Source organism: Actinacidiphila cocklensis (assembly GCF_907177275.1).
Taxonomy (GTDB): domain Bacteria; phylum Actinomycetota; class Actinomycetes; order Streptomycetales; family Streptomycetaceae; genus Actinacidiphila; species Actinacidiphila cocklensis.
In genome coordinates this window covers 1-45251 of record NZ_CAJSLV010000090.1, presented here as the reverse complement: position 1 = coordinate 45251, position 45251 = coordinate 1, and the positions used below count along the sequence as shown (strand labels likewise).

Here is a 45251-nt window from a genome sequence, read left to right as displayed (position 1 = left end):
GCGGGTACCACAGCGCTGCGCGCTGTGCAAGCGAGACCGCTCGCTTCGCTCGCGGTCCGCAACCGCTTCGCGGTTGCCGTGGCCACGCTTCGCGTGGTTGGCCCGGCTTCGCCGGGCCAACCCCTCCGCTTCGCTCCAGGGTTGAGGGTCCGCCAGCCTGTGGGCCTGGCCCCTCGCTTCGCTCGGGACCTGGCGGAGCCCTCCACGCCCTGCTGGCAACTACTCCTGCGGGCCTGTGGACGGAGCCGCTTCACTCGAGGCCAGCTGGAAAGTCAGTGTCCAGCGCTCCTTCGGCGTCTGCGGGTTCTCCTTCGTATCCGTCAAGCTCCAGCCCTCGGACTCGATGGCCCGGATGTAGCTGCTTCGCACCTGCTCCACGGGCGTGGCCAGCGTGTGGATGTAGACGCTGTCTCCCCGCTCCCTCGCCGCTATCGCCCCCTTAGTCATGCGGTTGCGGCTCCAGCTCTGCAGTAGTCCCATGGTCTGCCCCCTCCTCTGATCAGCCGCCCTGATGATCGACGACTGAAGGACGATAGCGGTCCACCGGGAGGGTCATCACTCCAGGACTCCGCCCGCCCCCAAACGGGCCAGGGCACCTCGCTTCACTCGGGGTCCAGGCGGCGCTCCCCTCGCCCGGGTGGGGTCAGGTGGCGAGCGGGCTGGCTAGGAAGAGGGGTCGTGTGGGGGTTTTTGCTGCGCTTGAGTTGATGGGATGTCAAGACGAGGGTGATCAAGGATGCGAGGAACGCCAATCCGCCCATCCAGACCCACCATGCTGTGCCACCGCTGGCCAGCTCGAGTACGAAGTTCACGAGCACCACGAAGGTGCTCACCGTGTAGGTCCGGCGGGCTAGCCGGAGCTGCCGGACGGTACGGCCGGTGGGAGGCTGCTGTATTCCCATGCCGGGATTCTGCCCTGGCGCAGCGTGCCGGCTGCAGGCGAGATAGGGGTTCGGCCCAGCCCGTACGGGGCGACCAGCAAGCAGGCCGGCTAGGAGGGAGGAGCGGGGCGACTGGCTGGCCCTCTGCGGGATGGCTAGGAGGGGGGAAATGGATGGGGGTGGGGACTGGCCCAAATGCCGGGTCTCAGGCGACCCACTAACCCACCCCCATGGCCGCGAGTCCCTCACGATCTCCGACCGGCCCACTGCTCTGCACCGTACACGCGGGCACTGACGACGAGACGACGTGACCTCCGCCGATCGGTTCCGGACAGTGCCGATCGGCGGTGCCCGTGCGGGGCGGGCAATAGGCAGGCTGGCTAAAGAGGGGGCCGGTAGGTGGGCCGCTTCAGCTCGGACCGCCGGAAGTCCGATGGCGCCACAGGCGCCAGTATCCGATGATCAGCAAGGTCGGATAGACGCTGAGGACAAGCGCAGCCAAGAATGCGAGGACCCGTTGCCACCAGGGCCAGCCGTCGGGACTGACGGCAGCCGCCAGGGCCGAGAACGGAAGCACCAGCATCAATACGGCGCCCCGTACCGGGTCTAGCGGCCGGCGCTTTGACACGAGGTGTTCCGGGAGCGGCAGGTCGCCCCTCCAGTCCGCGTACCGCTCTCTGGGACTCTTCCGCAGCTCTGCGAACGACTCCCGGGGCTGACCCCTATGTGTCATGGCCAGACAGTACGCCCCGCGGCCTCCGACCAGGGACCCGGCGGGCGGCGCCTGGCTTATGTGCCCACCATGCGGGGGCGGGCGTCAAGCGGGCCGGCTAGGAGGGAGGGGGCGGGCGTCAAGGAAGCTGCGCACCGCATAGTCTGCAAATCGGTCCGTTTCGTTGAGTGCTGCCGCATGCGCACCGGTCATGCGAGGGTTCGGTACTTCTGGGCTGAGGGGCGCTGTCCAGATCGGCGTGCATGCGGATCTGCTCCGGAGTGGCCTTCTCTGACCCTGCACTGGGCGGTCGCACGCCCCCCGTCATCACGCGGAAGCAATTGGTCACTGCACGCCATAGCCCTCGATTCCTTCTGTTTCTTCCACTCATGGCACCACCTTCACCTGACGAGGGTTCGGGTACGGGAAGACGCCGCACGGAGACACGTGGTTCCTCTACCGATGGTGGAGCGGACCTGATGCACATGGCGGCCGCATGGCAGGAGACGGCGAGAGTCTGGGGCTAACAGGGCTTGCATGGAGGGGAGATCCTGCCGTCACCGCAATTGCGCACAATCATGCAGACTCCCCTGCTCTTGGGGGTGTGAACGATGTGCCGCGTCGCCAGGGCGCCTGACACGACTAGTGCCGTCACGGCCAGTACCGCGAGCAACTTCCATGACCTGCGTCTGTGGTCCCCCGACATGACGTCCCCCTCTCACCTCGCCTCTTGGACTCGACAAGTCGCGAAGCGGTTCCGGCCGCGGAACTACGCGCGCAGGAGGCTCGGTACAGCCTCAGCGAGCCACCTGGGCGCGGACGGGGTCCATGTCCCATAGCGTGACAGCGGGGGCGTAGGTGTGGGTCGCTTCGCCTGGGAGTGGACTAATCGGTGGCAGACCGTGCGATAAGTCGCACTGGGAATGATGCCGGTGAGAGAACAAGCCGGGCCGAGCACTTGACCGGCCCGCCGATCGGCGTCAGCTCCCAACGGCCCAGCAGGGACGCCAGGATCACGGTCGCCTCCGCCTGTCCGAACTCCTCTCCGATGCATTTGGTGGCGCCCGCACCGAAAGGCAGGTAGGCGCCGCGCGTGGCTGGCGTGCCTGCGAGCCAGCGATCTGGGTCGAAGCGGGCGGCATCGTGGTGGAAGTCCTCCCGGCGGTGCAGGAGGTAGGGGCTGACCAGCACCATGCTGCCCGCGGCCAGGTGGCGGCCGCCCAGTGTGGTGTTGCGTGTGGCGGTCCGCAGTGTCAGCCAGCCTGGAGGGTAGAGCCGCAGGGTCTCCTTCACGACCCGGCCGGTCAACTGCAGCTGGGGCAGGTCCGCGAAGCCTGCCGCCCGCCCGGCGAGCACCGCGTCCGTCTCGGCCCGTACCGCGGTGAGGACGTCCGGTCGGCCCGACAGTAGGTGGACGGCCCACACCACAGCCGACGATGTTGTTTCCCCGCCGGCCAGCAGCAGTACGGCGACCTGGTCGGAGAGCTCTTGGTGCGACAGTGCGCGGCCTTCTTCGTCCCGGGCTGCCAGCAGTCGCGACATCAGGTCGTCCTGCCGCGTGCCCGGCTCGCCGTAGCCCGCGATGAGCCGGCTGACCTGGGCCTGCCAGTGTGCGAGTGCCCGCGTGTAGCGGCGGTTGCCCGGCGTCGGCAGTCGGCCGATGCCGGGGAGTGCCGCCCGGGTGGTGAGGCCGTTGAGGAAGACGTCGAGGGCGGTCCGCAGTTCCCGCGCCTGCTGTCCGTCCAGGTGGGACGAGAACAGCGTGGCGAGTGCCACCCCGGTGGTCAGTTCGAACATTGCCTCGGTGAGGTCGAGTACCTGGCCGTCCCGCCAGTCGGAGGTGGCTGCGGTCACCTGTTCGCGCATCACCTCGACGTAGCCGCGCAGGTGCTGGTGGCGGAAGGCCGGTTGCATCACCAGTCGCTGCCGGCGGTGATCGTGGTATCTGGCGGTCGCGAGACCCGCGCCCCTGGCGCACCTTGTCGTAGATGGGGCCGGTGCGGTCGAACCGCCGGAAGTCGGTCAGTACCTCATGGGCCAGCTCCGGATGGCAGGCCACGAATGCCCGCCAGGGACCGAGCCGCACCTGCACCAGGTCCCCGTATGCCGGCAGCGACTCCAGGAATCCCAGCGGGTCTCGACGCAACCGCAAGAAGTGGCCGACCACCGGCCGGCTCCCCGGCACCCGCGCGAACCCCGCACCGCTATCGCCCACTGCCAGTCTCCGTCCCTGCTCACGTCACCCGGTGCCCGCCCGTCCCGGGCGTCTACGGTCGCACCCGGCTCCTGCTCACGGGGTCAGGAATGGGATACCGACACCATCATTGCCGGACATAACCATGGAGGACATGTAGCTGCGGAGTCGTCACAACACGACGCAGTCGGATCAGCCGCAGTATGGGCGTGCAGGTGGCCTGGCCGGCACTCCGTCTCGGCTTGGTCGGCGTCTCCCTCGGCCCCATGGCATGTGGCGGGTCATCAGCAGCCAGCGGCGGGTTCGCGGGTGCATCAGATGATGCAGCATGTAAAGTTGGCAGAAATAGGGGACAGCCCTACTGGAGATTGTTAGTTCTGAGGAGATCCTCATGGTCGGTGATCGGACATCTTCAGCTCCTGCCCCGGACTGCTCATATGCGGATGCTGCGGTCTATGTGGATGCGGAGGGCAGTTCGAGGGTCATCGCCCGGCTCCAGGATCTGATGGGCGTCCAGGGTGCGGAGCAGCATCTGACGGTGGGGCCGGTGCGGGTGTACGGCGCGCGCAACGGCCACGCCACGGGCAGGAAGGCTCATCCCTTCGACTTCCTTGAATGGCCGACTGTGCTGGAGTGCGAGGCGTCGGCAGCACCGGCAGCTGATGTGGTGGAGGCCGTCGCGGCTGTGCTCGAGGCATTGTGGCGTGGGGGCTTCAAGGCTCTGGCGGCCTGCGACTTCGAGGACGAGTTGCCAGCGTGTGGCGGGATCGCCAGGTACCCCCTGCCTCCTGCTCCTGAAGGCGCCCGGGTCTCGTTGGGCTCGTGGTGGAGAAACCTGCTTTTCTTGCGGAAGAGGGAGGACTGAATACTCGTGATCAGCCTCCGCTCGCATCAAGTAGCTCAGAAGGAAAGTGTCCGGGCGTGGGTGGGATTTCCTGCAAGATCGTCTGCTTCTGTCCGAGGGGCGCGGGGGACGATCGTGTCCGCGACGGGCTCCGGCAAGACGATCATGGCGGCCGCGAGCGCTCTGGAGTGCTTCCCGAACGGCCGGATCTTGGTCACGGTGCCGACCCTGGACCTGCTGGTGCAGACCGCCCAGGCGTGGCGGGCGGTCGGCCACCGCTCCCCCATGGTCGCTGTGTGCTCCCTCGAAGGCGATGCGGTCCTGGCCGAGCTGGGGGTGCGCACCACCACCAACCCGATCCAGCTCGCCCTGTGGGCCGGATCCGGACCGCTGGTGGCGTTCGCCACGTACGCCTCCCTGGTGGACCGCGAGGACCCGGAGGACATGACCGGCCGCCGGAAGGTGCGCGGGCCGCTGGAGGCCGCCCTGGCGGGGGGAGACCGCCTCTACGGGCAGCGCATGGACGGCTTCGACCTCGCCATCGTCGACGAAGCCCACGGCACCGCCGGCGACCTGGGGCGCCCGTGGGCGGCGATCCACGACAACGCCCGCATCCCCGCCGACTACCGCCTCTACCTCACCGCGACCCCGCGCATCCTGGCCGCGGCCCGGCCGCAGAACGGCGCGGACGGCCAGGAGCTGGAGATCGCGTCGATGGCCGACGACCCCGACGGCACCTTCGGGGCCTGGCTGCCCGGCGCGGAGCTCGGGCTGTCGGAGGCGATCGAGAAAGGCGTCCTGGCGGGGTTCGAGATCGACGTGCTGGAGATCCGCGACCCCGCGCCGATCCTCGGGCTGTCGGAGGAGGCGCTGCGCGGCCGGCGCCTGGCGCTGCTGCAGACCGCGCTACTGGAGCACGCCGCAGCGCACAACCTGCGCACCGTCATGACGTTCCACCAGCGGGTGGAGGAAGCGGCCGCGTTCGCTACGAGGCTGCCCGAGACCGCCGCGGAGCTCTACGCCACCGAGATGACGCCTGAAGAGCTGGCGGAGACCGACAAGAAGGTCAAGAAGCTGCCCGCGTCGTCGATCGGCGCGGAGCTCTACGACCTGGAGCCCGGCCGCCATGTACCCCCGGACCGGGTCTGGGCGGCGTGGCTGTGCGGCGACCACCTGGTGGCCGAGCGTCGGGAGGTGCTGCGGCAGTTCGCCAACGGCATCGACGCCAGCAGCCGGCGCGTCCACCGCGCGTTCCTCGCGTCCGTTCGCGTGCTCGGGGAAGGCGTCGACATCACGGGCGAGCGGGGTGTCGAGGCGATCGTCTTCGCCGACACCCGCGGCTCCCAAGTGGAAATCGTGCAGAACATCGGCCGGGCGCTGCGGCTCAACCGCGACGGCAGCACGAAGACGGCGAGGATCATCGTGCCGTGTTTCCTCGAGCCCGGGGAGGACCCCGGCGACATGGTCGCCTCCGCCAGTTTTCGCCCGCTCGTGGCGGTCCTCCAGGGGCTCCGCAGCCACGATGAGCGCCTGGTCGAGCAGCTCGCCTCCCGCGCCCTCACCAGTGGCAAGCGCAAGGTCCACGTGCACCGTGACCAGGACGGCCGGATCACCGGGGCCGGCGGCGAGGGCGACGGCCAGGACCAGGAGCAGGACGACACCCAGGCCGCCGCCGAATCCGCGCTGCTGCACTTCTCCTCCCCCAGGGACGCGGCCACCATCGCCGCGTTCCTGCGGACCCGCGTCTACCGGCCCGAATCGCTGGTGTGGCTGGAGGGTTACCAGGCCCTCATCCGCTGGCGGAAAGAGCACGAGATCACCGGCCTGTACGCCGTGCCGTACGACACCGAGACCGAGGTCGGCGTGACGACGGACTTCCCGCTGGGCAGGTGGGTGCACCAACAGCGCAAGGCGCTGCGGGCCGGGGAGCTGGAACCGCGCCGCAAGGAACTGCTCGACGCGCCCGAGGCCGGGATGGTCTGGGAGCCCGGCCAGGAGGCGTGGGAGAACAAACTCGCTGTACTGCGCTCCTACCGGCGGGCCACCGGGCACCTCGCCCCCCGCCAGGACGCCGTGTGGGGCGAGGGCGAGGCGATGGTGCCCATCGGGCAGCACATCGCCAACCTCCGCCGCAAAGGCGGCCTCGGCAAAGACCCCGAGCGGGCCGCCGTCCGCGCCGCGCAGCTCGCGGCGATCGACCCCGACTGGAACTGCCCCTGGCCACTGGACTGGCAGCGCCAGTACCGGGTCCTCGCCGACATCGTCGAAGACGAGGGCGGCCTGCCCTACCTCGCACCGGGTGTGATCTGGGACGGCGACGACATCGGCAAATGGCGATGGCGGCAGCAAGAACCCGGCACCTGGAAGCAGCTGTCCACCGAACAGCAGGAACGGCTGACCGCACTGGGCATGCAACCCCCTACGGCCCCGTCTCCCGCCCCGGCGGCCAGAGGCGCGGCAAAGGGAGCGGGCAAGGCCGCACACGCGTTCCAGCGGGGCCTGACGGCCCTCACGCAATGGGTAGAGCGGGAAGGCGCGGACCGGCCCGTACCCAGGACACACAGCGAGCAGATCACCGTCGACGGCCAGGCGGAACCAGTGGCCGTGAAGCTGGGCGTATGGGTCTCCAACACCAAAAGCCGCCGCGACAAACTCACCGCCGACCAGCTCGCCGCCCTCGCCGCACTGGGCATGGAGTGGGCGTGAGAACCGCGGGCCGCTGGCCGACCCCATCGGCCTTACTCGACAACTCACCGAGCGCCGTCCACCGAGCGCCAAGCGGATTACGGTTCTTCGATGAACCAGGATGAGATCCGTGATGAGCTGGTGCGCTCTGCACAGCGATGGGCTCGGACAGCCCTCGACGCCTACTTCGAGGAGCCGGTGGATCAGGACTTCGCAGTCCATCACATGGCTGTGGCTGTCGAACATCTGGCCAAGGGGTGTCTGGCCTCCATCGCGCTCACGTTGCTGGCCGACGTCAGACCTTCCGTAGAAGATCTGCTGGTACTCGGTGGCCAGGAAGACAAGGTGGAAAAGGGGCGCGCGAGTCTCCGAACCGTCGGCGGTGCGGAAGCCGTGACGAGACTCGCGAAGGTGCAGAACGTCAAACCGCCAGCGCATCTCGCTACGTTGCGAGACGCCCGCAACGGCATCACTCACATGGGATGGGGGCGTGCCTCTAGCGAGTGCAGGGAGCTACTGGCAGCCGGTGTCACGTACATCGACTCCTTGCTGCCTGCTCTGGAGAAGGAGCCGAGCCGGTTCTGGGAGAATCATTACGAGGCAAGCAAGAACCTCGTAGAAAAGGCAACGTCCGAGCTGAAGCTGCGCTACGAGGTGAAGATCCGACGGGCGCAGGAGACCTTCGCAAAGCTGACGGAACGCATGACAGACAGCGAAAAAGCGGCCGTGATCGCGGGTCTGTCGGCGGCGCCGTTGCCCAGCCGGTGGTACCTGTACATTCCCACGCAGTGTCCAGCGTGCGAAAGTCCCGCCCTCGTCAGCGGGCGCGACAAAGACGGGGAGTACGGGGATATCTGGTTCCTTCCGCGCTTCTTCGGGTGCCGGGTCTGCAAGCTCACGCTGACCGGCCCGGAACTGGAGCTCGCGGGCATGAAAGGCCATTCACTGCGCACAGAAGAAGAGGTGGATGACGACTGGGAACCCGACTCCGACTTCATGTGATCCAGCAGCGCTGATCCGACGCAGTCGATCGCGTCTGGACATCCGGTGGCCCCTGCTGCAGTGCTGAGCAGAGGCACTCACCGTGCGGAAGTCGATCGCTGACCAAGGCAAGCACGAGGTGATGCGGCAGCGTCAGGAGGCCGCGCGGACGGAGCGGTTGGAGGAGCAGAGGCGGGCGCGGAAGGCCGAGGAGGCTGAGCGTCGACGACTGGAGCGAGAAGAGGAGGCGCGTCTGCGCCTTGAGGAGGCACGGCGGCGGTGGGCGGAGGAGGATGCCCGCTGCGAGCGGGGGCGGGTGGAGCGCGAGGCGCGTCTGGCCCGGGAACGGGCCGAGCGCGAGGCGCGGGAGCGCCAGGACCTGGAGACGGCGCGGGCGTGGTGGGGCCGATTGTCGCCGCAGCAGCAGACCGAACTATTCGCCGCCGTCGCCGGACACCCACGGTCGCACCGCGGGCACCGGGACTGTGCCGGCGTACCGAGGCTCCGGGCCGGCCCCGTCCAGCACTCGTTCCGGGAGCCGCCTCGAGGCGGGGCTGCCGCCCACCTGGCCGGGAGGTCAGAACGGAGGCTCCTCCACAGCCGCCGAGGAGCGGGCGGCGGATGTCCCCCACCCGCCGCCGCTTCCCCAGCCGCTGGTGCTCCCCGGCCCAACCGGTGTAGGTGGCGCCTCTTCCAGCGCCCGAGACCACAGACTGCGCCACCAGTCTCGACGTGGCTCAGATCCGTCCATCGAGTCCGGCCACCGGTCCTCGTTCGGATCGGTCTTGGAGCGTTTGCAGAACACCTCGAAGAGGGCGTCGGCGACGTCCCCGTCGATTGGCACCGTCTTGCCGAGCATGGCCCGGCGGATCGTCTCCTTGCTCGCAGTGAAGGCGTCGTAGTCAGCTGAGATCGCATCGGCGATCTCCTGGAGCGTCGGGCGGCCCGCCCGGCGGTAGTAGTCCCACAGCTCTTCCACGAAGTCGCGTCGTGCCCCCTGCGGCAGATCACGCTCGGACGGCATCCGCAAGATCTTCGCCACGTGTCCCTCCCCAGCTCGTGACCATCTGAGCCTAACGAAAACAACCAGAGACTCATGATGACAACGCGATAACTCGTGAAGACTCGCAGAAACCACCATCGGACCACCTCTGACCAGCACAAACACCTTTTCCCTACAGCGTTCGGGCAGCCCCAGACTAGATCTGTGGGGTCGCTGAGGCCCTACGGCGCACCTCCGTCAGAGGTGTGCCTGGCCTCGTTGCTCAGGAGGGGTAACCATCACCAGGACCCGGTACATGCGCGGATCTCGTACCGTCCCGGCTCGTCAGGGACAGCCGCAACGCTCCGGTCGCCGTGCGATAGTCCGGACGGCCGGCCTTGCGGTCCTCTCCGGCGCCATGGCCGCCGTTGGGGGCCTGATCGTCAACGGGCTGGGGCACTGGATCGGGCTGTGACCCCCGCTCTGTCCATCTGATGGCGACGGTCTGTCGGGCCGACGGTACGGCTGACATCTGCGCCAGGGTGCTGGGTGACTACAGGCCGCGGGGCGCACGCCCAGTGCCCGCCGGAGTCGCCAGCCGGCTCCGGCCCGGCCGCCGGGCGTACGGGACCATCGCGGCGGGCTGCGGGGCAGGCCGCCGTGACGCGAACCGATGCCGCTTCCCCGAGGCGCCCTGTCCACAGTCCTGATCCCACCCTCCATCACCAGGGCTGAGGACAAGGAGAGGGGCACAGAGGGGATGTCAGCGCTCCGAAGCGGCGGCGGAGACATCACTACCCCAGGTCAGAGGGTCCTTTCCATGCGGCCTTGACGGAACGGTGTGCGCAGGCCGTTGCCCAGTCCGTTGCGTACCTCGTTGCCCAGTCCGTTGCCGAACGGCACCCGGCAAAGATTCGGGCGCCTTCGGCGGCGGCGGCATCCCGCGGGCTCAGGCGGTCCGGTCGACGGGCGCGGCCTGAAGGCGGTCCAGGCGTTCGTAGAGGGCGCGGACCAGGCGGGCGCGGTCCTGGACGCAGGACACAGTGCCCTCCAGTGTCGCGGACAGCCGTACCTCCGCTTCGCGTAAGACGAGGTCGGCGAGCGCCCGGCGGCTGGCACACCGGACGCCGGGACATCGAGCCACCCATGCCCCCGCTCCGAGATCCCACCCCGCCCGCCGCCCGCCTCCCTTTCCTGGCGGGCGCGAAGGGGTGAGATAGAGGGGAAGTCGGCATGCCGCTTCGGCACATCGGACATCACAGCCCCAGGTCAGGGCCGGTTTCAGGACCGCCCCGGCAAATCGGTGCGCACGGTCCCTTGAACGGCCTCTTGCACGCTCTCTTGCCGCCGGTCTCCCGGCGGTTGGCTGCGGCCGACCCACGGCGTAACGCGGGATGCAACGCTTCGCCCCGTTCACGCTCATCGGGGTGCCTTTGCAGGTCAGGGACGAAACGCTGACGTTGCGTTGCATCCGCATTGCACTGTCGGGGACCATGGGTCGAAGCGGCTCCGGACGGGACCCCAGACGCAGCACGGAGTGGGCTTAGGCAGGGTGGGCCGACGCGCAGCCCCTGCTCATTTGGCCTTGGTACGCCGTACGACTCGCCGTACTCGAGGAGCCTCCACCAGTCGGGCGATCTTGCTGTCGCTGGGCAACTTGTCGGGCGTGCCGGTGAAGGTGCGAACCGCCTGGAACAGCTCGCGGTCTGCTCGCGCTGTCAGTTTGGGCTCGATGACGTCGAGCAGGGTGTCCCATCGAGCCTGCGGCTTGGAGGCCCACAGCTGGGCGGAGATCACCGGCTCGGTGAAACTGCGGAGCGCGCGCCCGGCCTGGCTGCTGGTCAGCTTGTCGAGCAGCTTGTCATAGCTGGTCGCAGCTGCCCACGAGACGCCGTACTCATTGCCGAGGAAGACCTCCACGAGCGCGAGGACGTATTTGTTCTCCACGGCTTGCGGGATGTTGCCGTACTGGCCGACAAGGGCGGCGAGGGCGCGTGCGGGTGCCGGCTCGGTGTGGAAGTTGCTGTAGCCGTGATGGGCGGCCAGCAGATCGTCCAGCACAGAGTCCATCTCGGCGGCGCGCTCGTGTTCCGGGAGATAAGCGCCCCCGTCGACGAGGTTAAGGAGCTCCTTGGCGGCGCGAGCCTGGGCGGTGTCGGCGCTGGCGCGGAAGCGGCCGTACTGCACGCCGAAGCGCTGCCTGGCATCTTCGCTGATCTCCGGCCAGAGCTCCGGCCACAGCATGAGGACGTTGTTGGCGACGATCGGTGTGCGGCTGGCGTTGGTATAGAGGCCGAACAGGCCGGCGCCGAGCGCGTCGGCGCGGTCTCTGGGCAGGTCCTCGAAGAACGCGGTGGTGCTCTTGACGTCGCCTGGGTCCAGCTGGTCTGTTTTGATGTTCGCCAGAAGCCTGCCGGTTTCTGCGGTGACGGTGTCGTACGGCAGGGTGATGACCTGCCGTACGCAGGTCTCCAGCCACGCGGCGAGCTGCATGCCGGTCAGCTCCACCTGGTTGGGGTGAGCCGCGCTGGCGTAGTTCCGCATGTAGCGGATGTGGTCGATCTGGGCGTGGCCCGTGGCGGAGAGCAGGCCGATCTCTCGGGCGGCCCTCAGCAGGTCGATGTCGTTGACCTTGACCAGGTCGTCCTCGGTCGACAGGTGCTTGCGCCGGTCGTGCGACGGAACGGCGATGTCGAAGAAGTAGGCCAAGTCGTAGCCGGTTACCCGCCGGCGCAGCTCGCGGACCGTCTCGTTCCACAGGTAGTTCAGCGCCGCGTCGAAGAGCCCCGCCGCAGCGGCGGTGATCATCTTGCTCACGTACACCGACCGTCCGCGGTCGGCCATCGGCAGCCGTCGCAGGGCGCCCCCGAAACTCGCGAGCGCCTGCTCGCGTTCCACCAGATCGACCAGGACACCGTCCGTCGGCAGGCCGGCATCAGCGAGCTGATCAAGGAGCATCTCCTCGAACCGCTCGAGGTCCTCTACTGCAGGCGTCTGCGCATCTCGGCGCGCGATCTCGTTCACCGCTCGAATGTACCCAGCTGGTCCCCCCATCGCAGGTGCCTTTCAGAGCCACCCTCCTGCTGCTGACCGTCACCACTGGGAGGCGCGTCGCTGGCCGCCAGTGGGCCTACCTCATCATCTGGGATACCGCGCTGGGCCCGTTCACTTACGATCCGGAGCATGAACGGCGAGCCTGCGTACCGGTCGGTGAAGGTCAACTTCAGCAACAGCGACTACGACAATGTGTGCGAGACCTTCGGTGGTGGATTTGAGCGACTTCCAGCCTGGCGAGAATTGGGAAACCTGCTCGCTCACCGGCCGGGGTGGCACTTCGACGTCGTCAACCACGGCGAAGCGCTGTGGTGCCTCGGTGTTCTGGGCGAATGTCGCCTGGCCATCCATGTCAATGACGACCTGCTCTTCCACTGCTACGACCATGACCAGGATTCCGACGCCGTCGCGGCGGATTCGACCGAGGTCGAGACCTGGCTCCAAGCGCGGGAGGAGACCGCCCGACAGCCGAGCGGCCTCCTCCTGAAGATGGCGAGTTCGGACTCATGGAACTTGTTGAAGCTCTACACGTTCCGAATCAGGGTGAGCTGGTCAGACGGCTATTACGCCGCATCTGTCATCGCTCTCGCAGAGGCCAGCTTCGGACGAACCGTTCCCGAGGCCGTCAACGGAGCCGCTGAGATGATCTGCCGTCTCTTTAACGCGCCCGCAGAGCTAGCGCCCAGCCTGACCCTCGCCGCCGAACTCGATGAGACCGCCGTTCAGCGCATGCGCACCGAGAACTGACTTCCAGATCCGCGTCCCGCTGGCGGCCCGGGGGCGCTGTCATCTCCCCCTGCGCGCGCGCTTCCGATTGTGGCGACGCCAGAGCGCCAGTAGGGCTGTCAGTGCGGCCTTGAGCCACATTGTGTTCTCCTCGCCTCGATCTCCGGCCTATCAGCCGAGTGTCCGGTCTCGGGATGCGAGGTGCCCGCATCGCCAGCCAGCTCCGCGGTCGGGCCGCCGGCACCATGAGGCCCTAGCGAACCAGGGCGGCGGCTGCGGGGCAGTCCGCCGCGCTGCGAACCGGTGCCGCTTCCTGATGTGCCCTGTCCGCAGTCCATCCGCCTCCTCCATCACCAGGGCTGAGGACAAGGAGAGGGGCGCAGAGGGGATGTCAGCGCTCCGGAGCGGCGGCCGAGAGCCCAGTCGGTTGCCGAACGGCACCGGCAAAGGTTCAGGCGACTTCAGCGGCACCAGCCCACCGGCCCGCTGCCCGGCCAACACGTAGGCGGCCGGGCAGCAGCGGCACCCGGCCGGCTCAGGTAGTCCGGTCGACGGGCGCGGCCTGAAGGCGGTCCAAGCGCTCGTAGAGGGCGCGCACCAGGCGGGCGCGGTCCTGGACGCAGCACACAATGCCCTCCAGCGTCGCGGACAGCCGTACTTCCGCCTCGCGTAGGACGATGTCGGCGAGCGCCCGGCGGCCGCTGTCCGCCGGCAGCTGCTCGGCGCGGCGCCGTACGTCGGCGGCGACCGCGCGGGCGTGCCCGGTCAGCTGCAGGCCGATCTACTCGTAGTCGCGCTCGGGCAGCGTGTCCGGCCCGGTCCACGCCAGGACGGCCTTACCGAGGCACTCGTAACGAACGCGGTCGGGCGGGAGCTCCGCTTCGATCAGCCCGTCGGGGTCCCACAGGATCGTGTGCGCGGAGGTGTGCATGGCGGGCCTGACTGCTGGGGCGGTCTCGTGCCGGTGGCCGGCCGTCACCGCGGGGCGTCCTGCTCGCCGCCGGCGTCGTCGTCCTGGTCCTCGATCTGCTCGAGGAAGCGGGCGAAGCCGCGGTCGGCGCGGGCGATTAGGTCCGGGGAGGGGACGCCGTACGCGGGGCCGCGACCCTGCGAGTCCTGAGCAACGGTGGTGTCGGTGCCGGTGTGTGTGCGCATGCGACCGCCCTTCCCGGCCGGTGGTCCATCGGGCCTTCGACGCTACGCACTTGCAGGACGCGCCCCCAATGCGATTGCGGGAAATTGCGGAGGTTCACTCCAGGGCGTCGATCGCGGCCCGGATGAGCGTGCGGGCCGCGTCCCCGTACACGGCCATCGCCGCGAGGCCGGCGAACGCTTTGGTGTAGTCGGCGATCTCGCGCGGCTGCGTCACCCTGATCTCGGCGGTCAGCGTCTCCACCACGGCCATGGTGTCGTCGTGGACGTAGAACGCCTCCAGCGGCCAGACGGTGCGCTGCGCGGTGAACGGGATGATGCCCAGCGAGACGGAGGCAAGCGGCATCACGGCCAGGAGGTGACGCAGTTGCCCGGCCATGATGCCGGGGTCGGCGGTGCGGTAGCGCAGGACGGATTCCTCCGTGATCATCACGTAGCGGTGGCCGCCCTCGTAGAGGAAGCGGGAGCGGGCGACGCGGGCGGCAACTGCTTCGGCGATGTCGTTGGGGGTGCCCTGGAACGCGGTGATCTGCTGCATGAGGGCGGTGGCGAAGCCGGGGGTCTGGAAGAAGCCCGGCGGCACGTTGGAGACGTAGACGCGGCACAGGCGGGTGCGCTCGTGCAGGGTGTTGAAGTCCTGCTGGACCTTGCGCATACCGGTGCCGTGCAAGCGGCGCCATTCCAGGTACATCGAGTCGACCGCGCGGGCGGTGGCGATCAGGTCGTCGGCCTGGTCATCGGCGCCGCATGCCGCGCACCAGGTGCGGATGTCGGCGTCCGTGGGCAGGACGTCGCCCTTTTGGATCCGGGTGGTCTTCGCCGGGTGCCAGCCGCACCGGGCGGACAGCTCCTTACCCGTCAGGCCTGCGTCCTTGCACAGGTGCTGCAGCCGCACCGCGAGCGCCTCGCGGGCCGACTGGGGGCTGGACGAGGGGGAAGCGGTCGTCATGGAATCCCACCTGGGCGGCTGACACGACGTGGGGCGCTTCCGCACAGCCGGTCCTGACGGGCCGTTGGTCGCTACGCTGCGGCCATGAGCAACCGTCTCGGCCGTGGTGGCCGCAAGGGCCAGACCCACACTGCGACACCGCGCCTGCGTTCCTACGACGTGCCGCCGGCGTCGGAGGTCACCGTCACCCACGCGGACGGGTCCAGCAGCACGGTGCCCGCGCGGGAGCCGCGTGCGGCTAAGCGGCCCGCGCGGCGAAAGGGCCCGCTGGTCTGCACGGCGTGCGGGTACCCGATCGAGGAGGGCGTGCGGCGTCGGACCGAGCGGGGCAGGCCCGCGCACGCCGAGTGTCCCGGGCCGGCAGAGACCCGGTCTGCGCCGCATCGGGCCGTGCCGCCGAATGATGAGGACTGGCCGAAGGTGACGTGCCCGCGCTGCCAGGCCGGGCCGGGGAAGTTGTGCGTCATCCGGGCGGAGAAGGGCACGCGGTCTGCCACGCCGCATACGGAGCGCGTGCAGCTCGTCGCCCGGGTGCGCGCCGCGGCGAAACGGCGCCCGCCGATTGGGTAGGGTGCGCGTGGCAGTTGCGCACGCCGCTCGCCGTGCTGGACCCCGCCCGCGCCGGGCCAGCCTGTGGGCCAAGGTCTTTCGAGATCCGCACCCTTTCCCGCAGTACGTCACCTGCGGGCAGGCGCGGGCTGCCCCGGGAAGGCACGCCCATGCCGAAGCATCCTACGGCGGCCCAGCGTGCCCGTGAGCGCCAACAGGAGACAGGCGAGAACGCGGCCTGGGAGCATGGCGGTGACCCGCCCGCCGGGGCCGGCTATTCGGCTGCTTCGGTCAGGTGCACAAGGGTAGAGCCGGTGACGCCTTTACGGACGTACAGGCGCTGGGTGATACGGCGGCGCAGTTCCGGGACGTGGCTGATGACGCCGACAGTGCGGTCGTGGGAGCGCAGGGAGTCCAGGACGTCGAGGACCTTGTGGAGGGTGTCGTCGTCGAGAGTGCCGAAGCCCTCGTCGATGAAGAGGGTGTCCAGGGGGTTGCCGCCGACTTCATGGGTGACGACGTCGGCCAGGCCGAGGGCGAGGGACAGGGAGGCGAAGAAGGATTCGCCGCCGGAGAGGGTATCGGTCTTGCGGGGGCGGCCAGTCCAAGCGTCGGTGATTTCGAGGCCGAGGCCGGAGCGGGCGCCGTGGGCGGCTTGGTGGTCGGAGTGGTGCAGGGTGTAGCGACCCTCAGACATCAGCTGGAGGCGGGTGTTGGCAGCGGCGACGACCTGTTCGAGGCGTGCGGCCAGGACGTAGGCCTCCAGCTGCATGCGGACCCGGGCGCTGGTTGAGTTGCCGGTGGCCAGGTCGGCGAGGTGGCGGGCGGTGCTGTGGGCCTTATCCAGTGCTTCCAGTCGCTCAACAGCCTCGCCCAATGTGGTGGCGAGGCCAGTGAGCTCCGTGGTGCGGGCCTGGGCGTTGCCGGCGGTGGCGGCTGCTTGGACGTACTGGTCGTCTGCGGCGCCGCGTCGGACCGCTGCCGCGTCGACGTCTGCGGGCGGCTGGGCAGCGGCCTGCTGCAGGGCGGGGTTGTCGAGGACGGTTTGGTGGGTGGCGCGGGCCTCGCGCCACTGGTTGATCTCTTCTTCGATGTTGCCTAGGTCCTCCGCGCTGCGCAGGGCCTGCTCAGCGGCGACCAGGGTGTCAAAGCCCTGGGTTGAGGCGGCGGCCGTGGCCTCGGTGGTGCGGGTGTCGCGGGTCTCCGCAGCGATGGCGGCGGTGCGGGATGCCTCGGCGGCCTGCTTGAGGTGGTCGGCGGTGCGGGTGAGCTCGTCAATACGGGCTGCGAGGGTGGGGGCGGTGCCGCGGGCGTCGTCGAGTTTCTTGGTGAGCTCGGCCTGCCGCTGGGACTGGGTGTCGTAGGTAGCGTTGCGGGCGGACAGGGCGGCGGTGGTGAGGTTGAGCTGCTGGGTCATGGCGGCGTGTTCGCGGTCCATGGCGAGGAGTTCCTCGTCGGCAGCCCCACGGTCTGCGGCTCGCTGGAGGGCGTCGGACAGCTGCGTAATGAGGGCCTCGTGTTCGGCCGTGAGGTCGGCCAGCGGGGTGTCGCCGGCTTCGCCGGTCGCGGTGGCAGCGTTCTCGCGCAGCTGCTGCAGTTCGCTGGCGATCGCGTCGCGCTGCTGCTGGGCTCGCTGGTGGGTGTCCTCGGCGGCTTGTTCGTCCTCGCGGGTGGGCTGCCCGTCGGGAGCGGTGGCGGGGGCCGGGTGGGAGCACGAGCCGCAGACCGGGCAGGGCGCGCCGTCGGTGAGGCTGGCGGCGAGTTCGGCGGCCATGCCCTCGGTGCGTCGGCGGCGGATATCGATGTGGTCCTGGGCAGCCATCTCGGTGGTTTGCTGAGCGGCGGCCAGGCGCTGTTCGGTGGCGGTGATCTGCGCGAGGTGGGCGTCGCGGCGTTCGGCGGCCTCCACGCGCGAGGTCAGGGTCTCCAGCTGATCCTGGTGGCGGCGGCCCTCTTCCTCGGACTGGCGGGCGGTTTCCCGGCGGGCGTCCAGGGCGGCGCGATGGGTGGTCTCCTGTTCGAGCCAGTCGCGGGCGGTGTGCTGCTGGACGGTGAAGTCCTGGCGCTCGCCGTCGATCCGTTCCAGGTCGGCGGTGAGTTGGCGAAGGTTGGTCTCTTCGGGGAGCAGGGTGCTCAGCACAGCGATGTCGTCGCGCATGCGTTGCCCGGCCGTTGCGAGGTCAGCTGCCTGGAGTGTGGCGTGTTCAGGGAGCAGCCGGCTTCGGGCGGCGCTTTCGGTGTCCTGGGCGTGGGTGTGGTCGGTGCGGGCGGTGCGGGCGGCGTGCAGCAGCGGCGCCAGCTGCTGGGCGCGTCGGGCCTGCTCGCGGCTCCGGCTCAGGGCTTCTTGGTGAGGGGTCTGCTCGTGGAGCCGGTCCAGTTCCGCGCGGGCGGCGGCATGGGTGGTCTGCTGCTGATGCAGGACGCGCGTGGCGGCTTCCAGGGTCTGGTGCTCGACCTGGTTCTTCTTTGCCTTCTCGGCGTCGGCCTGGGCTGTGAGGGCGTCGGCCTGGCTTGCCTGGGTCAGGTCCTGTGCCCAGGCAAGGGCAGGGTCGGTCAGGGCGTGCGGGACGTCGGGGGTGGGGGCGTCGTGCTGTGATTTCAGGTCCGGTCCGGCTGCCTGGTGGATGCGGGCTGCCAGATGCAGCACTTCGTCGCGGGTGGCGTCGCGGTTCTTCTGGGTGGTGCGGCTGTGGTCGTTCAGCCATCGTTCGATCTGCGCGTACCGGTCGGTGTGGAAGAGCTTGCCCAGCAGTTCGCGGCGCTGGGGCGCGGCGGCGTAGAGGAACTTGGTGAACTCGTTCTGGGGCAGGAGGACGACCTGGCAGAACTGGGTCCGGCTCATGCCGAGGAGGTCTTTGATCTCCTTGCCGGTTTCCTGATGGGACCTGCTGGAGGGTTCCCAGTGGCCCTGGCCGAGGGAGTCGGTCGTCCACCGCTGGAGCCGGGTCTCGGCCTTGTGGACGGTCTCGCCCTTACCGCTTCGCTTGGGGCGCGTCTGCTGGGGTTCGCGTTCGATGCGCAGCCGGTGGCCGGCGATGGTGACGTCCAAGGTGACCTGGGTGAGCAGGTCGGCCGGGGCGTGGTGGCTGCGCAGCAGAAGGTCGCGGTCGACCGGGGGTTCGCCGTACAGGGCGAAGCAGATGGCGGTGAACAGGGTGCTCTTGCCGGCACCGGTGTCGCCGTGTAAGAGGAACAGGTTGTCGGCGGACAGCGCGTCGAAGTCGACGGTGTGGGTGCTGGCGAAGGGTCCGAAAGCCTGCAGGGTGAGGTGGTGCAGGTGCATCAGACGATTTCCTTCTGCAGTTCGTTCACGCGGGCGGAGTCGACGGCCTGCTGGAGCAGGGCGTGTTCGTCGGGGGTGGGGCCGGTGCCGCGCATGTCGGTGATGAAATCGCAGGCGATGTCGAGTTCGCTGCGGCCGCGGAGACGTTCGGCGTAGGTGGGGGTGTCGGTGGCTTGGGCAGGGATGAAGGCGTGCTGGTGCTTGAGGCTGAGTGTGTGGGGGAAGCGGCGGCGCAGCCGGGCCATGGCCTCGAACGGCAGGGCCGCATCGGTGAGGGTGACCTCGAGCCAGGCGTCCTTGAGTGGTTCGTGGGCGGGGTCGGTGAGCAGGTCGTCCAGGAGGCCTTCGACGCGTTCCAGGCGGTGGGGGGTCTGGCAGGGCAGGCGGGTGACCGTGGGGGCCGTGCCGGGGGTGAGGTCGACCAGTGTGAAGGACTTCATGTGGTCGGCTTCGGAGAAGGAGTAGGGCAGCGGGGAGCCGCTGTAGTGGACGCGGTCGGTGACCCTCTGGGGGCCGTGGAGGTGGCCGAGGGCGACGTAGTCGATGCTGTCGAAGACGTCGGCGCCGACGTGGGCGACACCGCCGACGCTGATGTCGCGTTCGCTGGCCGACTCCTCCGTCTGGGATTCATCGTCCTGCCCGGTGCCGGGGGTGACGAAGGCGTGGGCGATGACCACCGAGCGGGTCCCGGGCGGCTGCCGGTTGGTGAGGTCAGTGTGGACCCGGTCCATGGCCGCAGTCAGCACCGCGGCGTGCGAGGTGGCCTCCGCCTCCAGTTGGCCGCGGACCATCGACGGCTCGAGGTAGGGCACCCCGTACACGGCGACCGGTCCGTGCTCGTCGGTCAGGACGACGGGGACGTCGCAGGTGGCCGGGTCGGTGCGCAGGTGGATCCCGGCGCGGGCGAACAGGCCGGAGCCGACGCCGAGGCGGTGGGCCGAGTCGTGGTTTCCGCTGATCATGACGATCGGTATCTCGAGGTCGGCGAGCTGGTGCAGGGCCCGGTTGAACAGGCGGACCGCGTCCAGGCCGGGGATGGCCCGGTCGTAGATGTCGCCGGCCATCAGGATCGCGTCGATGTTCTCGGCACGGGCCGTGTCGTTCAGGTGATCGAGGAAGGCGCTCTGGGCGGCGATCAGGTCTTCTCCGTGGAACCGGCGGCCCAGGTGCCAGTCCGAGGTGTGCAGAAACCGCATGACGACGAACCGTAGCGACCACAGCACCCCCTTGATGCTGTTTCTCAGACATTCTTCCTTACTTATGAGTAAATAGGATCGAACGGCGAAAGGTTTCTCCTCTTGTCCCCCACCAGGACTGGCAGGTGAATGTCAGTGGTCGGCGGGAAGATACAGGGGTGGGAAGGAGAAGCGATGTCCTCTCAAAGACCTACACGCATGGGTTGTCACCCTGCGCCGGGGGGCTGCCGGTGGTGCGGGATCGATGCCCGTTCGCACGGCCGTCAGTGGGTCGAGGACCCAGGCTGGCATGCATGGGCAGCACCCACTTCGGAGCAGCTCAAGGAGCGACTGCTGGCCCGGCGCGCACGGCGCGCCGGTTAGTCCACCGACCGCGGGAGTCAGTGAGCCAGCGCCTGCAGTTCCCCGAAGACCTCTCGTAGTTGCTCGGGGACGTCCTCTGGCCTTCGCAGGCCGGCGGCGAGGGCGTAGAGCATGGCGGGTTTGCCGTTCGGGCTCTTCTCAGCGGCCCCGTTCTTGATCATGTTCAGGACGGCGCTGCTGAACTTCCCGCCGCGGTGGGCGGCGAAGTCGCCCGGCCCCCATGGGGTTTGGCTTCGGGGCCAATGGTAGTTGGCGGTGACGGCCCAGGCCTGGTCGTCGAAGAGTTCCTCCAGTTCGTTGAAGCCTTTCGCTTCCCCTACGTAGGAGACCTGGGTTGCGGGGTCGATACCGAAGTGCTTGAGCCGGTCTTCGGTGAAGAACTTGTTGGTGCGGCTGTCGGCGTCGACCATGAGGTGGACGGTCCGCTGGTGCTTGATGAGGTAGCGGGCCAGGTGCAGGGCGCCTTCGTTGTTCTCGCACTCCCACAAGGCGATGCCTGCGGCCTGCAGGGACATGCCCTGGGAGAGGCGGAAGAGCACGGGCACACTCTGCAGTTCGGTGTCGCCCTCCACCGCCAGGAAGCAGCGTTCGTGGAGCAGGACGGAGTTGCGCAGGCCCAAGGCCGCCGCGATCTGCCCGAGGTGGAAGTCGATGCCGTCGTGGGAGTCGTCGGTGAGGCGCTCGATGCGCGTGCGGCCGTCCTCGCCGAGCTTGAGGTGGACGACATCGGCGATGTCGACGCCGTCGATGAGATTCATCGAGTGGGTGGCCACGACGACACTGGTGTGCGACCGATTGCACTGCCTGCGGATGATATCCATGACGGTGCGCTGATGGCGGTAGTCCAGGTGGGTGTCGGGCTCGTCGTACACGACGATGGTCTGCGTCGGCGGCTCGCCGTCCGGCTGTTCGTCGTTTGTCAGTTCGGCGTCCTCGAGGATGTTGCTGGTCCATTCCCAGATGGCCAGCGCTATGCGGCGAGAGCTCCCCTGGCCGGAGCGGCTCAGATCGACAGGTTCGCCGTCGGCGCGTGAGATGTGCAGGGGAGCGCGCTTGAATCCGCCCCGGAAGGAGACCTCGGGTTTGACGGCGACGCCGACCAGGTCGCCGCAGTGCGAGCGGATGTGGGCGCACAGCGAGTCCGCGTCCTTCTCCAGACGCTGGGTGATGTCGTCCTCGATGTCGCGGACCCGCCCCTGGAGGGCCTCGTCCTGCAGATGCGCCTCGTAGCAGCTGCCCAGTGCCGTGCGCACCGCGTCGTCGGGACTCTCGTCCTTCCCGCTGAACGACAGCAGGCGCGGGAGCCTCGCCTGCAAGGGTTTGGGCAGAGCCAGCCATCCCTCCTCCTGGCTCACGCTCGCCGCATGGTCGGTGAGGGTGGCCAGGAGGTCTTCCTTCAACGAGCCCTTCGCGGTAAGGCCGTATTCCTGTACCAGCTCCACGAGGGCGGGCTTGAGCAGCTTGTCCAGGCCTCGCAGACGCTCGTCGGTCGGCTGCGATCCGAGGTACTCCCAGCAGGGTGCACCGCCGGCGACGGCCCGTCGGCGGATCTGCAGCCGTTCGGGCATGCTGGAGGCACGCTCACTGGAGTCGAGGGTGAAGTCCCCCTTCACCCACGTCTCCTGGCACCGCCCATCGGCCGCCCCGGGACCGCTGAGGTAGGTGCGGTCCTCCTCGCTCAGGACATGCTGGTCCAGCAAAAAGGCCAGGGCGGTCAGCACGGCGCTCTTGCCGCCGTCGTTATGGCCGGCCAGAACCGTCGGGCCGCTGATGGGAATGTCCTCAACCAGGGCTAAGGACCGGAACCCACAGGCAGAAAGGCTGTTCAGATGCACAGTGGCGCTGCTCCGTAACGTCGTACTCGATCCTCGCTGGCAGGCTCGGCGGCCCCCAGGGCCGCGCAGCGCGAGCGCGTCCGATGGCGTCGAGGCACATCATCGTAGGGAATTGACTGCACCGTGAGGGCCGTTCCGCGCTTTTCCGGCCACAACAACGCGTACCCCTCCCCCGCCACTATCGTCGCCGCAGCGCACTGGAGCTGGCACGCAGATCGGTGCCCTGCTCCTCTACCGGGCCCCCAGGCGCGGATCACCAGGACGGTGACGTACCACTCGGGCGTGCATCCGGCCGGCCTCCACGTGGAAGGCGCGAACGGCAGCGGTGTCACCGCTGCCCGCGGCCTTCCCTCCCCCCGGGCACGACGTCCGCTGCGTCGAAGCCGCCGGTCTGGGTAGAGCCGTAGGAGCAGTCCTCAGCGTGGTCAGTCCGCTGGACAGCGGACAGTGAAGGCCAGAGGCAGCCCGAGGTGGGCGGTCGCCGGGCGGACTTCCGACGGCAGGGACAGCCGGGGCAGCGAACCGGGCTACCGGTACCAGACGGCGACGCCTCCGTGGTGGGAGCACGTTCCCTGGTGGTGCTGGCTGTAGGAGAGGGTGCCGTCGTTGCACTGCGCGGTCGCGCCGTCCCCGGGCGCTACTGGGGATTCGGTGTGGTGAGTCGCCGTCCCGCCAGATGTCGAGGTGCCGGACGAGCCGCTCTTTCCGCTCGAAGTGCTGCCGTTGCCAGGGGCGGTGTGATGAACGACAGGGGCGTGGGTCGTGGGCGTGGGGCTGGGTGCGGCGGCCGTGGTCGGGGGTGCGTCGTTGGGACATGGCTCGCCGAGTTTGACCGCGCCGAGGTCGATCTTGACGTCGTCGTCGGCCCGGTCCCCGGCTGAGGGGGTCTGGTCGCAGACCTTCCAGTTGCGGTCGAGGATCTGCATGCGTCCGTCGCCGGAGGCGTCGTGCGAGGTGAGGTTGGAGAACCCTGCTGCCTGGGCCGTGTCTTGAGCCGTTTGAAGGCCGAGTCCCACCAGTGACGGGACCGTGGTCGCAGAAGCCGATGCGCTCGCTGCAGCGGCCTGGGCGCTGGGGGCTGTAGTACCGGTGCTCGACGTGGTGTTCGGATTGCAGCCTGCCAGCCCCAGCCCTGTGGCGAGTAACGCGGCAGATGCGATGGTGGCGATACGAATGTGCATGCTTATCCCCTGAAAGTCTTATGCAGAGGGATGAGCCTGGCAGTCCACTTACATCCACAAGGGCGATGTGACTGATTTGTGACATGATGACCGGCCGGTAAGTCCAGAAGCTGCGTCCGGACGCCACGGCGAGGGAGCAGTGCAGGCAAGACGTCGCCGATGCGCCAGGCAACGGAACGAGTCGGCCGTACAGACCCTACGAGGGTCACCCATGGATGTCTCGCAGGGCTGCCGCAATGAGGTGATTGGCGTTGTACTGGTGGCCGCGGAGGGGTTTGGCGTAGATGCGGTAGAGCACCGCGAGGCTATGTCCGGCGCGCCTGGCAGCTTCAGTGGGCGGGATACCGGCGGTGATCCACAGGGAGATGCCGGCGTGGCGCAGGCTGTAAGGGACCTGTGCGAGGGGCGTGCCCGCGTCGCGGGGGTGGAGGGTGTGCCGGCGTGCGGTACTCCAGAGGCGGCTGTACTCGGTGGAGGTGACGCGGCCGCCCCTCACCGCGCGGAAGAGCCGGCCGTCGGGGGCGGTGCCGTAGCGCTCCAGGTGGGCGTGGAGCAGGTGGACGAGTTCGGGTGGGATGGGGATGGATCGTCTGGCGTTGCGGGCTCGGCGTTTGAGTCCGCGGGTGTCGTGGGGGCGGCCGTCGTCGGTCCAGCCGGAACCGGCTTCGGGGTGGCTGCGGGCCAGGACGAGTTCACCCCACGCGTCCGGTCCTGCTTCCGGATCGGGCAGCAAGCAGTCGTGGTCGGCGAGCGCGGCGGTCTCGCCCGGCCGCATCGCGGCGTAGTAGAGGCAGCCGAAGAAGGCTTTAAGGTGCGCTCCTCGCGGTCCCTGCGCGCCGACGGCAGCGATCAGGTCGCGGGCCAAGTGCGGGCCGGGTACGTAGCGGAAGTCGACCTCTGTGTCGGTCAGTGGAGCTTGCCAGTCCGCTTTCGGCAGCGGATTGGCCTTCAGCCGGTCGGCTGTGACGGCGTAGGCCAGGGCGTTGTTGAAGACCATCCTCTTGCGCCGGATGGTGTTCTCCGCAGCTTCGGCGCCGTCGAGCTTCCGGGAGATCGCCCCGAGTGCTCGGCGCAGGTTCTCTGGTCTGACGGCGTCGGCCAGCGGCAGCGAGTGTCGCGCGATCCACTCCAGTGCTCGGGCCACGTCAGCCGGGGGCTCCGCCGTCTCGATCCGCGGCGCCCACCCGCCGTCCTCGCCGCGGGTCATGCGGAACGCCCACGCGTACAGCGCCGTACGCAGGCCCGGCGGCGCGTGATCGTTCGTCGACAACGTGGTCAAGGCCATCGTCACCGTGGCGAGAGCCTCGGCGATGCCCGCCCGGTGCTTGGCCGAGATCCGCGGCCACTTCACCTGCGCGTGCTCCACGGCGTGCTCGAACCACGTGACCCTGTTCCTTGCTCGCAGCTCCCCGACCGGTAGCCCCGTGGCGGTGTCGAACTGCTCACCCAGCCGCAAGGCGGACATCAGCTCGGCACGCCGTCCATCAGCCTGTGCCTCGAACTGATAGCTCTCGCTGTGATCCCTACCGCCGACACGCCACCGCACGCCGAACGGCCGGCGCAAGCCCGGGCGGATCCGGAGCTTGTAGATGCGCACATCGAAGGTCAGCACGCCCACCCGCCAAAGGGCGGCCGTTCCCAGACAGCCTGCGAGGGCCGCCCAGTGCGGCATCTGCTGCGCGCGACGGGCGGGCCGGACGCCGGCGCAGCCGGGAGCAACGCCAGCGGGTGGAGCAGTACCGGCGAACCGGTCGCCAACATGACCTGCATAATCACTAGAATTTCCTGAACACCCAAGTATTAACCATTTCAGCACAATTGCGGAGAAGTCATCAAGAGGACTTGATCTCTTCAGGTCCCAAGGAACTGCCTTACGCACGACAGGCATGAGGCGCTTACGCTCGCCCACTGACAAAAGGGCGTTTCGGGGGTACAGGCTGAAGGGACGGAAGCGGCCCAGCGGCGTCAGCGAGTCCGAGGCTGATGTGTGAAGTCTCAGGAGATGCTTGACGCTTTATCCTCAGGACTTGCTTGACGTGGCTCGCGGGACTGCCGGCTCGGCCAGGCTTTGACCCGGGTGATGGGTTTGTCGCTTGTGCTGGGATGGACGGCCAGTTCCTCGCCCTCATGGACGATGCGGAAGTGGGTGTCCTCCACGATCACATTGACGACCTTGCCACTGTGCAACGCACCGACGCGCATGTACTGCCCGGCGACCATCACGCGGCCGTTGGCGTTGACGAGCCTCTGGACCGTCACTGGCCGGGCAGGGCCGCTCGGTGGCAACGCCGTGGCTGCGGCCTGAACGCCCGGAGTCCGGGGAGCCTGTCCGCGGGTATGGGCAGCGGCATCGTCTTCACGACGCGGCCGTCGCTGATGACGTGGAGAAGGTGCTCGTCCATCCGCAGCACCACACGGCTTCCCGCCAGCGTGCGGGACAGCTTCACGTCGCGGTCGCCGAGTCCACGGAGAAGGTCGCCGCCGAGAGCGCCCGACTCCTGTGCCCGGCCGCGCCCTTCACTCGGCTGAGCGAGCGCCGGAAAGTCTACTGGCTCGGAGCCGCCGGGAACTGGCACGACGCCCGCCACCTGGCGTACCGACTGCTGGCGCGCTGGGAGGGCGACACGTCGGTGTCCGCCCTCGACCTGGCCCTCGCCCGGGCCGACGCGCTCTACGCGGACTCCCAGGTCATCGGGTGGACCTCGGCGGTCCACCACCTCCGGCGCGAGATCCCGCTGCTCGCGGAGTCCCTCGGCTCGCAGCACCCGTCGTCTTGTGGGTGCGCGCCTGCGTCGTCGAAGGACTCTCCCGATGCGGCGCCCAGCAGGAGGCGGCCTCATCGGCTGCGCTTCTGTACGAGGACACCGAGCGAGCGTTCAGTACCGATCACCAGCGCGTGCTGTGTGCCCGATCGGCCCTCGTCGCCGCCCTGGGGGAAGCGGGCAACCGCACCGAACAGGTCGACCTGGCTCGGGCGAACTCCGTGGACGCCGACCGCATCCTCGGGTTCCTCCACCCGGAGTCCGTGAGCTTGTTCTTTATCTACCAGGATCTTCCGGGCTTGCCGATGGCCTTGAGGGTCTCGGGGCGTTTGACCGTCTTGCCGACGTCGTAGCGGGGTGCCCGGCGTTTGTTCTTGGCGCCGGGCGGACGTCCGGGGCCGGTGCCCCGGGGTTTGGGAACACGGGTCGGGCAGGCGAGGTGGGCGCGGATGTTCCTGAACCCCCGGCGGACCCGGGCCGGGGTGAGCCGGCCGGTGGCGGTGGGTTTCTCCCAGGGCCGGCGGAGGTCTTCGGCGAGCGGCCGGGCGAGTCGGAGCTCGGTGTGGGCAACGATCAGGATCCAGGTCCAGCGGTCCGCGGCTTCGGGAGTGCGGAGTTTCGGGGTCGTCCAGCCCAGGGTCTGTTTCGCGAACCTGAACGTATGCTCCAGGTCGAATCTGCGCAGGTAGACCTGCCAGCAACGGTCGACGTCGACGGCGGTGGCACCAGTCTTCGAGGACCACAACCAGACCGGCGGAGCATCCCGTTCCTTCGACAGGTGCTCGACCCTCAGCCGGACCAACGTGCCTTCGATCAGGGGAAGTTCGCCGTCGTGGTCAAGCCAGGCCGCGCGGTGGGTGAGTCGGGGGTGGACCCGGTCCCACGCCTGGGTTTCAGCCTTGCCGTAGTTGCTGGTGTCGGTGACCGTGGTGATCGCGGGCTCGGGCCAGGTCTCCGGCTTGGTGAAGCGGAACTCCGGGCCGTGCTTGGGCGGCCGGCCGTTGACGCCGTGCGTCCGCGGTGGCTTCGGCAGGCGCATGACGCGGTCGGAGCGGACCCGGCCGACCATCTCGACGGGCAGGTCCCGGAGCACCCAGGCCAGGCGGGTGACGTCGTAGCCGGCGTCGGCGACGATGGTGATGTCCGGGTCGCCGGGTTTCCATTGGCCCGCGGTGATGAGCCGTTCGACGACTCCTCGGAGCTGGGCGGCTGTGATCGCGGTCGCGTCGTCGACCGGGCCGAGCCTCACCGCGTCCAGGATCGCGGTCCAGGACGTGGCGCCCGGCTCCAGCATGGCGACGAAGGAGTAGGGCCAGCCCGGGATGAACTGCGAGGCGCTCTTCGCCCGGCCGTAGACGTGGCAGAACAAGCGCTCCGCCGAGCACGGTGCGTCCGAGCGAAGCCATGGCGACACATCGACCGCCAGGACCATGCGGCCGCCGTCGAAGCGCGGCAGCGGCAGGCCGGCCAGCACCGTCCGCAGCCGGTCGGTGTCGATCCGGCCGTGGTTCAGGCCGCCATACATCGCTCCGTGCCCACGACGGTGCTCGGGCAGCAGCGTCAAGTCCACCGGGGACTTCACAGCACCGTCCGCACACAGCACCGCGTCGGACAGCTCGAACAACTCGTCGCACCGAGCGGTCAGACACGCGTAGAACTCACCCCGGAAGCGTGACGCTTCCGCGAACGCTTCCCTCCGGACAGCATCTGGCAGGAGACTCACCCTCACGGCCTTCGTCTTGGTCACGTGCATTCCTTGGTCGGAACACACGATCAGACGAAGGCCGCCCCCACGTTCGGCGAACTCCCAGGTGAGCGACTCAGTTCGAGACGCCGTTCGAGACCAAAAGAAAAAGAACAAGGTGAGTGCCTGTGTCTGAACCTCGAACCGGCAGCTCAGGGGCCATCGGTCTGGATGAGCGCTTTGTGCAAGCGTTCGGGGAACGGTCACTGTGACCGTTCCCCGAACGGAGGCTACAGCGGCTGGCATGACACGAGGGAAGGAAGCGGCGAGCGCTATGGCGGTGGTGACCACCACCGCCACCCGGAGTGCTCCAAAAAGCCCAACGGATTGATCAATCTGGCGCTGACGGTCAGCAGTTTCACCCTCGGCCGACCTGGTATCAGGCTACTGGCTGGCACACAGAAACAGGCACCGAGAGGCGCTTTCGGTCAACTCGACCTCACCGACGATGAAAGCGAAACAGTCGAAGGAGGCCGTGAAATCGCTGCTGGCTCGAATCCGGACCGGAGGCACCAGTTGGGAGGAATTCCCCGTGCGCCTCGTCCCAATAGAGCGTCATGCCAAGAATATCGGGATCGGCCACGTCAATGTCAATGAACGCTTCCTTCGCATCATCGGTGAATGGGTGGGGCAGAATCACTGTCGTCTTGGCCTCAGATGACTCGATCTCCACTTGGTCCCTCCTACGCGGACGCCGACGCAGCGCAAGGCGAGATATCGCGCGACCTGTCGACTCTCCGAACTGCTCGCCGAGTTTGGTCGCAAATGCCTCAAGGAAAGGGCCCAGGGCTTTGATCGCAAGATAACCAACGATGAGGTCCCCGGCGTAGGACCCGGTGGGCGATAGAGGGCCTTTGACGCGGCCATTGCGACGCGGCGTGGACGAGTGCGAGGGGTCGCGACTGCGGTAGACGGTGGGATCGTTCGAGCCGGGCTCGGCGGTGGACGACCAGCCCCAATGCGCCTGCCCGCCAGTGAGACGTTCGATCTTGCGGTAATTTCCGTGCCCCAACCTCAGAGCTTCCGCCGCGCAGTAGGCGGACTCCTGCCTGCGCCCTGCTTCGTGCAAGGCACGGGCGAGCAGGGCCATCGCCTGCCCTTCGCGGTCGAGGTTCCGAACTGCGCGAGCACGGCCGACCTCGGCGAGCCCCAGCTCGATCGCGGCGTCCGGCATGTTTCTGCCGAATCCGTTGCAGCGGTCGAAGAGCCGGTCTGCCGCCTCCTCACGGCCGGCGCCCGCGAGTACGTCCCGGAGAACGTTGAGCGAGTACACTCCGGCAACCCAGGAGTGCAGCTCGGCGACCTCGTACCGAGTTTTCCGGACAACTGTGTAGATCTCCTCGCCGATTTCCTCTACTGAAGCAAAGGCTGCTTCGGCCTGCTGTGTCCGGTCGACGCAGGCGAGCGCCTCTGCGAGAGCGAGTAGGGCGAAGCACTGAGCAGGGAGATCTCCTGAACCTTCAATTTCCGCGACCGTTCGATAGACCGGAGCCAGTGCATCGTCGATAAGCGGACCGGCGAGTTCCCGGGCCTTGGACCCTTCCTCGACACGGCCGAGACGTTCGAGGGCCTCCGCGAGTTCCACCAGAGTCCGGGCCTCGGAGTCGTATGCAATACCTCGAGTGCCGCGCATGATCCGGACGAACTTCCGCGCCATCAGGATCTTGTCCGTGTCGACTCCGGCGATGCATTGAGTCGGGTCGTAGTCCATCCCCATGTACCAACAGTGCCAGCCGCGCCCTGCGGACTCTAGCCCCCGCTGCTTGCTCTCCAACTGTTTCCGTCATCAGAGGCGGGTGCTGGAGGCCGGGCATGTCAGGCCGCGATGCCCGCCTCAGGGCACGCCCTGTCCCGGTACGTCGGCAAGAAGACCATCCGCCAATAGACCTGCAGGACTGCCCGGCCCGCCATCCGGGTGGGAGCCGGATTGACGGCCGTGCCGGTCTCGGCTCGGTCATACTCAGCCAGCCGGTTCAGGACCCGCTCGACGACCAGCAGTTCCTCCTGCCCGAACTGGCCCGTCTGCCGCCGCTTGGCCAGCTCCTCGACAAGTCGTCCAGCGACAGACGATCTTCACCGAGGACACCAGCTGATCCCACCAGCCCCTCACGCCAGACCGGCGACCAGCAACTTCGCGATGCACGCCCTCTCAATCCCCCGTTCGAATCCTGAGCCGGGCACGCGCCCGGCAGCTTTACAAACAGGCACTGAGCTTGTTCTTTATGGTCCGGGACCTGCACCGCTGACCGTTCGTACCGATTGCTACGGTTGTGGGCTGTGACTGAGCTGCTCCCGGAGTTCCCGTATCACCCTGACCCCGTCGTCACGGGCGTGATCGTGCCTTCTGGCACGGCCTGTATCTGCTGCGGGCGGGAGCGTGGGTATGTTTACAGGGGCCCGGTTTACGCTGCCGACGAGCTCGGGGGCCGGCTGTGCCCGTGGTGCATCGCGGGCGGCAGCGCCGCCGAACGGTTCGACGCCCACTTCACTTCAGGAACGTGCCTGGGCGACGACGTGCCCTTGGAGGTCTTCGAAGCGGTCGACCGGCGCAGTCCGGGCTTCATCGCGTGGCAGGAACCCCAGTGGTTCTTCCACTGCGCCGACGGTGCCGAGTTCCTGGGCCCGGCCGGGTCCGCCGAACTCGCGGCTTACCCCGAGGCGCTGGCGATGCTGCGGCGGGAGGCGAACGGCTGGGGCTGGCCGTCGGAGCAGGTGGAGCACTTCCTTGGCTCGCTGGACAAGGACGGTGAGGCGACGGCGTATCTCTTCCGATGCCGGGTCTGCGCAGCCCACCTCGCCTACACCGACTTCGCATAGGCCCGCGACGGGTCGAACGACGTCCCGAACATTGTCACTCACCTGGGAGTTCGTGTGCGCGGACGGCGGTCTTGGCGCGATCCTGCGTGCCGTCCACCAAGTCCATCGGAACCAAGACCGCCAGGGGATGAGTCTGCTGTACCGCGATGCCCGGGACGAGGCGTTCGACTTCACGTCCCACTTTCGGGAGGACCTCTACGCATGTCTGCCCCGGCGCGGTGACGCCCTGTTCGAGCTGTGCGACGCGATGCTCTGCGACGACGGCCCGGTGGCTTCGCCGGTCGATCTGACGCTGCTGGCCGAGCACCGGCGTGGGCACGGCGCGTTGTACGACGCGCTCAACCACGGTCGCATCGACGTCGACAGGCTGCGCAAGGCGCTGGCCGTGCTGCCGCAGCCCAAGGCCGCCGACGGGCGTCTGGTCCTGGCCGTCGATGTCTCCGCGTGGCTGCGGCCCGACGCGCCGACCAGCCCGGACCGCCTGTTCTGTCACGTCTACGGCCGCTCGGGACGCTCCTCGGACCAGTTCATTCCGGGCTGGCCGTACTCGTTCGTCGCGGCCCTGGAGACGGGACGCACGTCGTGGTGCCAATTACTCGACGCGGTCCGGCTCGGCCCCGACGATGATGTCGCCGAGGTCACCGCGGCCCAGGTCCGCCGTGTGGTCACCGACCTGATCGGCCAGGGGCAGTGGGAAGCCGGTGACAACGACATCCTGGTCGTCTTCGACGCCGGCTACGACGCCCCGCGCATGGCCTACCTCCTCGACGGCCTCCCCGTCGAGGTCCTGGGACGCATGCGTTCGGACCGGGTGATGCGACGGCCAACGCCCACGCTCAAGGAGTACGCCCTGTCCTATCCCCAGGGCGGGCGACCGCCAAAGCACGGCAAAGAGTTCCGTTTCGCCAAGCCGGACACGTGGGGCGAGCCCGACTCGGAGACCGGGCAGGTCACCGACCGCTACGGCACCGCGAAGGCGATGGCCTGGGATCGTATCCACCCCCGGCTCACCACTCGCTCCGCATGGATCGGCCACGACGGCGAACTTCCCGTCATCGAGGGCACCCTGATCCGCCTGACGGTGGACCATCTGCCCGGCGGCGGCGACCCGCTGCCCGTCTGGCTGTGGTCCTCCAAGACCGGCATGACCAGCGACGACGTCGACCTGCGGTGGCAAGCGTTCTTGAGGCGCTTCGATCTTGAACATACTTTCCGTTTCGTAAAGCAGACGCTCGGCTGGACCCGTCCCAGGCTCCGCAGCCCCGAGGCCGCGGACCGGTGGACGTGGCTCGTGATCGCAGCGCATACCCAGCTCCGGCTCACCCGCGAGGCCGCAGCCGATCTCCGCCGCCCCTGGGAGAAGCGGGCCGAACCCGCCCGGCTCACCCCGGCCCGTGTCCGCCGAGGGTTCAGGAACCTCCGCCCTCACCTGCACAGCCCGGCCCGTGCGCCCAAACCCTCAACTCCCGGCCCAGGACGCCCAATCGGCTCGAAGAACCAACGATTGGCCACCCGCTACGGCGTGGGCAAATCAACCAGACGCCCTGAAAGCATCGCCGAACGTAATCAACTCAAAGCTCACAAACCATAAAAAACAAGCTGAGGATCAAGACCGTCTACGCGCAGGTCCTGTACGAGGACGGGGCCGAGGCGGACGCCCGCCAGGTCTGCCAGGAAGTGCTCGCCGCGGTCATCGCCCGCCATGGCCGGAAGGCCGCGGTCTGCCTGCCCTTGCGCGTCCTGGCCGCGAGGCTCGGCGTGTCGGCCGGGCCCGGATCCGTCGAGAGCTTCCGCTCCCTGCGGGGCGACACGCAGCGCGCCCTCGGCCCGGACCACGAACTCACCCTGCTCACACGCTATCTGGATCTCCGTGACCACCCGGGAGGCGAGCCGCAGCGCCAGCGGAGGCTCGCGGACCTGCGCGACGACCCCCTCCGCGCGCTGGGGGCCGGCCACGCCGTCACGCGCGCCGTCGAACGGGAGGCGGAATGCGCCCACCCGCAGCAGCGGGTGGCTCGGGCCGGACAGTGAGGCACCATGCACCCGCCGGACCCGCTCCGGCCAGGGCGGATGCAGCGGCGGCCGTACGAGGGCGATGAAACCCACCGTGCAACCACCGGCGAAACCCCCACCGAAACCACCGGAGCAGCCTGCCGCGCAACCTGTGGCGTAACCGCTTCGGGCGGCTGCGATCGGCCGTGCCGCAGCCGCGCTCTGCCGCCTGCGGTCCGGCCGCAGTTCCCGGGGACAGCCACCTGGGTGAACCTCGGCAACCTCGTGCATGCGGAACCGTTTTGGCAGGACACGCCCCCCTCATGAACCTTCCCCGCACGCTGCGGGCAGCCGGCGCCGCCCTGCTGCTGACCCTCGCACTCGCCTCCGCCACCGTCCCCGCCCGCGCCGCCGCCCAGGCTGACAGTGAGCGCACCGTCGCCCTCCACCAGGCCATCGCCGCCCTCCCGGTCGCCGCCGAGGACCGCACCGGCTACAACCGCGAGTCGTCCTTCGGCGGCTGGATCGACGCCGACCGCGACGGCTGCAACACCCGCAAGGAAGTCCTCCTCGACGAAGCCGTCACCGCGCCGACCGTCACCGGCACCTGCACCCTGACCGGCGGCACCTGGTACTCCTGGTACGACGACACCACCGTCGACCAAGCCGGCGCACTCGACATCGACCACCTCGTCCCACTCGCCGAAAGCTGGGACTCCGGCGCCTCGGCCTGGACCAAAGCCCGCCGCGTCGCCTACGCCAACTACCTGGACGACCCACGTCACCTGGTTGCTGTCACCGCCCGCTCCAACCGCCAGAAGTCCGACCAGGACCCGGCCACCTGGATGCCCCCGGCCCCCGACGCCACCTGCCGCTACACCGCCGACTGGATCAGCGTGAAACTCACCTGGGACCTGACTATCGACCCGGCCGAACGCGACGCCCTGGACCGCCTCGCCAGCGCCTGCCCCGACCAGGACATCACCTACACCCCCGCCCCCTGACCCCGCCCCAGGCGCCTGCCGTCCGGCGGTGAGCAGGCGCCTGGCCGCGCCCCGGTCCACCGTGGCGGGGACCCGGGTCGGAGTTCCACGGCGCCCGACTTCACCAGTTCCACACCCTTCCATACCGTTCCAGACCGGTTGCGGTGCAAGCATCCGAGCAACCGCCCCGGGCGGTTGCTCGGTGTGGGCGCGGCGCGGATGGAGCTCCTGACGTCCTGCCAGCCGGAGCTTGGGCCCGTGCCATTGGTCGGAACGGCGTCTTTCGGCCGACGTCGGCGGCCCGGCCCCCTCCAGCGCTGCGGAGGGGACCGGGCCGCTGGGGCTGGGAATCCAGCGCGGGTGCCGCGACCGGCCCATGGCCGACCGACCGAACCGGGTCGCGCTCCTGGTCCCATCGGGACCAACGTCCGACGGCCGTAGAAGTCCAGGTCACCGCCTGTTTCGGAAGCCCCCCGAATCGCCGACTACTTCCCCACGGCGCCTTCCTGGCGCGCGTGTCCGTCCCGCAGCCGCCGCACCCGGCCCCCATCCGTGCAGGCCCGGTCAGGTCCAGGCGTCCGATCCCCCGCCATGCCACTCGATCCAGTCGGCGGCCGCCAAGACGGCTCCTCCCCGGCCGTCAGTCAGGGCAGCCGATGAGCCCGGTCAGCCTGCAGGCCCACCTGCGCGAGATCGGTGTCCCTCCACAGCACGGCAGGACCGCCATCCGTCAGCTTGTCCTCCAGGCCTTGGCCCCTGTCATCGCGAAGGCCCTCGGCTATCACGTCAAGACCGCCACTCGGCTGGTCACCGAAGCCGGAGGGACCTGGAGACGATACGCCGCACGCGACCACTCACAGCCACTCGCTTACTCGGCATTCCTGAAACGTGCGAACGTGCATCCGTCGGAGGGAACTACGTGCACTCCCTTCGCCTATCGCCCTTAGTCGGGTATCGATGACTTATGACACTCACTAGCAAACAAGAGAACATGCTAATTGAAGAAGTGAAGCAAACAGCAACGGCAATTCAGGCCAAAAATACAAGCTTTGGGCAGTTTGGACTGCTGGGCGTTTTGATCCTGGCCGCAGTGGCGGGCATCTCCAAAGATGGCGACGGGAAAGTGATACTGCTGGCTGCGCCTCCAGCATTGTGCATCATCCTGGCCTTCATGATGCAGCTGTTCGGTGACGCGTTGGCACTCGGGGTCTACATCGAGACATTGCAGAATAAGCTGAACGAGACCCTACAAGGCGAAGGAGTCAAGCTGGCATACAACGACATCATGCACAAGCGTCGCTATCTCAGTATTCTAGGGATTCAAGTGGTATTCCTTATGCTTATTTGCTCCGCTTACGTCGCATCGGGGATGATCGCATTCAACCTCGAAAGTTACCGCAGTTGGGGAATCGTCTTTTTTTATGCGAGCACTTTCGTCGGATTTGGGACTTTGATCTTGGCGGTGATTGACGGGATGTCGTCGGAATCAGCTGCCCAACGGATCCTGGGAGGAGGCCCAGCCGACGCGAAGGGGGCATTCGGGCTCCGGAGAGTTAGCAAGTGACGAAGCGGGGCGGAATCCGAGCCGAGGCTGTACCGCATGATGCCGTCGTACCGCGACGATCAAGCAACGTCACCAGTCACGGACGCTGTCCCGCGGCTACTCGGGGAGCCGAGGGGAGTGGGTGCGCAGCCACTCCCCCGCCCAAGCCCGGAGGTCCTCGGCACTGTTCGCCTTGGCGAGCGAAAGGAGAAGAAGTTCGTTCAAGTAGAGCTGCCCCCTGATCACATGGATGGGCTCAAGGGCATCGGGGCCGGTGAGCCTCTCTGCGATGTACGAGGCTGCCTCTTCCCACTTTCCGTTGCTGTCCGCCGCAACATACGGCGTCAGGAACTCGATTGCGAGGCGGGTAGCTTGCGTAGCATTCGGGAACGGCTCTGGCATGCAGGGAGCGTAATACCACGCAGGCTGCCCTCATCGGAGACGAGGCAGAGAGACGAGTCGCGGTCGCCCGAACGGCCGTGACATGACCTGAGGACATGCGAAAAGCGCACCCCTCGGCGACGTGATCGCGCACCACGGCCGGGTCTTCGATCAGGTCGCAGCCACATTGGCTGAGCCGCCTCCCAAGGTGACCAACACGTCGGACTGCTCGCGAATACGCGACACCTGAACATGCGGCCCTGCCAGTCCCAACGCCGCCATCGTGCAGTCAAGTTCAGTGGCAAACGGTCAAGGTTCACGGTCACAGGACAGCCGGCGCGAACTCGAGGAACGGGTCAGTCCGTCCATGGAATCGAACTAGATTAGAACAGTGAGCGAGGGTGCGGAGAGGGAGCTGCCGCGGGCCGACGGCCCGCTGGTGAAGGTCACGCTCCCCGACGGGCAGCACCTCTACGCCGTGGCCAAGGGCCGGCGGCGGGAGGCCGACGGCAGCTGGTGGTTCGATCTGCAGATCCACCTGCCCGGCCAGGGCCACGACCGGGACCGGCTCCAGGCGCTGCCCGCCGCGGTGGACTTCCGGGCGCCTGCCGACGTCTGCGAGCCGATCGAGGGCCAGGCGTACGACCAGGTGCCGACCGAGCGGTACGGCGCCACCCCGGCCTGGCGGATCGAGGAACCCGCCTACTTCGGCCTCCAGCGCGGCCCGGCCCGCATCGTGCACCGCGGCGACTGCCGCGCCGTCCGCGACCTCTCCCGCCCCGCCACCACCGGCCAGGCCCGCGCCGTCCTCGAGCGCGACGACACCGCCCCGTGCCCGACCTGTCGGCCCGACCGGCCGCTGCGCGCTGGCGGGGCTGCTTCTCACCCGATTTGAGGTTGGTAGTCGCTTTCACCCTGGACACGCCGAAGGGCCCGCACCCGTGAGCGCGGACCCTCCCGTGACGCAGTGGTCTGCGTCACATATTGGGGGAGCCGCGCCAACGACGCCCCCTTGATCGACTTCGCCCTGGTTCAAGGACTTGAGTCATCAGTGAGTGTCGGCATTTCGAGGTTCCCGACCAACCAGTTCGGACACCACCGGACAGCGGGCCTGTACATAATCGACATCTTGCCTGCTCATGGCGTTCCCGCATCAGTGTGCCATTCGTACCCCGGACCGTTTTTCCGGACAGTTTCGGATGGCACCGGACACCCCCGGACCTGCGATCATGCAAATGCATCCGGCGGGCTTCGCTGAGGTGAAAGTTAGTCATCGTACCTCCTCCCACCGACATCACTGAGCCCCTGCATCCCGGCACGCATCGCATGTAGTAGACACCGAATTCCGACCGTTCTGAAGCGGCTTGTATTCAGCATCGGACCGGACCAGAGTGTTATCTGGCGAGAGTCCTTCCGCTCGCTGGGGTCGCCAAACCCCGCCCTGGTTCAGGCACTTAGTCCGAAGGTGTACATATGTCCTCTTTCCGCAAGGCCAGTTCGTCACACCCACTGCCCGGCCTGGCCGGCGGGGGTGGCTGCGTCGTCAACGACCAGCCCGTGGCCGGCTTCGGCTTCACCCGCACCACCCGTCTGCAGATGGCCGCCCTGGCGGCCATCCTGCTGGCCACGATGGCCTTCCTCGGCTTCGCCGCCGAGGTGATGGCCGCGCTCCTGGCCGCGCTCCTGCTCGGTGTCGCGGTCGACGCGGCCACGTCCATCATCAGGGGCGGGGGCGCCCTGCACCGCATGCCGGGCCGGGACGCCGGCTGATGGGCAGCAACCTGCCTGCCACCCAGCGGAATGTGGCGATGAGCCAGCAGCTGCTGCGGCAGCTCGACTCCCGCTACTCCGATTCCGAGCTGATGCGGCTGACTGCACCTCACGTGCTGCTGACCTTCATGCGAGTCCGGTCCGGCCTCACCCCGGCCGAGATCGCGCTCAAGCTCAAGGACTGCGGCGCCCCTCTGAGTCCGTCCGGCGTCCAGCGAATGCTCAGCATGGACGCAGGATTCCCGTGGCGCACTGTCATGCACACCGCGCTGATCCTCGGTGCCGAGCAGGCGGAAATCGAACTGCTCCGCACGGTATGGGAGGGACAGCGGGCACGCCGCCAGCTCAGCGCGGCCAGGGTAATCCGCGGTCGCGAGCCCGACCCCATCGAGTGCGCCACATCGGGCGAATTCGTGGAGAAGCTCAACGACGTCCTGGTCTGGGCCGGCGAGCCGTCCCTGCGGCAGCTGGCCGACGCCAGCGGTGGCCAGCTGCGGCGCAGCACGATCTGCGACATGCTCAACGCCGCGAACCTGCCCAAGGAGGCGACCATGGTCCGCTTCCTGGAGACGTGCGGCATCGCTGACATCGCCACCTGGACCGTCACCTGGCGGCGGCTGCGGATAAAACAGCGCAAGCGCAGCAACGCCCTTCGCAACCTGCCGCCGCCATCGACGCGTAGCTGATGCAGGGAACGGGAGGTGCCCGCACACCACGGTGTGCGGGCACCTCCCACGTTCACATCACGGTCGGCCCTCGGCAGGACCGCGTCGTCAAGAGCGGTCAGGGGTTCCGCGTCACCGCGCCCGAGACAAACCACTGCATCAGAGTGGCGGCGAGATGAACCCCGGCACGGGCAGCCTCCAGGGTTTCCGGCCGGGTCGGGGTCTGCTTGCCGTGCCGGGACGTCTGTCCGTCCCACAGCGCTCGCGCCATTGCCTCTACGACGGCCATCGAGTCAGCTAGGCAGTTTCGTTTGGATCACCGCGCTGACCAGAGGAAGATGCCTGCGATGTGGAGTCCGGCCAGGTAGATGGTCGCGGTCTTCTCGTAACGGGTGGCGATACCCCGCCACTGCTTCAAGCGGTTGATGCAGCGTTCGACGGTGTTGCGCTGCTTGTATGCCTCGCGGTCGAAGGCGGGCGGCCTGCCGCCCCGGCTGCCTCGCCGCAGCCGGTGGCCCCGCTGATCGGCTGGAACGGGAATGACCGCCCGGATACCGCGCTTGCGTAGGTGCTCGCGGATCGCGCGGGAAGAGTACGCCTTATCGGCCAGGACCACATCCGGCCTGGTGCGGGGCCGTCCTCGCCGTCGAGGAACGCGCAGGCGAGCCATGACGTGAGCGAAGGCGGGTGCGTCACCAGCCTGTCCGGCGGTGAGCACGAAGGCCAGCGGCCGGCAGTGGGCATCAGAGGCGAGATGGATCTTTGTGGTCAGTCCGCCCCGGGACCGGCCGATGGCGTGGTCTGCCGGTTCGCCTGCTGGAGCCCCTTTTTGCGGGCCCCCGCCGCATGCTGGTGTGCGCGCACGATGGTGGAGTCCACCGAGACGGCCCAGTTGAGGTCGTCGTCGGCGTCGGCCTGAGCGACCAGCGTGGTGAACACCCGCTCCCACGTGCCGTCGACGGCCCACATCCGCAGCCGGTTGTAGACGCCTCGCCAGTTGCCGTACCTCTCTGGCAGGTGGATCCACTGCGATCCCGTCTGGAACTTCCAGGCGATCGCGTCGATCACTTCTCGGTGATCCCGCCACCGGCCACCCTGCCGCGGTGTCCGATCCGGGAGTAACGGCTCGATTCGCGCCCACTGCGCGTCAGTCAACGGCACACACGAACAACGACTGGCGGGGCGGGTTGGAACAGCACCGCTGTCAGGCGGTTGGCCCAGTGCGAAGCCGCCGCACGTCCCGCACGAGCGTGTACCAAGCGCTGAGGTGGATCACGGCTCCAGCCACGAGCCAGAGTACCGACGCGCCAGAACGGTACTCACGAACGCCCAAAACGACCGGTACCACGCTGACAAGGACGCCAAAGGCCGAGGTCATAGCGCTCATGCGGTTTGTCACATGGAATTTTGTCACATGGACATTATCAACGACAATCTCGGCCAGCAGAAGTGATCCAAACGAACCGGCCTAGCCCCGGGGTCCCGGCGCCCGTCACCGTTCCACGGACGCTTTTCTCATAGGTGCACTGAACGGCGAAATCACGACAACTGCTGTGATGGGTGTGCCTGGCGGTGTCCGGGCAGGTCACAACCCGATGCTCTTCCCGGCGCTGCCGCGCAGCCGTGCGAGGGGCGCGAGTCGGCACTGGACCGGATGCGTCCTGGCAGGCCAGGTCACAGACATGGTGAGGGAAGGACGACCGGGCTGGGGAGGGCGGTTACGCCTGGCCTGAATCTGCGCGTACCCCCCAGGGGTCTGTCAGAGGCCACCGGTAGACCCAGTACGGACGGGGGCGGCACCCGCGGCCCCGCGCAGCAGACAAGGTTGAACCCCCATGCCGGAGCCCGGATTTCACACTGTTCGCGCCCACATAAGGCGTAACCCCGGTACTGCCGTGAAAAAGACCAGTCCCTGGATCACCGGCGCTGTCGTCGTGGCGGCGTTATGGGCCTGGGGGCACCTCGGCGGCTCCTCGCAGGGCGCCACCCCCGCCCCCGCCCCGTCAGTGACGGTGTCCGCACCGGTTGGGGCAGGCCACCGGTGAACCGACGGCGGGCCGGGCGGTGGCTGCGCCGCCGTGCTCCCAAGACTCCGGTTGAGCAGATCGCCGCGGGCGTCATCGCCGTCGCGTGCCTGCTGTGGGTGCTGCAGGCGGCGGCGTCCGCGGGGCAATGGCTGGTGGGGGCCTGGCCCGTGCTGGTCGTTTTCCTCGCCGCCGCTGCAGGAGCGTCTGTCCTCTGGCGGAACAGGCGGGCAGCAGCCCGCCGGGAACACGCCCGGCGCCTGGCCATCCTGCGGCTGAGTATGGGCGCCATCGACGCGATGGACGACCAGGCCTTCGAGTTCGCCCTGCGCGACTTGATGCTCCGCGACGGGTGCACCTGGGCCCGCAGGGTCGGCCAGGCAGGCGACCAGTGTGCCGACGTCATCGCGGAACACCCCTTCCACGGGCGGATCGTTGTCCAGGCCAAGCACACCACTGTCGCCGCGAAGGTCGGCTCCCACGTGATGTACCAGGTCAACGGAACCGCCCGGCCGGTCCATCGCGCCGACATCGCCGTCGTGGTCACCAACGGCTCCCTCACCCGCGACGCCAAAGCCTGGGGTGACCGGCACGGCATCTGCTGGATCGACCGCGCCTTGCTGCACCAGTGGGCCGACACCGGGCGGCCCCTCGCAGAACTCCTCCGGCTGCCGGTCACAGCCAGAAAGCGCCAGGCCCGGCGGGCCGCAGCCTGACGCCGGAATCTGGGCGAATCTGCGCCCCGTACACCGGCTGGAGAACCGGCGGGGGGTGCGTATGCACCGCCGGTGCTGAGCAAAGTGGGACTGGAGCAGGGCCGAACGCTGGTCCCCTGCCTACGTCATGGGTACCAGTCGTCTCGTGCGTGGGGCCGCCGCCCGCATGCCGCTGAACTAGTGTCTTGTCCCGTCGGGCACGCAGCGCTGTCAGTGCCGGAGGAGTCCCGGCACTGTGATCCGCCGCTGGCTTCTGCGCGAGGGCGGTCCGACCGGTCCGGGGGGACAGCGGCGTGTACGTGTCAGAGGTGCTGATCGAGCGCTTCCGTTCCTGCGAGCGTGCCCTCGTCCCGCTGCGGGAGGACGTCACGGTCCTGGTCGGTGAGAACAACGCAGGCAAGTCGACGGTCATCGAAGCGCTACGGCTCCTCACCGATCCGCTGGACGGCCGGCGGTCACGGTACTTCGAGGAGAGCGACGTCCTGCGGTCGGCCACGGCGGAGATGCCCGGTCCCAGCCTGCAGTTGGATGTCGAGGACATCACGTCCGGCCAGAGCGGTGCCTACCTCGAAGCCCTCGTCCACGAGGCCGGGCCCACCGACCGGCGCCGGGCGCGGTGGCAGGTGTCCTACACGCCGCCGCAGGGCAGTGGACGGCGGGGCAGCAGCGCCTGGGCCCAGGGGGCATCGCAGCCGGTCACGGGTGAGCCTGCGATGCGTGGCGGCGTGCGGCATGTGTACCTGTCGGCGCTTCGGGATGCCGAGCGGGAACTGGCCTCGGCGGGCGGGGACCAGGTGAGGATGATCCTGCGCGGCCTGCTGGGGGACGAAAAGCGTGTGGAGGAGTTCATCGAGCGCGTCGGCGGCCGGCTCAAGGAGGTCGCTGACGACTCCGATGTCACCGCTGTGCGCGACAAGATCAATGCTCCGCTGGGCGATCTGACAGCGGGGGCGCACCCTCAGGCGAGTGACCTGGCCCTGGCCGAGCCGACCTTCTCTTCGATCGCCAGGTCTTTGCGTGTGCTGCTGGGTGACGCCGGCGCGGCTGCGGCCCCTCTGGCGGCTTCGGGCCTGGGGTACGCGAACACGCTGTTCATCGCCACGGTCATGGCCGAACTGGACGCGGCCGCCGAGGCCGATTTGACTGTGCTGCTGGTGGAGGAGCCGGAAGCACATCTTCACCCGCAACTGCAGACCCTGCTGTTGCGCTATTTGCAGCGTCGCGCGAAACAGTCGCGCAGCCGCACAGTCGAGGACCCTTCCCAGCCCGCCGGGCACCTGCAGATCGTGGTGACCACCCACTCACCCATCCTGTCCGCGGCTGCAAGTGTCGACAACCTCGTCGTCATGACCCGGTGCCCCACGCCGGCGCCGGGCGCATGGCAGGCCCGGCCGCTGCCCGTCCCACAATTGGGGCTGGACCGGCGCCAGATCCGGCATCTCGACCGCTACCTGGACGCCACCAAGAGCGCTCTGCTGTTCTCGCCCCGCGCGTTCCTGGTCGAGGGGATCTCCGAGCTGCTGCTCCTGCCTGCGCTGGCCAAGCGGGTCCTGGCCGCGCCCGAAGACCCCACGCCCGAGCAGCGGCAGGCCGCGTTCGAGGCCATCGAGCGGTTCTTCGGCACCACGCGGGTGATCGTCGACGGGGTGGGATTCGAGGTGTACCTGAGGGTGCTGCTGGCCCCGGTCGCCGGAGTGTGTCTCGGCCGGAAGGTCGCCGCCATCACCGACACCGACGTCGCCCCGGGCGAACCCGAACCCGACAGACTCGCCATCTTGCGCGCGCTTCCCCAGCAATGGGGGTCTCCGGGCGAGATGCACCTGGCTGTCGCACCGCGCACCCTGGAGCCCGCCCTGTGGTCCGCCACCAACCGGGAAGCCCTGCGCGCTGCCTTCCTGCGGTGCGCCCCGAAGTCCCAGAAGCGGTGGGACACCGTGGTGGCCAGCGCCGACCCCGCCGAGGCGTTCGGTGAACTGTTCGTGGACAAAGACAAGCGGACCCCGGACGAGAGCGGGCAGCATCCGCAAGGCACCACGATCTCCAAGGGCGTCTTCGCCCAGGAACTCGCCGACGTCCTCGACGACAGCGCCGTACCGTTCGCCGTTCCCGACTACCTCGCCGACGCCATCCTCTTCCTGTGCGCCGACGCCCCACAAGGGACCCCCATGGCCGCGGCGGAGCAGGCCGACCAGGCCGACCAGCAGTGACCGCAGCCGAGGCCGAGGCCGAGGAGCCTGCCGCCGAAGAACTCAGGCGGGCGCTGGGTCAACTCCAGGCCGCTGCTGCGGGCCAGCAAGCAGCCGCAGTCGGTGTCCGCGCGCCTGCGTATGTGCCCGCATGCCCCGGAGCAGGGAAAACGCACGTCGTCGCTACCCGGCACTTGGAGTCCCCGCCCACGCCGCTGCGCGCGGGTCGGGCACTGATCTCCTTCACACGAGTAGCCCGCGACCAGATCGCGCGGCGCTGCCGCCAGGCAGGGCGCAGCGATCTTGTGCACGCTCCGCACTTCATCGGGACCTTCGACTCGTTCGTGTGGGAATTCCTGGTCAAACCCCTGCGGCCGGCCGACCCGGCACCTCGGCTCCTGGAGTCCTGGGGGGCCGTCAAAGCACCCATCAGCCTTGACCGCACCATGGTGCTCGGCCAGTTCCCGCTGGCCATCGACGTCACCAACGGCCGTGTCAGCGAACGGGTGGCCTGGGATCTCGTGGAGTCCGATGCCGAACGGACACTCGCTGAAAGCCGCTACAACCGCAATACGTGGCAGGAGGCCGTCTTCGCCGCCCGAAACGACTGGTGCGGGCGCGGCTACTACACCGGCCACGAGGCACGCTGCCGGGCTCTGTGGCACCTGCGGACACCCGTCAAGGCCCAGTGGCTAGTGCCTCCCCTGCTCTCCCGGTTCGCCGAGGTCGTCGTCGACGAGGCACAGGACTGCTCGGCCGCTGACCTGGCGATCCTCGGGCTCCTGCACGACGCCGGACTACCACTGGTCCTCGTCGGTGATCCTGACCAGGCGATCTACGCCTGGCGTGGAGCCGAACCCAAAGCGCTGGAAGCCTTCACCACACACATCGGTGCCACCACGGTCCGCCTCACCGGCAACCGGCGCAGCTCCCCCGTGATCTGCAAGCTCGCCAGCACCCTGCGCGCCGGTCGCCGCCCGCCGGACACCTCCGTCGTACGGCAGGACACCATCCCGGTCGCCGTTCTCCCCACCCGGTTCGCTGCGAGAGGCAGCCAGCACCAGCACGCGGGCAGTGGGCGGACCGTCGTCGATGCCTTCCGCGCCCACGCCGCGCAGCACGGCGTCCTCCCGGAAGACTGCCTGCTGACAGCGCACCGCTACGCCACACTGCCCGGTGTAACCCGCGAACGGCCCGGCGCCAACGCCCTGAGCACCCTCGCCTGGGCCCACAGCGTCGTGCACACCCCCGGAGTAGACAGCAGCCAGCTCACCCGGGCCTGTACGGCCGCCGCACGCATCCTGCTGGGATACTGGTTCCCTCAGGAGACCAGCAGCCCCGACAGGATCTGCAGCAACCTCGGCCTCCCCCTCAGCCGCCTGCACCGCACCTCTTTCGCGTTCCTCTACGAACTCCCCGCCCCCCACAAGGACTGGGCCGCCGACGTATGGCAGGCGATGAAGGCATGGCCACCCCTGCCCGGAGCCGAACCCGAAGGTCTCAAAGGCCGCCCTGGCGGAGCCGTCACCCTCCCCAAACCCACCGCAGGCACAGACATGCGGGCCGCAATCGTCCACCAGGTCAAAGGCGACGAAGCAGACGCGGTTCTCCTCTTCCTCCCCGACCCGGGCAACGTCAACCGCTGGGCAACCAGCGACCCTGTAACCGACGAGCAACTACGGATCTGGTACGTAGCCCTCACCCGCGCACGCCGCCTCGCTGCCCTGGCCGTACCCGAAGACGAGGCAGAGCCCCTCGTCCAGCTCCTCACCGCCCACCACGTGCCCGCCACGATCATCTGAGACCAAGCGCACTCGACCATCACCTCAGTGCAGCCACTACCCCCAGCCGAGAGTCGGGCGAAGCCGGCACGCCCTACGGGCAAGCCGCGAACCGCCGCCGGCCGGTGCGGGCCGTGCAGTTTGTCGGCTTGTGGCTACACACGCAGGCCAGGGCACTCCACCGATCAAGATCATTTACCCGAGACTCAGCGCCGATCTAACCTCGCGCTTTCATGAAGCGGGTTGTCCGACGGGTGGTCAGGAATGCAGAAAGTGCCTCTGACCAGCAAGAATGAGGATTGTCGAGGTCCTTGTTCCTG

At 68.4% G+C, this 45251-nt stretch carries 32 protein-coding genes and 3 pseudogenes; 14 read left to right on the top strand and 21 right to left on the bottom strand.

The window, feature by feature from the left end; translation table 11 throughout:
- Positions 1 to 219: 219 nt before the first annotated feature.
- Together NFU81_RS32160 and NFU81_RS32155 are read right to left on the bottom strand one after the other, a co-directional pair.
- Entirely contained in the window at positions 220 to 480 is a 261-nt protein-coding gene (locus NFU81_RS32160) for a hypothetical protein (RefSeq protein WP_251498017.1), read from the bottom strand.
- Positions 481 to 2478: 1998 nt separating this feature from the next.
- Positions 2479 to 3558 (bottom strand): annotated as a pseudogene (locus tag NFU81_RS32155) (cytochrome P450); the annotation flags it as partial.
- A 620-nt stretch (positions 3559 to 4178) separates the two neighbouring features.
- Here NFU81_RS32155 and NFU81_RS32150 point away from each other — a divergent pair.
- From NFU81_RS32150 to NFU81_RS32140, 3 genes are all read left to right on the top strand, one after another.
- On the top strand, positions 4179 to 4652 hold the full coding sequence (locus NFU81_RS32150; protein WP_251497999.1) for a hypothetical protein: 474 nt from the start codon (positions 4179 to 4181) through the stop codon (positions 4650 to 4652).
- Positions 4653 to 4658: 6 nt separating this feature from the next.
- Positions 4659 to 7337, top strand: a complete 2679-nt coding sequence (locus NFU81_RS32145) for a DEAD/DEAH box helicase (protein WP_251497997.1) — start codon at positions 4659 to 4661, stop codon at positions 7335 to 7337.
- Between the two features lie 90 nt (positions 7338 to 7427).
- Complete coding sequence (locus NFU81_RS32140; RefSeq protein WP_251497994.1) at positions 7428 to 8318, top strand: hypothetical protein; 891 nt, start codon at positions 7428 to 7430, stop codon at positions 8316 to 8318.
- Between the two features lie 556 nt (positions 8319 to 8874).
- Here the strand turns inward: NFU81_RS32140 and NFU81_RS32135 are convergent.
- The 3 genes and pseudogenes from NFU81_RS32135 to NFU81_RS32125 all read right to left on the bottom strand — a co-directional run bounded on the left by NFU81_RS32135 (position 8875) and on the right by NFU81_RS32125 (position 12303).
- The gene (locus NFU81_RS32135) at positions 8875 to 9339 is read right to left on the bottom strand and encodes a hypothetical protein (protein WP_251497991.1); all 465 of its coding nucleotides are present in this window, start codon (positions 9337 to 9339) and stop codon (positions 8875 to 8877) included.
- An 889-nt stretch (positions 9340 to 10228) separates the two neighbouring features.
- Positions 10229 to 10387 (bottom strand): annotated as a pseudogene (locus NFU81_RS32130) (restriction endonuclease); the annotation flags it as partial.
- 467 nt (positions 10388 to 10854) lie between these two features.
- A complete protein-coding gene (locus NFU81_RS32125) occupies positions 10855 to 12303 on the bottom strand; it encodes a hypothetical protein (RefSeq protein ID WP_251497988.1) in 1449 nt (482 codons plus the stop codon).
- Positions 12304 to 12462: 159 nt separating this feature from the next.
- Here NFU81_RS32125 and NFU81_RS32120 point away from each other — a divergent pair, with 159 nt between their 5' ends.
- A complete protein-coding gene (locus NFU81_RS32120) occupies positions 12463 to 13080 on the top strand; it encodes a hypothetical protein (RefSeq protein WP_251497984.1) in 618 nt (205 codons plus the stop codon).
- A 514-nt stretch (positions 13081 to 13594) separates the two neighbouring features.
- On the opposite strand, the pseudogene NFU81_RS32115 reads toward NFU81_RS32120, so the two are convergent.
- The 13 genes and pseudogenes from NFU81_RS32115 to NFU81_RS32055 form a co-directional block, all read right to left on the bottom strand.
- Positions 13595 to 13990 (bottom strand): annotated as a pseudogene (locus NFU81_RS32115) (DUF6415 family natural product biosynthesis protein).
- Between the two features lie 44 nt (positions 13991 to 14034).
- Positions 14035 to 14214 carry a hypothetical protein gene (locus tag NFU81_RS32110; RefSeq protein ID WP_251497981.1) on the bottom strand — a complete coding sequence of 60 codons (180 nt, stop codon included), beginning with the start codon at positions 14212 to 14214 and terminating at the stop codon, positions 14035 to 14037.
- 94 nt (positions 14215 to 14308) lie between these two features.
- Complete coding sequence (locus NFU81_RS32105) at positions 14309 to 15160, bottom strand: helix-turn-helix domain-containing protein (protein WP_251497978.1); 852 nt, start codon at positions 15158 to 15160, stop codon at positions 14309 to 14311.
- 152 nt (positions 15161 to 15312) lie between these two features.
- The gene (locus tag NFU81_RS32100) at positions 15313 to 15657 is read right to left on the bottom strand and encodes a hypothetical protein (RefSeq protein WP_251497975.1); all 345 of its coding nucleotides are present in this window, start codon (positions 15655 to 15657) and stop codon (positions 15313 to 15315) included.
- A gap of 326 nt (positions 15658 to 15983) precedes the next feature.
- Complete coding sequence (locus tag NFU81_RS32095; RefSeq protein WP_251497971.1) at positions 15984 to 18992, bottom strand: AAA family ATPase; 3009 nt, start codon at positions 18990 to 18992, stop codon at positions 15984 to 15986.
- Complete coding sequence (locus NFU81_RS32090; RefSeq protein WP_251497968.1) at positions 18992 to 20188, bottom strand: exonuclease SbcCD subunit D; 1197 nt, start codon at positions 20186 to 20188, stop codon at positions 18992 to 18994. The genes NFU81_RS32095 and NFU81_RS32090 overlap by 1 nt, the downstream gene beginning before the upstream one ends.
- Before the next feature lie 380 nt (positions 20189 to 20568).
- Positions 20569 to 22386, bottom strand: a complete 1818-nt coding sequence (locus tag NFU81_RS32085; protein WP_251497965.1) for an ATP-dependent nuclease — start codon at positions 22384 to 22386, stop codon at positions 20569 to 20571.
- A gap of 527 nt (positions 22387 to 22913) precedes the next feature.
- Positions 22914 to 23402 carry a DUF3761 domain-containing protein gene (locus NFU81_RS32080; RefSeq protein ID WP_251497962.1) on the bottom strand — a complete coding sequence of 163 codons (489 nt, stop codon included), beginning with the start codon at positions 23400 to 23402 and terminating at the stop codon, positions 22914 to 22916.
- A gap of 370 nt (positions 23403 to 23772) precedes the next feature.
- Positions 23773 to 25185: a tyrosine-type recombinase/integrase gene (locus NFU81_RS32075; protein WP_308208343.1), complete on the bottom strand. Its 1413-nt coding sequence runs from the start codon at positions 25183 to 25185 to the stop codon at positions 23773 to 23775.
- 377 nt (positions 25186 to 25562) lie between these two features.
- Complete coding sequence (locus NFU81_RS32070; RefSeq protein ID WP_251497959.1) at positions 25563 to 25826, bottom strand: hypothetical protein; 264 nt, start codon at positions 25824 to 25826, stop codon at positions 25563 to 25565.
- A 577-nt stretch (positions 25827 to 26403) separates the two neighbouring features.
- Positions 26404 to 26583, bottom strand: a complete 180-nt coding sequence (locus NFU81_RS32065; protein WP_251497956.1) for a hypothetical protein — start codon at positions 26581 to 26583, stop codon at positions 26404 to 26406.
- 26 nt (positions 26584 to 26609) lie between these two features.
- Positions 26610 to 28082: an NF041680 family putative transposase gene (locus NFU81_RS32060; protein WP_251497953.1), complete on the bottom strand. Its 1473-nt coding sequence runs from the start codon at positions 28080 to 28082 to the stop codon at positions 26610 to 26612.
- 430 nt (positions 28083 to 28512) lie between these two features.
- Positions 28513 to 29790, bottom strand: a complete 1278-nt coding sequence (locus tag NFU81_RS32055) for a hypothetical protein (protein WP_251497950.1) — start codon at positions 29788 to 29790, stop codon at positions 28513 to 28515.
- 560 nt (positions 29791 to 30350) lie between these two features.
- On the opposite strand from NFU81_RS32055, the gene NFU81_RS32050 reads away from it, so the two are divergent.
- Positions 30351 to 30890 carry a CbrC family protein gene (locus tag NFU81_RS32050; RefSeq protein ID WP_251497947.1) on the top strand — a complete coding sequence of 180 codons (540 nt, stop codon included), beginning with the start codon at positions 30351 to 30353 and terminating at the stop codon, positions 30888 to 30890.
- Between the two features lie 127 nt (positions 30891 to 31017).
- The gene (locus NFU81_RS32045; protein ID WP_251497942.1) at positions 31018 to 32481 is read left to right on the top strand and encodes an NF041680 family putative transposase; all 1464 of its coding nucleotides are present in this window, start codon (positions 31018 to 31020) and stop codon (positions 32479 to 32481) included.
- Here NFU81_RS32045 and NFU81_RS32040 read toward each other — a convergent pair.
- Entirely contained in the window at positions 32469 to 32996 is a 528-nt protein-coding gene (locus tag NFU81_RS32040) for a hypothetical protein (protein ID WP_251497939.1), read from the bottom strand. The genes NFU81_RS32045 and NFU81_RS32040 overlap by 13 nt on opposite strands.
- A gap of 209 nt (positions 32997 to 33205) precedes the next feature.
- Here NFU81_RS32040 and NFU81_RS32035 point away from each other — a divergent pair, with 209 nt between their 5' ends.
- Together NFU81_RS32035 and NFU81_RS32030 are read left to right on the top strand one after the other, a co-directional pair.
- A complete protein-coding gene (locus NFU81_RS32035; RefSeq protein WP_251497936.1) occupies positions 33206 to 33886 on the top strand; it encodes an HNH endonuclease family protein in 681 nt (226 codons plus the stop codon).
- A gap of 943 nt (positions 33887 to 34829) precedes the next feature.
- The gene (locus tag NFU81_RS32030) at positions 34830 to 35429 is read left to right on the top strand and encodes a hypothetical protein (RefSeq protein WP_251497934.1); all 600 of its coding nucleotides are present in this window, start codon (positions 34830 to 34832) and stop codon (positions 35427 to 35429) included.
- A gap of 96 nt (positions 35430 to 35525) precedes the next feature.
- Here NFU81_RS32030 and NFU81_RS32025 read toward each other — a convergent pair whose 3' ends face one another.
- Complete coding sequence (locus tag NFU81_RS32025) at positions 35526 to 35810, bottom strand: hypothetical protein (RefSeq protein WP_251497931.1); 285 nt, start codon at positions 35808 to 35810, stop codon at positions 35526 to 35528.
- Between the two features lie 370 nt (positions 35811 to 36180).
- Here NFU81_RS32025 and NFU81_RS32020 point away from each other — a divergent pair, with 370 nt between their 5' ends.
- The 3 genes from NFU81_RS32020 (at position 36181) to NFU81_RS32010 (ending at position 38245) form a co-directional block, all read left to right on the top strand.
- Positions 36181 to 36684 carry a DUF6233 domain-containing protein gene (locus NFU81_RS32020; RefSeq protein ID WP_251497928.1) on the top strand — a complete coding sequence of 168 codons (504 nt, stop codon included), beginning with the start codon at positions 36181 to 36183 and terminating at the stop codon, positions 36682 to 36684.
- Positions 36685 to 37262: 578 nt separating this feature from the next.
- A complete protein-coding gene (locus NFU81_RS32015; protein ID WP_251497926.1) occupies positions 37263 to 37559 on the top strand; it encodes a hypothetical protein in 297 nt (98 codons plus the stop codon).
- Positions 37559 to 38245 (top strand): hypothetical protein, encoded by a 687-nt coding sequence (locus NFU81_RS32010; RefSeq protein ID WP_251497923.1) that lies wholly within the window; start codon positions 37559 to 37561, stop codon positions 38243 to 38245. The genes NFU81_RS32015 and NFU81_RS32010 overlap by 1 nt, the downstream gene beginning before the upstream one ends.
- Before the next feature lie 295 nt (positions 38246 to 38540).
- Here NFU81_RS32010 and NFU81_RS32005 read toward each other — a convergent pair.
- A protein-coding gene (locus NFU81_RS32005; RefSeq protein WP_422665343.1) for an IS5 family transposase occupies positions 38541 to 39385 on the bottom strand; the annotation gives its coding sequence in 2 pieces (ribosomal slippage) (positions 38541 to 39043 and positions 39043 to 39385; 846 coding nt in all).
- Positions 39386 to 40265: 880 nt separating this feature from the next.
- Between NFU81_RS32005 and NFU81_RS32000 the strand changes: the two genes are divergently transcribed.
- The 3 genes from NFU81_RS32000 to NFU81_RS31990 all read left to right on the top strand — a co-directional run bounded on the left by NFU81_RS32000 (position 40266) and on the right by NFU81_RS31990 (position 44952).
- The gene (locus NFU81_RS32000) at positions 40266 to 40964 is read left to right on the top strand and encodes a restriction endonuclease (RefSeq protein WP_251497917.1); all 699 of its coding nucleotides are present in this window, start codon (positions 40266 to 40268) and stop codon (positions 40962 to 40964) included.
- A 308-nt stretch (positions 40965 to 41272) separates the two neighbouring features.
- Positions 41273 to 43171, top strand: a complete 1899-nt coding sequence (locus NFU81_RS31995) for an ATP-dependent nuclease (protein WP_251497913.1) — start codon at positions 41273 to 41275, stop codon at positions 43169 to 43171.
- Positions 43102 to 44952, top strand: coding sequence for a UvrD-helicase domain-containing protein (locus NFU81_RS31990; RefSeq protein ID WP_308208342.1), 1851 nt, complete (start codon positions 43102 to 43104; stop codon positions 44950 to 44952). The genes NFU81_RS31995 and NFU81_RS31990 overlap by 70 nt, the downstream gene beginning before the upstream one ends.
- Positions 44953 to 45251 lie beyond the last annotated feature (299 nt).

Coding starts and splice junctions, on each gene's coding strand:
- NFU81_RS32035 (WP_251497936.1), top strand. CDS start 33,206: ATGAACCTTCCCCGCACGCTGCGGGCAGCCGGCGCCGCCCTGCTGCTG.
- NFU81_RS32060 (WP_251497953.1), bottom strand. CDS start 28,082: ATGCACGTGACCAAGACGAAGGCCGTGAGGGTGAGTCTCCTGCCAGAT.
- NFU81_RS32030 (WP_251497934.1), top strand. CDS start 34,830: ATGACACTCACTAGCAAACAAGAGAACATGCTAATTGAAGAAGTGAAG.
- NFU81_RS32010 (WP_251497923.1), top strand. CDS start 37,559: ATGGGCAGCAACCTGCCTGCCACCCAGCGGAATGTGGCGATGAGCCAG.
- NFU81_RS32045 (WP_251497942.1), top strand. CDS start 31,018: ATGAGTCTGCTGTACCGCGATGCCCGGGACGAGGCGTTCGACTTCACG.
- NFU81_RS32055 (WP_251497950.1), bottom strand. CDS start 29,790: ATGGGGATGGACTACGACCCGACTCAATGCATCGCCGGAGTCGACACG.
- NFU81_RS32025 (WP_251497931.1), bottom strand. CDS start 35,810: ATGCCAGAGCCGTTCCCGAATGCTACGCAAGCTACCCGCCTCGCAATC.
- NFU81_RS32120 (WP_251497984.1), top strand. CDS start 12,463: ATGAACGGCGAGCCTGCGTACCGGTCGGTGAAGGTCAACTTCAGCAAC.
- NFU81_RS32140 (WP_251497994.1), top strand. CDS start 7,428: ATGAACCAGGATGAGATCCGTGATGAGCTGGTGCGCTCTGCACAGCGA.
- NFU81_RS32095 (WP_251497971.1), bottom strand. CDS start 18,992: ATGCACCTGCACCACCTCACCCTGCAGGCTTTCGGACCCTTCGCCAGC.
- NFU81_RS32110 (WP_251497981.1), bottom strand. CDS start 14,214: ATGCGCACACACACCGGCACCGACACCACCGTTGCTCAGGACTCGCAG.
- NFU81_RS32015 (WP_251497926.1), top strand. CDS start 37,263: ATGTCCTCTTTCCGCAAGGCCAGTTCGTCACACCCACTGCCCGGCCTG.
- NFU81_RS32105 (WP_251497978.1), bottom strand. CDS start 15,160: ATGACGACCGCTTCCCCCTCGTCCAGCCCCCAGTCGGCCCGCGAGGCG.
- NFU81_RS32150 (WP_251497999.1), top strand. CDS start 4,179: ATGGTCGGTGATCGGACATCTTCAGCTCCTGCCCCGGACTGCTCATAT.
- NFU81_RS32090 (WP_251497968.1), bottom strand. CDS start 20,188: ATGCGGTTTCTGCACACCTCGGACTGGCACCTGGGCCGCCGGTTCCAC.
- NFU81_RS32160 (WP_251498017.1), bottom strand. CDS start 480: ATGGGACTACTGCAGAGCTGGAGCCGCAACCGCATGACTAAGGGGGCG.